The 57671-nt window shown below is 53.2% G+C and carries 51 protein-coding genes (2 of these 51 cut by a window edge); 13 read left to right on the forward strand and 38 right to left on the reverse strand.

Going from position 1 to position 57671, the window contains the following annotated elements:
• Window positions 1-571 carry the 3' portion of an AraC family transcriptional regulator gene (locus tag NNL21_RS10345; protein ID WP_204817019.1) on the forward strand. 206 nt of this gene lie to the left of the window's left edge, so the window shows 571 of its 777 coding nt (coding positions 207-777); the start codon falls outside the window, past its left edge; the stop codon is at window positions 569-571.
• Here the strand turns inward: NNL21_RS10345 and NNL21_RS10350 are convergent.
• From NNL21_RS10350 to NNL21_RS10360, 3 genes are all read right to left on the reverse strand, one after another.
• Entirely contained in the window at window positions 552-3659 is a 3108-nt protein-coding gene (locus NNL21_RS10350) for a discoidin domain-containing protein (RefSeq protein WP_204817016.1), read from the reverse strand. The genes NNL21_RS10345 and NNL21_RS10350 overlap by 20 nt on opposite strands.
• A 355-nt stretch (window positions 3660-4014) precedes the next feature.
• Window positions 4015-4911: a formyltetrahydrofolate deformylase gene (gene purU, locus NNL21_RS10355; RefSeq protein WP_204817014.1), complete on the reverse strand. Its 897-nt coding sequence runs from the start codon at window positions 4909-4911 to the stop codon at window positions 4015-4017.
• Between the two features lie 120 nt (window positions 4912-5031).
• Window positions 5032-6159: a deoxyribonuclease IV gene (locus tag NNL21_RS10360; RefSeq protein WP_204817012.1), complete on the reverse strand. Its 1128-nt coding sequence runs from the start codon at window positions 6157-6159 to the stop codon at window positions 5032-5034.
• A 323-nt stretch (window positions 6160-6482) separates the two neighbouring features.
• Here NNL21_RS10360 and NNL21_RS10365 point away from each other — a divergent pair, with 323 nt between their 5' ends.
• The 3 genes from NNL21_RS10365 (at window position 6483) to NNL21_RS10375 (ending at window position 8573) form a co-directional block, all read left to right on the forward strand.
• The gene (locus NNL21_RS10365; RefSeq protein WP_204817009.1) at window positions 6483-6920 is read left to right on the forward strand and encodes a DUF2621 family protein; all 438 of its coding nucleotides are present in this window, start codon (window positions 6483-6485) and stop codon (window positions 6918-6920) included.
• 110 nt (window positions 6921-7030) lie between these two features.
• A complete protein-coding gene (locus NNL21_RS10370; protein WP_204817006.1) occupies window positions 7031-7624 on the forward strand; it encodes a LytA/YqiH family protein in 594 nt (197 codons plus the stop codon).
• Window positions 7625-7643: 19 nt separating this feature from the next.
• Window positions 7644-8573: a TIGR01777 family oxidoreductase gene (locus NNL21_RS10375; RefSeq protein WP_204817004.1), complete on the forward strand. Its 930-nt coding sequence runs from the start codon at window positions 7644-7646 to the stop codon at window positions 8571-8573.
• A gap of 183 nt (window positions 8574-8756) precedes the next feature.
• On the opposite strand, the gene NNL21_RS10380 is transcribed toward NNL21_RS10375, so the two are convergent.
• The 21 genes from NNL21_RS10380 to NNL21_RS10480 all read right to left on the reverse strand — a co-directional run bounded on the left by NNL21_RS10380 (window position 8757) and on the right by NNL21_RS10480 (window position 33935).
• The gene (locus tag NNL21_RS10380; RefSeq protein WP_204817001.1) at window positions 8757-10409 is read right to left on the reverse strand and encodes a DUF6382 and FHA domain-containing protein; all 1653 of its coding nucleotides are present in this window, start codon (window positions 10407-10409) and stop codon (window positions 8757-8759) included.
• Between the two features lie 43 nt (window positions 10410-10452).
• A complete protein-coding gene (locus NNL21_RS10385; protein WP_256555169.1) occupies window positions 10453-10968 on the reverse strand; it encodes an A24 family peptidase in 516 nt (171 codons plus the stop codon).
• 63 nt (window positions 10969-11031) lie between these two features.
• On the reverse strand, window positions 11032-12009 hold the full coding sequence (locus tag NNL21_RS10390) for a TadE/TadG family type IV pilus assembly protein (protein ID WP_204816997.1): 978 nt from the start codon (window positions 12007-12009) through the stop codon (window positions 11032-11034).
• Window positions 11972-14200 carry a hypothetical protein gene (locus tag NNL21_RS10395; RefSeq protein WP_204816994.1) on the reverse strand — a complete coding sequence of 743 codons (2229 nt, stop codon included), beginning with the start codon at window positions 14198-14200 and terminating at the stop codon, window positions 11972-11974. Before NNL21_RS10395 ends, NNL21_RS10390 begins: the two co-directional genes overlap by 38 nt.
• A 46-nt stretch (window positions 14201-14246) precedes the next feature.
• Window positions 14247-15005 carry a pilus assembly protein gene (locus NNL21_RS10400; RefSeq protein ID WP_204816991.1) on the reverse strand — a complete coding sequence of 253 codons (759 nt, stop codon included), beginning with the start codon at window positions 15003-15005 and terminating at the stop codon, window positions 14247-14249.
• Window positions 14977-15165 carry a Flp1 family type IVb pilin gene (locus NNL21_RS10405; RefSeq protein ID WP_204816989.1) on the reverse strand — a complete coding sequence of 63 codons (189 nt, stop codon included), beginning with the start codon at window positions 15163-15165 and terminating at the stop codon, window positions 14977-14979. The genes NNL21_RS10400 and NNL21_RS10405 overlap by 29 nt, the downstream gene beginning before the upstream one ends.
• A gap of 54 nt (window positions 15166-15219) precedes the next feature.
• Window positions 15220-16095, reverse strand: a complete 876-nt coding sequence (locus NNL21_RS10410; protein ID WP_204816987.1) for a type II secretion system F family protein — start codon at window positions 16093-16095, stop codon at window positions 15220-15222.
• Window positions 16096-16123: 28 nt separating this feature from the next.
• On the reverse strand, window positions 16124-16951 hold the full coding sequence (locus tag NNL21_RS10415) for a type II secretion system F family protein (RefSeq protein ID WP_204816985.1): 828 nt from the start codon (window positions 16949-16951) through the stop codon (window positions 16124-16126).
• The gene (locus NNL21_RS10420; RefSeq protein WP_204816983.1) at window positions 16948-18186 is read right to left on the reverse strand and encodes a TadA family conjugal transfer-associated ATPase; all 1239 of its coding nucleotides are present in this window, start codon (window positions 18184-18186) and stop codon (window positions 16948-16950) included. Before NNL21_RS10420 ends, NNL21_RS10415 begins: the two co-directional genes overlap by 4 nt.
• A complete protein-coding gene (locus NNL21_RS10425) occupies window positions 18152-19300 on the reverse strand; it encodes an AAA family ATPase (RefSeq protein WP_204816981.1) in 1149 nt (382 codons plus the stop codon). Before NNL21_RS10425 ends, NNL21_RS10420 begins: the two co-directional genes overlap by 35 nt.
• 194 nt (window positions 19301-19494) lie before the next feature.
• The gene (locus NNL21_RS10430) at window positions 19495-20430 is read right to left on the reverse strand and encodes an AraC family transcriptional regulator (RefSeq protein ID WP_204816979.1); all 936 of its coding nucleotides are present in this window, start codon (window positions 20428-20430) and stop codon (window positions 19495-19497) included.
• A gap of 103 nt (window positions 20431-20533) precedes the next feature.
• Window positions 20534-22210, reverse strand: a complete 1677-nt coding sequence (locus tag NNL21_RS10435) for a hypothetical protein (RefSeq protein ID WP_204816977.1) — start codon at window positions 22208-22210, stop codon at window positions 20534-20536.
• A 247-nt stretch (window positions 22211-22457) separates the two neighbouring features.
• Window positions 22458-23414, reverse strand: coding sequence for a Gfo/Idh/MocA family protein (locus NNL21_RS10440; protein WP_204816975.1), 957 nt, complete (start codon window positions 23412-23414; stop codon window positions 22458-22460).
• Window positions 23411-24646 carry a Gfo/Idh/MocA family protein gene (locus NNL21_RS10445; protein ID WP_204816973.1) on the reverse strand — a complete coding sequence of 412 codons (1236 nt, stop codon included), beginning with the start codon at window positions 24644-24646 and terminating at the stop codon, window positions 23411-23413. Before NNL21_RS10445 ends, NNL21_RS10440 begins: the two co-directional genes overlap by 4 nt.
• 76 nt (window positions 24647-24722) lie before the next feature.
• Window positions 24723-25760: a dienelactone hydrolase family protein gene (locus NNL21_RS10450; RefSeq protein WP_204816971.1), complete on the reverse strand. Its 1038-nt coding sequence runs from the start codon at window positions 25758-25760 to the stop codon at window positions 24723-24725.
• Window positions 25761-26162: 402 nt separating this feature from the next.
• Window positions 26163-27152, reverse strand: coding sequence for a LacI family DNA-binding transcriptional regulator (locus NNL21_RS10455; RefSeq protein ID WP_204816970.1), 990 nt, complete (start codon window positions 27150-27152; stop codon window positions 26163-26165).
• A 225-nt stretch (window positions 27153-27377) separates the two neighbouring features.
• Window positions 27378-28643 carry a glycosyl hydrolase family 28-related protein gene (locus NNL21_RS10460; protein ID WP_204816968.1) on the reverse strand — a complete coding sequence of 422 codons (1266 nt, stop codon included), beginning with the start codon at window positions 28641-28643 and terminating at the stop codon, window positions 27378-27380.
• A gap of 278 nt (window positions 28644-28921) precedes the next feature.
• On the reverse strand, window positions 28922-30190 hold the full coding sequence (locus tag NNL21_RS10465; RefSeq protein ID WP_204816966.1) for a right-handed parallel beta-helix repeat-containing protein: 1269 nt from the start codon (window positions 30188-30190) through the stop codon (window positions 28922-28924).
• A gap of 229 nt (window positions 30191-30419) precedes the next feature.
• Window positions 30420-31220 (reverse strand): undecaprenyl-diphosphate phosphatase, encoded by an 801-nt coding sequence (locus tag NNL21_RS10470; protein ID WP_204816964.1) that lies wholly within the window; start codon window positions 31218-31220, stop codon window positions 30420-30422.
• A gap of 300 nt (window positions 31221-31520) precedes the next feature.
• Window positions 31521-31985 (reverse strand): nucleoside-diphosphate kinase, encoded by a 465-nt coding sequence (gene ndk / locus NNL21_RS10475; RefSeq protein WP_204816962.1) that lies wholly within the window; start codon window positions 31983-31985, stop codon window positions 31521-31523.
• Between the two features lie 153 nt (window positions 31986-32138).
• A complete protein-coding gene (locus tag NNL21_RS10480; RefSeq protein WP_204816959.1) occupies window positions 32139-33935 on the reverse strand; it encodes a M3 family oligoendopeptidase in 1797 nt (598 codons plus the stop codon).
• A gap of 288 nt (window positions 33936-34223) precedes the next feature.
• On the opposite strand from NNL21_RS10480, the gene NNL21_RS10485 reads away from it, so the two are divergent.
• The 4 genes from NNL21_RS10485 to NNL21_RS10500 all read left to right on the forward strand — a co-directional run bounded on the left by NNL21_RS10485 (window position 34224) and on the right by NNL21_RS10500 (window position 35854).
• A complete protein-coding gene (locus tag NNL21_RS10485; protein WP_204816957.1) occupies window positions 34224-34373 on the forward strand; it encodes a YycC family protein in 150 nt (49 codons plus the stop codon).
• Window positions 34370-34606 carry a hypothetical protein gene (locus NNL21_RS10490; RefSeq protein WP_204816955.1) on the forward strand — a complete coding sequence of 79 codons (237 nt, stop codon included), beginning with the start codon at window positions 34370-34372 and terminating at the stop codon, window positions 34604-34606. The genes NNL21_RS10485 and NNL21_RS10490 overlap by 4 nt, the downstream gene beginning before the upstream one ends.
• Before the next feature lie 88 nt (window positions 34607-34694).
• The gene (locus tag NNL21_RS10495) at window positions 34695-35168 is read left to right on the forward strand and encodes a hypothetical protein (RefSeq protein WP_204816953.1); all 474 of its coding nucleotides are present in this window, start codon (window positions 34695-34697) and stop codon (window positions 35166-35168) included.
• Window positions 35165-35854, forward strand: coding sequence for an AIM24 family protein (locus tag NNL21_RS10500; RefSeq protein WP_204816952.1), 690 nt, complete (start codon window positions 35165-35167; stop codon window positions 35852-35854). Before NNL21_RS10495 ends, NNL21_RS10500 begins: the two co-directional genes overlap by 4 nt.
• Window positions 35855-35927: 73 nt before the next feature.
• Here NNL21_RS10500 and NNL21_RS10505 read toward each other — a convergent pair whose 3' ends face one another.
• The gene (locus NNL21_RS10505) at window positions 35928-36632 is read right to left on the reverse strand and encodes a DUF2225 domain-containing protein (protein ID WP_204816950.1); all 705 of its coding nucleotides are present in this window, start codon (window positions 36630-36632) and stop codon (window positions 35928-35930) included.
• A gap of 4 nt (window positions 36633-36636) precedes the next feature.
• On the reverse strand, window positions 36637-37029 hold the full coding sequence (locus tag NNL21_RS10510) for a globin domain-containing protein (RefSeq protein WP_204816949.1): 393 nt from the start codon (window positions 37027-37029) through the stop codon (window positions 36637-36639).
• Between the two features lie 459 nt (window positions 37030-37488).
• Here NNL21_RS10510 and spoVV point away from each other — a divergent pair, with 459 nt between their 5' ends.
• The 3 genes from spoVV to NNL21_RS10525 all read left to right on the forward strand — a co-directional run bounded on the left by spoVV (window position 37489) and on the right by NNL21_RS10525 (window position 41181).
• A complete protein-coding gene (gene spoVV, locus NNL21_RS10515; RefSeq protein ID WP_204816948.1) occupies window positions 37489-38574 on the forward strand; it encodes a dipicolinic acid transporter SpoVV in 1086 nt (361 codons plus the stop codon).
• A gap of 67 nt (window positions 38575-38641) precedes the next feature.
• Window positions 38642-39439, forward strand: a complete 798-nt coding sequence (locus NNL21_RS10520; RefSeq protein ID WP_204816947.1) for an NAD kinase — start codon at window positions 38642-38644, stop codon at window positions 39437-39439.
• Between the two features lie 2 nt (window positions 39440-39441).
• Window positions 39442-41181, forward strand: a complete 1740-nt coding sequence (locus NNL21_RS10525) for an ABC transporter ATP-binding protein (RefSeq protein ID WP_204816946.1) — start codon at window positions 39442-39444, stop codon at window positions 41179-41181.
• Window positions 41182-41275: 94 nt separating this feature from the next.
• Here NNL21_RS10525 and NNL21_RS10530 read toward each other — a convergent pair whose 3' ends face one another.
• The gene (locus NNL21_RS10530) at window positions 41276-42037 is read right to left on the reverse strand and encodes a YutD-like domain-containing protein (RefSeq protein WP_204816945.1); all 762 of its coding nucleotides are present in this window, start codon (window positions 42035-42037) and stop codon (window positions 41276-41278) included.
• 19 nt (window positions 42038-42056) lie between these two features.
• Complete coding sequence (gene lipA / locus NNL21_RS10535; protein ID WP_204816944.1) at window positions 42057-42950, reverse strand: lipoyl synthase; 894 nt, start codon at window positions 42948-42950, stop codon at window positions 42057-42059.
• A 112-nt stretch (window positions 42951-43062) separates the two neighbouring features.
• Here lipA and NNL21_RS10540 point away from each other — a divergent pair, with 112 nt between their 5' ends.
• Complete coding sequence (locus tag NNL21_RS10540) at window positions 43063-44139, forward strand: M23 family metallopeptidase (protein ID WP_256555152.1); 1077 nt, start codon at window positions 43063-43065, stop codon at window positions 44137-44139.
• 88 nt (window positions 44140-44227) lie between these two features.
• On the opposite strand, the gene yunB is transcribed toward NNL21_RS10540, so the two are convergent.
• Window positions 44228-45082 carry a sporulation protein YunB gene (yunB, locus tag NNL21_RS10545; RefSeq protein WP_204816943.1) on the reverse strand — a complete coding sequence of 285 codons (855 nt, stop codon included), beginning with the start codon at window positions 45080-45082 and terminating at the stop codon, window positions 44228-44230.
• Between the two features lie 203 nt (window positions 45083-45285).
• Here yunB and NNL21_RS36745 point away from each other — a divergent pair, with 203 nt between their 5' ends.
• Window positions 45286-45663, forward strand: coding sequence for an MBL fold metallo-hydrolase (locus tag NNL21_RS36745; protein WP_373567543.1), 378 nt, complete (start codon window positions 45286-45288; stop codon window positions 45661-45663).
• Between the two features lie 104 nt (window positions 45664-45767).
• Here NNL21_RS36745 and NNL21_RS10555 read toward each other — a convergent pair whose 3' ends face one another.
• From NNL21_RS10555 to NNL21_RS10595, 9 genes are all read right to left on the reverse strand, one after another.
• Window positions 45768-46958: a glycoside hydrolase family protein gene (locus tag NNL21_RS10555; protein WP_204816941.1), complete on the reverse strand. Its 1191-nt coding sequence runs from the start codon at window positions 46956-46958 to the stop codon at window positions 45768-45770.
• 185 nt (window positions 46959-47143) lie between these two features.
• Complete coding sequence (locus tag NNL21_RS10560) at window positions 47144-48190, reverse strand: response regulator transcription factor (protein ID WP_204816939.1); 1047 nt, start codon at window positions 48188-48190, stop codon at window positions 47144-47146.
• Window positions 48168-50069 carry a histidine kinase gene (locus NNL21_RS10565; RefSeq protein WP_204816937.1) on the reverse strand — a complete coding sequence of 634 codons (1902 nt, stop codon included), beginning with the start codon at window positions 50067-50069 and terminating at the stop codon, window positions 48168-48170. Before NNL21_RS10565 ends, NNL21_RS10560 begins: the two co-directional genes overlap by 23 nt.
• A 233-nt stretch (window positions 50070-50302) precedes the next feature.
• Window positions 50303-52030, reverse strand: coding sequence for a DUF3502 domain-containing protein (locus NNL21_RS10570; RefSeq protein WP_204816935.1), 1728 nt, complete (start codon window positions 52028-52030; stop codon window positions 50303-50305).
• A 51-nt stretch (window positions 52031-52081) separates the two neighbouring features.
• Entirely contained in the window at window positions 52082-52963 is an 882-nt protein-coding gene (locus NNL21_RS10575) for a carbohydrate ABC transporter permease (protein WP_204816932.1), read from the reverse strand.
• A gap of 74 nt (window positions 52964-53037) precedes the next feature.
• Entirely contained in the window at window positions 53038-53970 is a 933-nt protein-coding gene (locus tag NNL21_RS10580) for an ABC transporter permease (RefSeq protein WP_204816931.1), read from the reverse strand.
• 285 nt (window positions 53971-54255) lie between these two features.
• Complete coding sequence (locus tag NNL21_RS10585) at window positions 54256-54882, reverse strand: SGNH/GDSL hydrolase family protein (protein ID WP_204816929.1); 627 nt, start codon at window positions 54880-54882, stop codon at window positions 54256-54258.
• Window positions 54883-54952: 70 nt separating this feature from the next.
• Window positions 54953-57232, reverse strand: coding sequence for a hypothetical protein (locus tag NNL21_RS10590; protein ID WP_204816927.1), 2280 nt, complete (start codon window positions 57230-57232; stop codon window positions 54953-54955).
• Between the two features lie 44 nt (window positions 57233-57276).
• Window positions 57277-57671 carry the 3' portion of an aldose epimerase family protein gene (locus NNL21_RS10595; RefSeq protein ID WP_204816925.1) on the reverse strand. It continues 535 nt past the right edge of the window, so 395 of the gene's 930 nt are visible here — the last part of the coding sequence; its start codon lies off the right edge, out of view; it ends in the stop codon at window positions 57277-57279.

Here is a 57671-nt window from a genome sequence, read left to right on the forward strand (position 1 = left end):
CGCGGTAATGATGTGCATCGGCTATCAATCCGACCATCCTGAACTGAAGAATCTAAGCGGCATCTATGAGGATGCTGAGGATGGAAGGACCGGGGAGTTCATCAGCCGCATGGTAGAGGAGTTTTCACAGCAGCAGGACGGTTTTTCCGAAATGCTCGATCTCATGGTGGCGGAATTGAACATTCATCTTCAACGTCTGCTCGGGAAGAAAGGAATATCTCCGCAGAAGGAAGATCTGCTGCAATACGTCATCAACTACATGGACGAGCATTTTCGGCAGAAAATCCCGATCGATTCCTTGGCCGTCATGTCCGGTTACAGCTACGACCGGTTTCGGCATTTATTCAAGGAAAGGATCGGGGTATCTCCACTGCGCTATTTACTGCTCAAGAGGCTCGACTATGCTAAAAACCTTCTGCTGACACGAATGCTGGTATCGGAGATCGCTTCGGAAGCCGGGTTCGTGAACGACGTTCAGTTTTGCAGCCTGTTCAAGCGCGAAATCGGGCTGACGCCGAAGCTGTTCCGGAAAACATGTACTCCCGTGAGCCCTACTCCGCCACCTCGGTGAACACATAATTGAACCGGCCGTTCGGGGCTGCGTCGCCGTTTGTCGTAAACTCGTAGACGTCGCCCTGCGTCTGCATGTTGTCATGCCACTTGAACTCGAAGCGGATCGGCTTTGTCGTATCGCTCAAGCCAAGACTCGCGCGCGGAATCGCGATTTCCATCTCGCGGCCGTTCGCTCTGTATGCAACCGAGCCCGGTACGGCCGTCCAATTCCAACCGCCTCCGGCAGCCGCTTGCTCGAGCGTCGCTGAAGCTGCTCCTGCGCCCGTGCGGTTCACGACATAGTTGTAGCCCTGCCAGCTCGGCGCAATCTCGCTCGTTTTGATGAACAGCCGCATCCAGCTGCTATCCGTATAGCTTGTGATGTCGTTTCTCGTCTTCACGTAGAAATAGATGTTGTTTGCGTCCCGCGCCACCTTCATCGTTTGAAAGTCATTGCGCCCCGTCGTATTCGTATACGTGCCTGCCGTACCCCTGCCGGCTTCGTTCCGGGAAGCGGGATCGCCGAGATCATCGCGGAATTCCTGCTCGATGCCCTTCCAGTCGGCGAAATTCCCGTCGATCGCGATCGTTTTCTCACTATCCGCGTTTTGCGGCTTGCGCACCCCTTTGTAACGGCGGATATAATCGACCAGCTGGTAATAATAGCTGTCGCCGTAGCCGCCCTTCATCGGTTCGATATCGCGGCTGAATTCCTCACTGAACGAATCGATGAACACATTCGGCGCGCTATACCCGCCGAACGTATCGAGGCGCTGCGCGACCCATTCGTTCCAGCCCGTGACGAAAACGAACTTGGGATCGACGTCAAGCGCTCTCCCCCACTGCTCCATGAAGTTGTAGCCGATTTCCGTCTGCGGCGTGCCCGGCTCGGCCCCATCATGATAGCTGCGTCCACGCGCACCCGGCTGACTCATCGAGCCGACCTCGAACCCGCCGCTCCCATCCGGAACCGCATTCTGCGCAATGCTTACGGTTACTTCCTCTTTCGCTTCGCTGTCGCTGTAGAACACGTGCTGCGGATACCCTTCCAGCCATCCCCATTCGTTCGGGCCGCCAGGCTCGTCGAAGAAGAATTGATGCGGCTTGCGGAAGGTGAAAAAGTCGCGAAGCGTCGCATTGCCGCTGAAATAGGCCGGATTGGCGATAATGAGTGGTTTGCCGCCATCCCATCGGAACCACAAATCGGAATAAAGACCGGCGCCATACAAGTTGTCGTACAACGACTGCACGACCGCGGTAGGATCGCCCCATGGACCCATGAACACCACTTGCGGCGTCTTGCCGCCCTTGCTGCGAATTGCGTCGTATTCCTGCAGCAGCTCCATGTACTGATCCGTGTACGTAAAGCCGTTGGTCAAATCGATGATTATCGTATCGACGCCGGCATCGGCCAGCATTTGCGCATGCTTGCGAATGACATAATTGTCCTGCGACAAATAGTACCCCAGCAGCGATTCCCCCCAATGGTGGAACGCCGTGTACGGCCCCCAAGGCGGACTGCCCGTGCTGCTCGCCCCCGGATTCGCGCTTACGATCTTGTTAATATCATATGGTCCCCCCGTACCATGCTGGCCGAGCCAGAGGAAATAGAACATGCCGACGAACTTGTCGGAACGCGGTTCGTTAAAATTCGAGTATGACGGCAGCGTACGGCCAAGGTTATCGGTTGCGGCCCACGTATCGCTATACGTGTCCCACTTGTACGGCGTCGCTTCCGCCAATTGGAAATACGGCTTGTTGAAATCATCGAGTCCGAGCTTCGTCGCCTCGACCCGAAGGGCTTTCGCCTCCAGCGGGTCGAATTCGAACGTCTGCGGTGCCGAGCCGGGATTCGTGTAGCCGGTATACGTCTGGCCCGGGATCGCCGTAAACGTTGTTCCGTCCTGGCTGTACTGGATCGAGAAATTGACCGGGAACGCCAGTCCTCCAGCCCGGGGCGTCAGCACCAGCTTGTGAATCGGCGTCTTTCGGCTGAAGTTCAACGTGAAGCTCTGGGTACTGTCGGCGCTTGGCTGCAATACACTCGACCAAACCGCAACGACGTCGCGGTCGAACAGCCTCTGCGGCCCCCAACCGTTAATGGAGCTTGTTGCGGAAGCCGACGACACGGGAGCTGTCGTATCCGTTTCACTCTCCACCTTCATCTCTACAATCTGCAAGCCATACGTCGATCCATTATCCAACCCGAGCTTCGTGGCGTACACCCGCACATACCGCGCATTGACGGGCGAAGTGAACGGAATGACGACCTGAGCCCCGCTGGAAGCGCTGTAATTCGTAAATCCCGCGCCCGGCGCATCGCTCCACGGTCCGCTAGGACTGTTGCTGTATTGAATTTTGAAGTCAGCGGGAAAACCGTAGCCTTGCTGTCGCGGATACAACCGCACCAGATTAATGCCGCTGGTTGTCCGCCCCAGATCGAGCTGCAGCCATTCGGTCCCGGCTGCGCTCGTATGCAGGACGCTGGAATAGAAGGCTGTATCCCCTGCGTTCACATCCGTGCTGCCGTCCACTGCATTGCCGGGCTCGAACGTGCCGAAGTACGAGGACGCCGTCGCCGCAGCCTTCTGATCCACGCTAATTTCATCGATTTGCAAATAATAAGCGTTGAAGTCGTCATGCCCGAGTTTCGTCGCATACCACCGGATATAGCGGGCATTGACCGGCTTCGCGAACGGGAGAACGACTTCCTTCGGTCCCGGATTAGAATAATTCGTGAATGAAGCACCCGGAATATCGTTCCATGTCACGGCATCGTCGCTGTACTGCAGTTTGAAATCGACGGGAAAACCGTAGCCTTTCACTCTAGGACTGAGCCGCACGGCATTCAGGGCATGGCGCTTGACGCCTAGATCAAGCTGCAGCCACTCCGTATGATTCGCATCGGGATGGCCGGCACTGGAAAACATCGTCGTCCTCGTTCCATCGATCGCCTTACTGGCTGTAAGCGCCCCCGTTACCGAAGAGGCCGATGCGCTGACGACCGGCGTCGCCGAGGCACCCATCGGAATCGTTGTCGCGAGCAGCACGGCAATCAAGCCTGCAATCAACCCATTTTTCGCGTATGGCACCCACTTCTTTTTCATGGTCATCCTCCTTTATGACTCCGTAATTTACTTCCTCTTAGATTGGCTAATAACTTGTTGTCGCACCAAGCAGGCCCCGCATACTTCCTCCTTTTGGCGGCGGTATTTATTGATAAGATGATAACAATATTGCGGCAGACAATATTATCCGTTTACGGCTTTTTTCTTACAGGATTCGGCTAATATCAGCTGAAGAACCACGGCGTGCACCCTGTATCAATCACGCTCTGCTGGACTCTATCGCCGCGCTGGAATAGACGCAAGAAAGGGCTGTTCCACCATAAATCAAAAAAAGACGTGCCGATCAGGTTACCCTGATCAACACGTCACCGCTGCTTGATACACGACACGCAGTCTAAAATACGACCGTCTTGTTGTTATGAACCAGAATCCGGTCTTCCGCATGCCACTTGACTGCGCGAGCCAACACGACTCGCTCGATCGTCCGGCCAATCCGCTTCAAATCATCGACGTTATCGCGATGGCTGACACGCTGAACGTCCTGCTCGATGATTGGACCGCCGTCCAGCTCTTCCGTTACGTAGTGCGCCGTTGCGCCAATGATTTTCACGCCGCGCTGGTAAGCTTGCGCATAGGGCTTGCCCCCGACGAATGCAGGAAGGAACGAATGATGAATGTTAATAATCCGGTTCGGAAATTGTTCGATAAATTTCGGCGAAATAATTTGCATATAACGAGCGAGCACAATGAGATCCGCTTTGTCCGAGACGAGTTCCAGCTGCTTCCTCTCTGCTTCTGCCTTCGTTTCGGCTGTAACCGGGACATGATGGTACGGGATCCCGAATGATTCGACAAGATCGCGCATGTCGGGATGATTGCTGATGACCATGGCGATATCCGCGTCGAGGTCGCCGGCCTGCCACTGCCAGAGCAGCTCGAGCAAACAATGGTCTTCCTTGGAGACGAAGACGGCCAGCCTCTTCTTCCGGCTGGCCCGGAACGTGCTCCACTTCATGGAGAAGCGGTCCGCCACGCGGCCGAAATCCTCTTGAAGCACGGGAAGCTCCTTCTCGAGGTCGTTCAAATCAAACTCAAACCGGATGAAGAACATGCCGCCGCCCGGATCCATGGAATATTGGTCGGACTGAATAATATTGGCGCCATGCTCATATAAAAAATGCGATACAGCGGCCACGATACCCGAACGGTCCGGGCAGGAGATAAGCATTCTCGCGCGGTTTCGTTTGTCCGGTCGCTGGGATGGCTGCTGATGTAGAGGCGTGCTTTGCATAAATAGTGTCTTCCTTCCATACGAGGGTAATAGTATGCCCCTGCAGCATGTAGCGCTGCAGGGGCAGCAATGTCGATGTTATCAATCGAATAAAATGATGTAAAAATTCCAGCTGCCGGTCTACGCGTTAACCAGCATCGTTTTTCCTGCAAACCATCCGGTGATGCGCTGATTGACAGCTTCTTCCGAAAGCTCAGGGAAAACGCGGTTTTCCATGACTAGATCATACAGCCTGTCCATTGGCTCGCGCGGATCGGCTTTCTTTGCTTTCGCGTCGGTTTTGAGGACATCCCATGTGGACAGCACATAAGCCCGATGGTCGATATCTTGTTTGCCGAAGAAGTGGTGAAGCCGCTCGACATCCTCCAAGAACGAAGAACCAAAGCGGGTCATGGCATCGTCGCGAAGCAGGGCGATTTCCGCTTCGTACATCGGACGCTGCGTTTTGTCGTTCTGGCCGATCCATGGCGTTTCCAGAATAAACGGACGGCCTTGAAGCGCTTCGTGGTGAACGATTCCGCGGATAGCATCGTAGCCGAGCCAGCCTGCCCCTACGGGGGCATGCCGGTCTTTGCCCGCTCCGCGCGAATTTTTGCTGTCATTGACATGAACGACGGCAACCCGGTCCAATCCCACGATACGATCGAACTCCGTCAGCACCCCGTCAATGTCGCCAATCAAATCATAACCGGCATCATGCATATGGCAGGTGTCCATGCATACCGTAAGCCGGTCATTATCACGGACCTTCTCGATGATTGCGGCAAGCTCTTCGAAGCTGCGGCCGATTTCCGTTCCTTTGCCGGCCATCGTCTCCAGCGCGATGTTAACGTTCGTTTCCTTCGTCCCTTCCAGAACCTCATTCAGCCCTTCGGCGATCCGAGCAATACCGAACTCGGCATCCTTATCCGTATAAGCGCCTGGATGAAGAACGATGTTGCGTACCCCGATTTGATTCGTACGTCTGATCTCCTCTTGCAGGAAGCGTACGGCAAGCTCGTAGGTATCCTCTTTATAGGAGCCCAAATTTATGATATAAGGCGCATGCACGACGATCTCGTCAATGCCCGCTGCCTGCATGGCCGCCTTGCCTTCTTCGATGAATAGATCTTCGATCGGCTTGCGGCGCGTATTTTGCGGAGCACCCGTGTAGATCATGAACGAGCTTGAACCATAGGATTCAGCTTCCTTTGTTGCAGTTAACAAGCCTTTATCAGAGAATGATACGTGGGATCCAATCTTTAGCAATGTAATTCGCCCCTTCCATAACTAGGTCTTTCACAAATGTAATCTATCAATCCAAAATGTCCTATATATGCTTGTACTCCTATTTTACAGGGAATACCGAAATAAATCTAGGTATTCGGCCGCTGAAGCGAGTTTTCACTATATTCCATATACAGCAGTAAACAGCCCGCCAGGTCTGAAATTCGTTATCTTGGTTGCAGGCAAGAAACCGAGTAGCTTATAATGATACAAAGATGCTCGTGATCGTAACGAAAAGGAAGGCCCAAGGGTCTTACAGCAGGCTATGGCGTTAAGATATACTGTGTATGAGGTGAAAGACTACAATGAATAATGCGCCGGATTGGTTTATGTATTTCATATTGTTCTGGGCGTTTGTCATGATCATATTCATGTCGATAGGCGGATTTTTTATGTTCCGCAAATTTCTGAAGGTACTCCCGAAGAAAGACGGCAAGTCAAAGCTTGACTGGCAGAACTATTGGGTGGAACGAAGCCGCGGCATGTGGCCGGAGGAATCCAAGGAATTTCTGGATACACTCGTAGCTCCAGTCCCCAGCGCTTTCCGCGATATCGCGAGACACTCCATCGCCGCCAAGATTGCACAGGTCGCCATGGAAAGCGGAGCAACGGAAGTCAACAAAGATCATTGCATTGAAGGCTATATCCGCGCAACGCCTAAGCGGGATTATCGCAGTTTGGTTACTTTTATGAATAAGCAGGGCATCGACTATGCCCCCTACAAACACTTGTTGAACAAATGAGCAGCCGCCACTTTGGCGGCTTTTTTGTTGTTTTCAGGAGGTTCTTCCCCAGGATTAATATAATTTGCCATAGGGTAAACATATAGTAAAGACAGAAGGTGGTGTTTCTCATGAATCAAAAGCATAAAGGGCATTCGTCAAAATTGGTCAGCATCCTGATCCTACTCGTCATCACACTCGTGCTTTCAGGCTGCGGCAGCAAAGGAACATGGGTAAGCAACACTGATCCAAACGTAACTACCGAGGTGTACAATAACGGGAGCGGCAATGAACAAACGATAACCAAGCTGGACACCGAAGAGCCGGTCGTGAACGCTGAAAGCGTTGATCCAACTAAGGTGGAGCCTATAAATCCCCCAATAAAAAATATACAGCCGGTCTCTGACGACCGAATTAATGCTAAAGAGGACAGCATACAAGCAAAGAGCACGCTGGCAATTCCGGCAGCGAAGAATGAACCTAAGGTCGTGCAAGGAAAGGGACTCTACGTTGGTCAAATCGATACGCATTCCGTAGAAATTACGACAAACGAAGGTCCAACGGTCTTTCAAGTAAGCCAATACATGTCCAGCCAGCTCGTGAAAATACCGGACAGCGCAAACGGCACACCGGTCGTTTTCGAATATACGCAGAAGGAGATCATCTTAAGCGGAGAGAAGTATATAGAGCGGTGGTTAACGAGCATTCAACCATCGGAGGGATAACGTCCAGGAGGATCATGGAATGAAAATTGCGGTAACTGGCGGAACCGGATTTGTAGGAAGCGCCCTAGTAAACGCACTGCTCCAGCGTGGGGATGACGTATGGATCATATCCCGCCGCTCATCTTTATCTAGTGGAAAGCAAGTCCCCGCTGCCGGATTAAAGCAGCTTTCGTGGGAGGAATTGGAGCGTTCCCCGAGCCTTCTAGAGGGCGTTGAGGCGATCGTGAATTTAGCGGGCGAATCGATTAATCAGCGCTGGAGTGATGCAGCGAAGAAGCGGATCGTGCAATCGCGGATTGATGCGGCGGGCCGTATTGCCAAGCTGGCCGATGCCATGGACAGCAAACCTGCCGTCGTCGTGAATGCATCCGGCATATCTATCTATGGAGCATCGGAGACGGATACATTCGACGAGGGCAGCGATGCCCGATTAACCGACTTTCTGGCTGGCGTCGTTGAGAAATGGGAGGCGGCGGCTGATCGTATACCGGCAGCAAGACTAGTGAAGCTGCGTGTCAGTGTTGTACTCGGCAGCGACGGCGGCGCTTTCCCGCTCATGGCGATGCCTTACCGTTTGTTTGCAGGAGGCAAGGTGGGAAGCGGGCGACAGTGGCTGTCTTGGATTCACATCGAGGATATGACGCGGCTTCTATTGTTTTGCATCGATAACCCGAATGTTAGCGGTGCCGTAAACGCCAGTTCTCCGAATCCAGTCACGAATGACACGTTCGGGCGAGCCGTTGCCTCTGCCATGGGCAGACCCCATTGGTTCCCCGTTCCGGCCTTCATGATGAAAGCGCTATTTGGCGAAATGTCCGCACTTCTTCTTGAAGGTCAGCGCGTTCTCCCCGCCAAAGCATTAGCACACGGCTTTGAGTTTCGTTACCCTACGATCGCAGCTGCCGCGGAGGAGCTTGTAGGCCGAAATGACAAACACGGCAGTGCTTAATTACGTCTGGCTTATATTAGGCTAACATAAGCCGCAGAGCGGTACTGCTATGCACAGAGGCTGTGAGTTTTGAGTCTACACGGGACCAACAGCAAACAGCAAGTCAGAGCGCTTGCGAAATACGCAGGGAACCAGCTATACAATCCGATACGCTTACAGCGTATTGGATTTTTAGTAGTTGGATTAACCTTTCCCGCCCCGGAACGCATACTTCGGCCCCTTCTCACCTGCCAGCTGCAGCACATCGCCACTCGCTACACGGTAGCTCTTGTAAGGAACCATCGTTTGTCCATTCAAGGTGGTCCCATTTCGTGACCCCATATCCTTAGCGGTCCATAATTCATCTTCAGCCGTCAGCTCCAGATGGGCTCGTGAAATACCTGAGGACGTATCGACATGCTGGGCTCCTTCCGGAGATCGGCCGATGATAAAACGTCCCGATTCTAACGCTACCCGTTCCAAATGCCCGTTCATCTCTCTCTCCAGCCATGGCTCATCAGGCAAAGAACCGTTATCAGCGATACCCGGCTGACCGAGCAGCACAGTTGCCTGATTCTGTTCGATCGGTTTAAACGTTGACAACGAAGATGAATTCACGTTAGGGACGGAGCCTCCGGAGCTATTCGGCAGCTGGCCTGGAGGTGCAAACGGAGCAAACCTGCTGTTATCGAACGACTCGCCTGCTTCTTGATCGGGTCTTGCCTCGAAAAACCTTCTCGACACCTCCTCGCGTGCGGCCATCGACTTGGAATTCAGCACATCGGAGTTAGGAACAAACCCATCCTCCTCAAATAATGAAGACTGCATGTCACTACCGGAATCACGCTTGTCTTGGGATTCACTTCTCAGCTTCCTTCCCCAATAAGCGATTGCTCCCGCAGCGGCCAGTAACGTTAACCCTCCACTGATCAGCAAGCTCGTTCGTGAAGGCTCGGCCAAATACAGGTAGCGCCAGATCAGTGCGACGACAATCACGAATACAGCTGCCGTTATTAATTGCTGCCGTGCTGCTGGCTTCTCCTCGTCCACCGTATCCAGCTCAATAAGCGGGAGAGCGTCCTTCTCTCGAGCCAAGTTATGATTATCTTCATTCGGCAAGAAAAGGGACGACTGATGGGATTGCGATTCGTTCCGTGCTTTATTGCCATATTCATTCCTGTCCTGGCTTGTCTGCTGGCGTTCCAGTTCTTCGGAACGAGCTTTATGCCAAGATGCTGGCGCAGCCTCCTGAACCGGAGCCCGTTCTATGCCAGCGTTCATTGGCTCACTCAGCAAACGAAGCAGCGTCTGGCGCAAGCTGCTCCAGGATATGCGCTCCTCCCGCAAATGGCGGAATACAACTTGCATTCCGTTTCCATCTGGCTGTCCGACGTAACCAATCCATCGAATCGCTAATGCTAATACCGCATCTGCAGGCGAATCGGAATGACTTGTATCCCGGAGAGGAACGTAGCATAAAGCGATATCATCCAATCGTTCGCTAACGAAGACGGTTTGGTCCTGCAGCAGTAAACCGTCCTCGCGCAGCATGTAATGCTTGCAATCATCAAGCGCTTCAACGACGGCCAACAGCAGTGCGTAATATTCGGTCATCGTAACGGATTGCATCTGCAGCCGGTGTGACAGCATTCGTCTTCCGGACAAGGGATAATGGAACTGAATGTTCCCATCAATATCAATCCACTCCACCTGCAGCAGCTTCGGTATCGGATGTCCCTGAAGCATGTGAAGCTCCACTTCATCCAATTCCGCCCGGGTTATACCGGTTTCCCGGTCTACGATCAGCTCGTGTCCGCGATTCAACGCAAAATCGACGCGCAGCGGTACCAGTGACATGACAAAGCCCCTTCCATTCCCATGTTATTACCAATAATTACGATTAGCCTCCAACCATTAACCATGCGGTAACTGCGCCGGGCACAGCAGCAATCATAAAAGGAAATCGCAGCACTTGACCGGCTTCAATCCATGACAGCGCTGGACGGCCAGGCTGCCGCGATAGAAGCAGCATGGCAGCCCCCGCTATGAATCGCTGACCAAACGCCCCTCTAATAAGGATAAGTGCAAGTCCGACCGCACCCGCGTATAGGATGGCGTACATCATGGTTTGCAGAACGAAATATGTGCCGGCCCATGCTCCTAATGCCCCGAAGAGCTTCACATCCCCTGCTCCGATTCCCTTTAACAAGTGCAGCGCAAGTAACGGGACAAGCCCCGCAAGTACACCTGTCAGCGCATAGATGCCCCCATCTAGACCATCCGCCGCACAGTGATAGAGCAATGCCGCAGCGAATGCTGGAATAGTCAGCGCATTCGGAATTCGCATGGTCCGCACGTCGCTAACCAGTGCGATTAACAATAATAAACCCGCTCCGGCATCCGTAACCGACAACACCAATGGGAATCGCCTCCGCCATTTAATTTGCTTAATAAAGTTCAAGGTCCTGTGCTGCTTCTATTAGCCATCATCATCGTTCTCGGAGGCCGCATTGCGCTTCTTTACGTCAAAATGCCGCGCGGCGCGCGCCCCGCCTTCCCCCCTTACAATGGCCTCCCAAACTCCCGGAGTTGTATTGCCCGAGACCAGCCACGTCCATTCCGCATATCCGTTCTCATCGGCAGTTGCTTCCCCCAGATGCTTGGCTTTACTCGTGCCGCTCTTATACTCAATCGACAGTGAAACCTGACGACCGGGATCCGTCCTTGCGATCAAACGGGCAGTACGGCCGGGATGAAGCGGATCAGGCTCTATGGCGACAATTTGAAGCATCACCTGTTCTTGCTCTCCATCCGTCCCGTTCCTAGGAGCGGCTGCATGATCCGCGACCCATACCCGCTCTTCTGCCTGCTCGCGAAGCAATAGCGTTTTTCTCATAAAAGGCAGACCCAGCGGAAACGAATACTCCACTTGAACGCGGATATAAGCGCTGCTGCCACTGGGCAGATCCGGTAAGGAAAGATGCTGCAGACGCAGACGCTCCGGCGACAACAGACCCCCTTCCGCAGCTTGGCGCAGGAGCGGCTCTAGTGCAGCGCGGCCCGCCTCGGCGGCGACAGCATTGCCCACCCCCTGCCAGTCGCCTTTGACGGCTGCGGCAAGCAGAGGACCCGCGGGCTGTGGCAGCCAAGCTTCAAGTGCACCCGCGACGGTCTCAACACCTGGGAGAGGCTGCGCGGCATTCGTCTGGGACGGCGCCGACTTGGCGAATTGTTCCGCGGCCAATGCAACGGGGTACATATGCGCCGCAGCTTGCCGGGTCACCTGGGATGCGGCACCATGCAATGCCATCTGAACGGCAGATAACCGAATAAGACAAATGAAGAAGACAATTACCATAAGTACGATCGGCATTATAAGCGAAGCTTCAAGAACAATACCTCCTGCTTCGCCATCACGTTTACCCGTATGACCATCCGATCGTTGTAGTCGTTTCATAACGGCTGCCCTTCACCTTTCCGCCCAAAATTCCGAATCTCGTAAAGCCCTTCATGAGACCCGACAAAAACCATAAATTCACCGATGCCTCAAGCTCGCCGGATAATCCCGCAGACGTTGTCGACAGCGTCATGCCCGTGTTGAATTCGATAACCGCCATGATTCGCGACAACCTTTCCTCACCGCCCCCATGAAGCAGCAGGAACAGACGCAGATAATCCTGATACGTCACATCTACGGCCATATATTTGGATAACGGGGTTGCTCCTGTACGGGCAAACGTCAGCATATCCTCCATCGCTTTCTCGAGGCCATATACGATCGCTGCTGCCAGCACAAGCAGCGGATGCCCCATAGCACGGCATTCGATCAATCCCTCCATCGTCCGGATTGCGAGCCGGGCTGCGAATACTTCACCGTATGCGGCGGCAACGTTGGCGGCAGGATCATGAAACCCGTACAAAATATATTCGATTTCCTGATTGTTTACGTTCAGCGCATTGGCAAACTCGCCGCCGTCTTTATTAACTAGGATAGCCTCGAATTTCTGAGGGTCGAAAGCCGTAAACCGGTGAACGATATACTCGTTCACATAGAGTGGATCCCGTATGTCTTCCAGCATGTCTGCGATTCCTGTGAACATCGAGCCCACCGATCCCATCGCTTCTTCGACGGCATCGCCCGGCTCATCGGCTGATTCACCGCTCTTACGCACATCCGCCGCCATCTGGTTGAAGGTTAAATTCGATTCATAGCGCTTCTGGACCTGATTGAACATCTCCTGATGCTCGCGAAGCTGAGGAACAGACGTCATTCCATGCAGCAGCTGCCGGACTTCATTCCATTTGGATTTTGCTTTAGCTTCCTGTTTCTTGCGTTCAGCATCGCTCGATTGGCGTGCTTCCTGCTCGCTTGCACGCGCGGCGATGACCGAGCCGGATAATCCATACAGCTGATCGTACTGCTCATATGCGACCTGCAGCTGGACTGCGCCTTCCGCCAGCAGCACCGCTGACCCCCTGCGGGATAGAGCAGCCATCACGTTCGATTGAAAACCGGCCGTCTCGGAATCAAATGAAGCATAAACGACCGTTTGTTTAGATATTTCATCGCGGTACGCAGAGAATGACTCCGTCGGCAGCAGAAGCTGCTCGGTCGAGGAAGTGGCCTGTCCAATCTGCGACAGTTCCTTATCCTGCAAGGCTCCCGGCTTCGCGCCCGGTATCTTCTGCTTATTGACGCGGTCATAACCGGTATCCGCCTGCTCCTGCCGCGACTTCTCAATGACGATTCGCATCTCGTCATTGCACCTTTCGGCCTCAAGCACCTCGGCCAGAGCCTTACGTTCAAGCTCCTGATGGCGACGAAGCGCTGCATTGCTCTGACCGCGAAGATCACTTGACACGGTCCTCGCCATCTTTTCGTAAGCGGATATGGCCTCGCTGTACACTGGCTGATCATCATCCCCAAGACTAGCATCATGCTCGATCCACGCTGCATAAACTGGATAACCGCTAACGATGCTCATAACCGTATCTTTGGAGATGGCATCCTGGACTTGTATCGGAATCAGCGCCGCAACAGCCTTGGCCGCTTGTGCCGCTTCCCGCTGCAGGACAAGCGCAGTCTGCAGATGCTTCTCTCTCTTGTCATACAGCTTGCGCACCTGCTCCAGCATCTCCACTGCAGCCGATGCTTCCTTCATCGCTGAAGCCATGGGCGCGAACTTGGAAGCCACTTCAAGAGTAAAATCGATAGGCGCCTTATACTTCATCTCTTCGAGCACTTGGCGCTTGAATACGCCATGCTGTCCAAGTGTCTCATAGGCATTCACATGAGATGCTTCGAAGCGGATATTCAAGACCGAGAAGACATCGTCTTCCTTCTCCCGCCAATTGTTCTTGGCCGCATGCGCAAACAGCTCGTTACGATCCGATCCACCTGCCCCGAACAGGCCATACCGGTCATACAAAGCGCCATCGTATGCGGAAAGCGAGGAGCGGATGCCGGACTGGGCTGCAAGCTCGACTTGTTTTTGAAAGGCGGCTACTCTCGCATAATCAATAAGCATGCTCGTAAACATGAATATGGCAGCTGTCGAAACGATCAAATAAATGGACACCGCGCCTTCTTGCCCGGTGAGAACGCGAACGATCCAGCAAGGGCGCTTCCTGTTTCCCTCTTGCAGCAACTGTCCCAATACCTCCCTTTGAGTCCGCGGCAATAGCGGCTTGCATTTATGGCTTAGAGGAGGCTGCTTGCTCCTTCGCCTTCCTCCCCTTCAAGATTTCTGCCGCGTGTGCTTGATTGGCACCGCCTCCGCTGCTTCCTTGCTTAAACTTTGCCGTATAGTAGCGGACCAAATCGACATTCCGGATGAATTCAACCGGATCTACGATAAGGGCATGACTACCGGACTTCGGTTCCGTCCGGCCGAAGGCTTTAAGCAGCTTCATGTCGAGCGGCTGCTTCAGCTTCACTTCGACCGTCTTCTCGAGGAGTCCAAACGAATATGTCATTTGGCCTTCGTACGGAAGCGGAACGCGCGACGCGATCCGGTTCATCTTCAGAACGGGCAAGGATTGCACCTCACCGCTCTCATCCCCGGCCTGATCCCCGCCTTCCATTCCGCCGGGCGTTCCTATATTGACCGAAATCCCTCCGCCCTCTGCGTCGTCAAGCTGAAACAAGGATTGCAGCGCGCCGTCGCTCCCCATGCGCCAGTAAAGGCCATCATATAGATTATTGGGAGCCATTCCGCTAACCGCATCACGATGGCTGTTATCCCACCGGAACGCAGCGCGCTCCGCGGCAACGGAAGTGACATAATACATTGCAACCTTTTGGTACACATACATACTGAACAGGAGCATCGCGAGCAGAGCTACGAACAAGGTCGGGAATACCAGTGACGATTCCAGGGTGAAGCTCCCTTCTTCCCCGCGATTCCGGTATCGCGCAAGTGTTTTAACTAAATATTTTATCCGCTTGATCATCGGCTTTGCCCATCAGACGCTGGACCAGGTCTATAATCCAGTCCTTGAACAACAGCGCCAGAATAATAACCACGGCAATAATAAGAATGATTTCCAGTGTACCCAAGCCCTCTTCTTCACGCCAAAAGTCACGAGCCTTCTTCTTCATCCATTGCTTCATTGTTCTCTCTCCTCTAAATTCGGATTTACGAGCAGGCCAACCCCGCTCCCTGTTCTACCACGCCATCATGAGCATCGCCGGTGAGGCAACTAGAATCATGAGGACTACAAAAATACCCACTAGCGGAAATACGAGCTTCGATGACGCCTCTTCTCCGCGCGAACGCGCAACGGCCTTCCGCTTCTCCCATAACGTATAGGTCAGCTCTCTTAACGAGAGGACAAGCTTATCGCCGCCGCGCCGGTAATTGAGCAGCATCGTTGTCGTAAACAACGATACCTCCTGAACCGCGCACCGCCTGCTGAACCCCTCCATCGCAGCCGCGAACGACTCCCCGTTGCGGACCGCTTCATTAGCCCTCCTAAGCTCGTCTAGAAGCGGGTGTGCCGCTTTCGAACCCTTTCTTTCGGTGCAGCGGTTCAATGCGCGCTGCACCGTTTCTCCAGCTCCCAGCAGGAGCATCAGCTTGCTCAATACATCAGGCAGCAAGAGCAGAATATCCTGCTTTCTCCGCTCCACCTTGCGGGTTACATCCCGCAGCCGGGCCATCGGGATCGCAGCTCCAAGCAGCGCCCCGACGTAGATCAAGGCGGGCTCGCTGCTCAGCGCGCTCAGCCAGCAAGCGCCTACCGCAGCCGCATAGCCGAGTCCGACAGCGGAAGAGGCGTACCGCCGGGTGGCTTCGATTGACCAGGCTGTTCCATTAAGCACAAGCAGCTTTCCATGCGTGCTCGTAAGGAATGATTGCATACGATCGAACATCCCGCTCCTATCAAGCAAAAATCGAAACGGCATCGTAATGAATTGAATTTCCCGAGCATCCTTCGGGAACGCCATGCCTTTACTTCCAGAACGCGCTTCATTGCGCCCGCTTAGAACTGCCGCCGCTCCCCATACCGCCGTTAATAACAACCCCGCGATAATTGCCATACCATCCCTCATTCATCGTCGAATCAGTCTACATCCGTATATCCATCACCTTGCTCATCACCCAGTAGCATACGCCCAGCATGACCAGAGCTCCTGTCAGCAAGACATACCCAATACCGCCGTAAAGAGGAGCCATATAATCCGGAGCGGCAAATCCGAGAAAAGCCAGAAAGACGAATGGAACGCCCATCATAATCCGGGATTCGTAACGCTTCTGTGCAAGTAAGACGGCAATTTCCTGCTGCACGTCCAGCTTCTCTCCGATCGTCTGTGAGGTGCGCCGAATGACTTCCACAAGGTCGCCGCCTGTACGCTTACAGGTGACAAAGACGTCAACGAACTGGGTAATTTCATCGATTGCAGCCCGCCTGCCGAAATCGGCAAGCGACTGCTCCAGCGGTTCTCCATACGATAATCGCGTTCGGATAATTTCGAATTCAATCAGCACCTCGGCATTCGGATCGGGATAGAGCAGCCGCAAGTCCTCCAATGCCGTGGAGAATGCATTCTCCACGGAGCGTCCCGCTGCCAGTGACGAGGTCAAGGAATACAGAGCTTCCTTGAACTGCAGCGCCAGACGCGTACGCCGTCTCTCAAGCAGTGATGCCCGATAGAACCGGGGCATCACGACCCCCGCTGTCGAGAACAGCGCCGCGGCAATAACGGAGCGGTAGAACAAATAGGCCGCCGCAAACGTACAAGCGCATCCGACGATCGTGGCCAAAGCGAATTGCCGGCCTGAAAGCGTATAAACCGCATAGTCCTGCAGCGCGGCGGCCCGGTTCGCCAGCTTGGACTGTGCAGCGGGCCATTCCAGCCAAGCGAGCAGCCGGTTCCGCTTCCCCCTCAACCTCATCCTAGCTTCGCCCCCTCCTCCTTGAGCAGTCCAGCCATACGCAGCTTCCATGACCGTTCAAGTCTATGACCGGTTGGTTTCAAGCCGCCAAGAATACGCCCCTCGCGCTCCCCCTCTTCCTCAAACCGGTATAGCGGATGCAGTGTTACTTCACCGTTCAAAACGCCAGTAACCTCGACGATTTCCGTTACGCGCCGAGAATGGTCGCGCAGCCGGGAGAGATGAACAACAATATCGATGGCCGAGCCAATCTGCTGCCGGATGACCGGAATCGGCAGCTCGGCGCCGCTTAGCACCATCGTTTCCAGCCTGGCCATCATGTCGCGGGCGCTGTTACTATGGCCGGTGCTGAGAGATCCATCATGCCCCGTATTCATCGCCTGCAGCATATCGATCGCCTCTCCTCCCCTCACCTCACCGACGACAATGCGGCTCGGCCGCATCCGCAGCGAGGCGCGGATCAGCTCCCGCATCGTAATTTCCCCTCTGCCCTCTGTATTGGAGTTTCGCGTCTCGAGCGATACAAGGTTGGGTACGGAACGAATCTGCAGCTCCGCCGAGTCTTCGATCGTGACAATCCGTTCATCCGGCGGGATGTACTGGGATAACGCGTTAAGAAAAGTAGTTTTACCTGATCCCGTCCCTCCGCTAATAAAGATGTTGTACTTCGCGACAACAAGCTTCCGCAGCAGTTCCGCGGCTTCGCTAGATAGCGCTCCCAGCCGGATAAGATCCTGCATCTGCAGCGGCTGGTCCGGGAATTTGCGAATAGTCATCGTCGGCCCCTTGAGCGCGATTGGCGGCAGCACGACATGTACGCGCGATCCATCGCGAAGCCTCGCATCTACGATAGGAGTCGATTCATTCACTACCCGGTTAACGCCCGCGACAACGGCTTGTATTAAATCTTCGAGCCGTTCGCGGCTCTCGAAGGATAATGAAAGCCGGCTCATGCGCCCCGCACGCTCAACGAAAATTTCGTCGTAATTGTTGATCATGATCTCCGTGACCGCTTTGTCATCAATAAGCGGCTGGAGAATATCAAGTCCGCGAAACGCGTGATACAGCCTTCTAACGAGCTGAAGCTTATCGCTGGCCGTCAGCGGGTGGTCGCGGCACCAATGAAATACCGCTTGTTCAATGCGCATCATAAAATCCTCATCCGACATGGCGCGGTCCAAATCGAGCTGCTCGCGAATACTAGCTTTGAGCTGCTGTACCGTTTCTTCTTGCATCTTCTCCACCCCTTTCCAGTAAAGCAAAGCGGTTCATCAGTGATTCAACCGCACTTCGGTATGCCGCATATCCGCTCGCATCCAGCAGCTGCCGCCCTTCCGACCATTCGGCTACATAAGGAATCCCTCCCTCAATCCGGACTTGAAGCGTCTCGTTGAAGGACATTTCCCCAGAGCCATGCACGAAGGAATCAACAAACCGAAACTTCCTTCTCTGTTGCTGAAAGGCATCTCCCCACTTCTGCTCCCCGTAACGAAGAGCCATGCTTGTTTTGCGTATAACGACAGGCTCTTTGGACAACAGCCAGATGATAACGTCTGCTTCCTCGAACGCGGCCTGATGAATGGGATCCATGCGGCTGTCTAAATCCACGACAACGACATCATATTGACCGGAATCGGCGACCGCGGCGATAATTTGCTTCGCTTGCTCGGCCTTCATCGTTAGCCGCTCCTCGGCGTTGCCGCTGGGTGCCATATAATCCAGCTTCAAGACCGGATGCCTCCTCCTCAGCTCTGCGAGCACCGCTTGCGACTTATTCGGGTGTGCCTGTACCGTGTAGAGCATTCGGGAAAAATCGTCTTGTCCTTCATCGCCAAACCAGATCGAGGTCGCATTCCACTGCTCGAGGTTCAAATAAAAGACGCGCTCTTCCCTCCCTCCCAGCTGTTGGGCGAGTTGGATCGCAAGCGTCGTCTTGCCGATTCCCCCTACGGCTGCATATACAGCCGCTACCTTGGCACGCCCGCGATTGCGATCAGCTTGCGCGAGCGTACCGGTATGGGCCGCATGGACGGCTGCCAGAGCATTCAGCAGCTGAGGTAATGGCTGGAACTGCAGCACTTCCGCTCGCCCTTGAAACTGCCCGATCCTCGCTACCAATAGCGCCGTCGGTATGGCTGGAACTGCATCCCCAATCTCCTCCAGCAAGGAGGGATGGACAGCCAGCAGGTCGATGGGATAACCGGCCCGGATGAACTGTCGGAGCGCATTCGGATTCGTGAATGCCGTTAGCTGCCATTGCTCGCCGAACGGGGCTTGCCGGATATAGTCAGCCAGTCGCTCGATATACCCCGCTTCCTTAACGGCCACGATTAATTGTTGTCTGTTCAAGCCGACAGCCCCTTCCGACCAGAAATCACGTCATGTGTCCAGAACAAAAAAAAGCACCGTAAACCGCGCAATATCATGCGCAATTTACGGTGCTTCCGTAAGTTCATTTGATTTGACCACAATTTACCATACACGTCCGCTATCCGTCAACCAACAATTTCAGCGGGAAGCGAGGAACACCAGACATTCATTTGCTAGATGTGGAGCATCTTATATTCCTTCGGCGACACGCCGACGATCTTCTTGAATACGCGGCTAAAGTAAGAGATGTTCTCAAAACCAATCAAAGTCGCTATCTCCGTAAATGTAAAATCCTCCATTCGAATCAGCTTCTTTGCTTGATTAATTCGGACGTTCGTGATGTATTCGATCGGGGTTTGACCCGTCGCCGCTTTAAATCGGGATATAAAATAATTAAAGTTCAAATTGGTCATTCGCGCCAGCTGCTCCACCGTTATCTTCGTCGAGAAGAAGCGATGGATATACTCCACAGCCTTCTTCACGTTGATATCGCCGAATTCCGAATCGGAATTAAGGTCGGCAATAATCCGGTTCCGGTATACCTCAATGAGCACCGCTTGAAAATACGCCCGCGACGCGAGCTCCCATCCTTCTTTCTCCATCAGCAGCTCTTCAATTGTGGCGTTGATCAGACGGTGAATCAGCTGATGATTGGCAGGCTTCATCACCGTTGGCAGGTCCAATTTGCGCTCTTCGAGTGTCTGAGCGGAAGATTTCAGCTCTAAGTAATCCTGGTTGTTCGAGGCACCAAGGTCAAGGCTGGGCATAAGCAATCGATAATGAACCCATGTGTAACCCATCGGCAATCGATCCGATTCAATACGGTGCAGCTTGTCTGCAGGGATATGAATGATCGTATTCTTATCGGCAATGTTCATATGCCCATCAATATCGAATTTGACCGAGCCCGCCGTCACATAGACCAGATAGTCATAGGGTAAGGAACGGTACAGCTTGCGATTTGCCCCATATTCCGTATGCGTAATATTCCCCAGCTTGTATTTCTCAGGGGGAAAGTACCACGCCTCGCTCCTATACTCCTTGCCCGAATGGTAAATAAAAGGCGCAATGAAGCTTGGATGAATCCGCCCAGCACTTAATTGTACCATGATTGATCTCTCCCACGTTACTTAGACGTCTGCTATGGCAACCCTCCCCCTTATTGTATGCGACAAGCGACCATCTGAACAAGCTTCGCGACGACGCTTCCCCCTATTTAGACGTTAAGCTATGCGGTCCACGCGGCCATAAATCTTGCTCGGCCGGCTGGAAATAGTCGGCTAGAAATTGCACCGGATCCGCCCGGAAATGCGCGATGGCTTGATCGATCTCTTCATGACTGCCCTGATTCTCGCGATCCAGCTCCAGGAGCCGATCCATCTCTTGAAGGAACTGGCCCGGGATCGGTCTGCTCTCACTTGTATATTTCCTCATAATCGCGGCTACATTCGTTTCACGCAAATGATAGACATACGATAACACGCGCGCGCGCATCGCCTCTAAATCAATCAAGTTTTGTGCAAAATCCGGCTTAAGCTGCTCCGGAATGCTAGGCTCGATTTCCTTGCCCAGCCGGATCGCTTCCAGCAGCTTCACAGCGGATAAGTCGCATCGCAGCTGAATATCCTCCAGCAGCCACGCATCCGGCTGTTGATCGTCCGTCTTCATGAAAATCGCTCTCCGGGTCGAATCCCAGCTTGGCGTATGGCACTGCTGCCCGCGGATAAACGCAGCATTCATCGTATGCTTCGGGTCGCACTGACCAAGCTTCCGCACATACCAGGAAATATCCCATGGGAAGAGCTCCATCGCCTCGGAGCTGACCGACCAGAATCGAATGATAGAATCACTGCAATCTGCATAGAGCTCGGCTATAGATGTAATGATTTGATCTTCGGTTTGTTCGGGATCCGTGAAGAATTGTGCGGTTGCCCGCAAACTCGGATCTTCTTTGGACGGCACTAAACCAAAGTACTCCTTGATCCCGCTAATGCCGGGCAGGCTGTAGATCGACTGCAGCTGACGGACGGTCACCTGCGGGAAGGTCAGGTGGTTCATCGGCTCGAGCTCTTCTGTCGGCCCGCCGAGAAAGCCTTCAACGATAACCGGCAGTCCTCTGCTCTCCGCGAGTCTGCAGGCATTCTTCAAGAAGCGGTCTACCGGCAGCGTTGCCGTAACCTCCGCGATATTCGAGTGCAGCATGACACCTGTCGTTTGTGGATTCAACCGATTGATCGATTGCAGCACCTGGCCGGCAGAGAGCTCCCATGGCTCCCACCACAACCGTCCGTTTGGATTGCAGGCCTGCCAGGCCTCAGCCAGCTTATGAATAAAGGGAACTACCCTCTCATGAAGCGGAATTCCACGGCAGCTTTCACACACGCCGAATTCATTGCACAGCCAGGCATCCTGGTCGTACGTGTAGATAAGAACGTCATCAACACCCGGAAACTGCTCGTGGAACATCGACAACAATCTTACGTAGCGTTCCGGGGTCTTCCCGTCGAGCAGACAGTTCTGAAGCTGCAGATCCCGATAGCCGTCGCCGCCGTTATAAGGAGCGCCAAAATGGAATAAGGTCCGCAACCCGGCATTCCTCGTCCACTCAATCCGATTCCGAAGATCATTCCTTCTGCGGTTAAACGCCTCCGGTGTCTGATCCGAAGCAAGGGCGACGCTCTGCCGCAGCAGCGGGTCCTGATCAGCAGAAATATCGACGACATCCTCCAGGTTCAGCGGTTCATCCCCGGGACGGCAGCCCCAAGCAATGTTCAATTGAAGCATATTGAATCCATGGGATTGGATACGCGAAACTTGCTCTTCATTCCAAGGCTCCAGCAGTGAAGGACACCCCAGCAAACCTACCTTGTATTGTAATTTCGGATTCATGAGAACGGCTTCCCCTTTCACAATCAATTAAATTTTCCAATTTGGAGTGAATGAACCTATGGCTCACTACAATAAATTGTATTATGAAAGCCTGCTCATAGATTTGCACTAATCTCACCTCTTATTGTCCGAATATCAGCAGCTGCAATAGCACCGAGTATAGAAAAAGACGTCCCGCGATTGTTCGCGAAACGCCTTCGTAGCGTTTATCATTAAAGCCCCGGATTGTCCTCCATGTAGAATTTTCTTATATATGACTTTTTGCTCGAATGACCATTCGGGTCGGGTGCAGCTCCTCTTCTAGATCGAGTGGCATAACAGCTAGGTCGACCAGTTCATTCATATACATGTCGAAATAATCCCGGGACGGATCTGACCGGTCGATTTCACCCAAGTCCCTATCGCCCACCACCAGCCTCGTTCTAACTCCGCCATCCGTCGCCTCCATAAAGCCCATAGTGCCGAATACGCGTAAATGTTCGTTTCCCCACCTCTTGAATCCTACCGGATTCAAATAATTGACTACCGCACTCGCTACTCCGCCATTCACGAGCCGCATCATGAACGATGCCGCCATATGAAGTCCGCCGCTCGGATCGGGATTACCTAACCGGGTTTCGACAGCCGCAATGTCACTCACCTTTTGATTAGCGACATGCTCGATGAAACGTACGGCATGGACGCCGGCTTGACGTGCAAGCCCGCCATCGATGCGCTCGTCCTGCGGTCGCTCTTCGAAATAGGGATAGGACTTTTGCGCGAATACTTGAACAATTTCTCCAATCGCACCCGCTTGTACCAGGTTTCGCATCGACAAATAAGGCTGCTCGAAAGCGGTCCCCGCCATTTCGCGAAAGCGGCATCCCGTACTCCGCGTCGCAGCGATAATCGCATCCAGCTCTTTCTCGCTTAGTGCGCATGGTTTCTCGGCATATACGTGCTTCCCTGCCCGCATGCATTGTATAGCATCTTCGGCCTGATCGCTTCGGAAAGGCGAGCAAAGCGATACGAGCTGGACGGTCGGATCAGCCAGCAGTTCGTTAAGCGTAGCATAATGGCGAACGTTCGGATCGTTTCGAAGTGAGGCGGGCAAACGGGCAAGATCCAAGCAAGCAGTCGCGACAAGCTCGGCTTGAGGGTGATTTTCCAACAATTGTTGAATCTGATGACCGTTTGAGCCATAAAGGGCCGTTCTGATTCTCAATCTGATTGCACCTCTTGGGTAAAATAAGTCGGAAACTTGTCGTATTCGCTTAAGTTCACAGGCTTGGTAGGGACCGCCCACGGCACGCCCGATTCGGCAAATAATTGCTTGTGTCCCGAGGCTGATCGGATTATTTCATCAATATTATTAATCACAGTGGCCGTAGTGCCATCCTTATACGAGCGACTCAAATGCTCAACAGGAATGTCGTAGATTGTCCCCGACGATTCATAGGCGCCGTTTGAAATTAGCACGAAATTTCTGGTCGAAGCGACCGGACAGATCAAAAGCCGATCTTCTCCGGTGATGACCCGTATCAGATTCGCATATACATTTTCCAAACAATTTTCCTCGCCGAATGCAAGGAATTCCGGTTTCCCTCCGATTTCGATCGTCAGATTATTGTCATAACTCCACACAGCGGATCCCTTTTCCCCCTCCACCCGGATCGTCGGCATCGTCTCTTCAGAATGGCAAAGCGTGGCGTAAAAGTACATCGTCACTCCGTTATTCATATTGACTCGGACACACGAGGTATCTTCGCCATCAATCCGGTTAGCATGGTACAATTCGCCCGTTACTTGATAAGGCACGGCCTCTTGGGCGTTATCGCCGGTCTGTATGCCGGATAGTACGATCATATTGTTAAGAAGATGGGACAGCGGGTTGTTAATCGTTCCGTCCAAAATGAACGTTTGGCCTATATTCGTTTTTCCGGCCCAGAAGGTTCGATGATAGTAGTCGTCCATTCTCTGGAACAAGCCTATGCCCGTGATGGTATGGATGCGCCCGAATGCCCCGCCGGCAATCGCTTCCTTTAACTTATTAAAGGCTTTTCCTGTAGTTAATTGGAAATTAACGGCACAGTGCTTGCCTGTTTGCCGGGACGCTTCAATCAATCGGTCGACGTCTTGAATGGTGACCGCAGGCGGCTTCTCAAGCAATACGTTGAACCCAGCCTCCATGATGTCGATCCCCATATCCGCATGTAAATGAATCGGTGTGGATAACACGATAAAGTCCAATTCCCGTTCGCAGGATAGCAGCTCCTTATAATCCGTGTAACACTTGATCGCTTCCCCTTCAAGCTTTCGATGCGCATCCGCCGATAGATGGACTTCACTCACCGCAACAAGCTCCAAAACGCCTTTCTCCCGAAGCTGAAACATTTGATCCAGGTGCTTTCCTCCAAAACCATTGATTCCTACCAGTGCCGCCCTGCATCGTCTCATTGGCGCTCTCCTTCACCTTCGTATCTCATATCGGCAATCACGCAGATCGCGCAGCCGTGCAACCCGGGTTCCCGCTCTACAGCCATCGCTTCATCCAACCAACTACTGCCTCATAATGAAATTCATGCCCGCCCTCAAACACATCGTGCTTTACTCTTTCCGGACATCCAGCAACACGGTATGCCTGTTCCACTGCAGGGAAAGCTTTTATTGCAGCTTCGATCGGAAAACCGTGGTCGAGCCTTCCGTTCGACAAGAGCAGCGGTCTCGGAGCAATCAAAGATGCCACATCCTCCATTTCCCCGTACTTTAACAGATTAGGGATCGTCATCGAGCCGCAAAAATTCCCCCAGTTGATGGCAAATGACTCAAACGTATTGAAATAGCCGCACACTGCGGATGCCTTAATGCGCTCCTCTAAAACAGTAGCAAACAGGCTCCACGCCCCGCCGAAGGAAAGCCCGGCACAGCCGATTCTTCCGGGATCGACTTCTTCTCTTGTCTCCAGATAGTCGATGCACCTCATGATGTCCCATATGTTCAATGTTAACGGATTTAATCCCATCATAATCGACTTGAGAAACACGAGGTCGCAGCCGTCCTTCTCTCCATGCCGATGAGGCTTGCCGTAGCCTAGACCCCTCTCGCCGAATCCTCTCGCATCCGGAGCGAGCACGACAAAACCATCTTCGGCAAGCTTCGGCGCGATATGATAGTTCAGCTCTTTGTAATCAACTTCTCGCTGTCGTTCACCATGCTGGACACCCACGACATCGTCTTTGCCCGCTCCGTGGCCATGCAAACACAGCACAGCGGGGTTACCGGTTCTTGCATTTCGGGGAATCAGCAGGTACAGCGGGATTTTCATATTAGGTTCGCTTTGAATAACGATTTTCTCGCAGGTATAAGCTTCGAACTCCGTCTTTTCCAGAATGACGGGCTGCATATCCACCTTTTCGCTTGGCCATTCTCCCATAAGATCAAGCAATTTAGAACTGAACTGCTCCTTCCATTGCGACCATTCGGCTTCCGTATTCGCCTGAAACTTGAACGTAGGCTGCTGATTGGCATGATAGCTTTTGAGGTACTCTCCCATTGAAAATTGTCGACTCATAATCGTTCATCATCCCCTCGATCCGGACATCGAAACGCCCTGAACCAATTATTTTTTGAAGTGCAAGAAATACGATAATGACGCGAAATGTTGCTCGGACCGTCCCTCCCATAAAAATTTCAACTGCAAGGCATACACTCTGTAGGTAACGACGTTAACATATGGAAGCGGTTACTTTTCTTTCGTTATTTCATGTCCAGCAGAGTAATTTAGAGCAATCTTTGAGCAAATATCGCTTGTTAATCCGCCATTTTCTTAATACTTACCGCCAATGGTATACCGGACATCTCTGGCATCCCTCGAACACAATTGCATAGTAACACGCGTTACCTAAACCTGTCAATCTTGATTTTTCGCACAAAAAAACACAGTTTTCCGAACTGTGTTCTAAAACAAGCTTTTCTATTCTCCATTGTTCTTGATAAATCCTACGGTATCCCCGTTATAGAAGCGAATACAATCCAGAACCATTTTCCGGGGAGGCGTATTCTTGTCGGCGATTAACTGCTTCAGTCTGCTTACGATCAACTCCGCAGCCTCCAACCTGTCGAAATAGATAGTCGTTAAATGCGGACTACTTAATTTGACGAGATCTGTAAACCCATATCCCAGCAGGCTGATATCACCTGGCACCTCCAGCCCCGAGTTCCGTAGTCCTTGTAAAACGCCGAATTGAATCACATTCTCCACACAAAAAGCTGCAGTATACTCAATTTCAAGCAGCTTCATTCGATTGGCCATCTCATAGCCGCTTTCCTGGTTAATGACTTGTACCAACAGTTTATTGAAGGGCAATCCGTTTTCTTCAAGCGCTTTTTTGTATCCCTCAAATAGTTGACGATGAATTAACAGATCCAATCTCCCGCTGAATAGCGCTATTTTTTCATGGCCTCTATCAATCAGGTACTGTACGGCTTCTTTTGCAATTCGTTCGGAATCGGGCGTTACGATATTCACTTTCTCATTCTCAATTACACCGTAAATGACAAAAGGGATGCCGGATTGCTCCAGCGCGTTAATGATCATTTCGTCCAAAAGCCCCGTTACCACAAGTCCGTCGGCTTCATTCCGTTCTAAAAAGTTCTCCAGTTTGCTGATAACGGAAGGGGTCTTAATACTCATAAACATTAAATTGTAGCCTATTTCGCTTATTAGACCCTCTAGATCTTCCATAAGCAAAGAGTATCGGGAGTCGTTAAGCTCCCTATTGCAAAGAATAAAACAAATATTTTTTTGAGCTTCATTGCTCTTGTAGCCTAGTTCCTTGGCAGCTTTTAGTACCCTCTCTTTAGTCTCTTCTGATATTTTATTGTTTTGCACATTGTTGAGAACAAAGGAAACAGCGGTTCTTGATATACCCAAATATTCGGCAATTTCTTTTTTGGTCACCATGCCATTTGATCCCTTTCCAAATCATTTAGTAACGAGCGTTAGCTTAACTATACAACATTCACCGATTACAATGCCAATCATTCCTTGAAAAGAAACTGTCCTTCATCCGAACGTTAAACGAGCCACTATCAGGCTCACTATAAATAAATTGTATTAGCAGCGAAGAGCCGAACGAGAAAAAGACGCTCCGCGCTTGTGCGCGAAACGTCTTCGTAGCATCTATCTTTAAAGCCCCGGATTATCCCCCATGTAAAATTTGCTTATAGTCGTCTTGGTGATCGTATTAGTCCCTGTCAGCTGATTATCCTTGATGATGAACGGACCGCCGGTTGTTCCATCCGCGATGGACAGCGAGGCTGCCGCCGCGTTGAACATATTGCCTTTAATCGTCGTGCTGCGGGATTTATCACTTCTGATTCCGGTATGGTAGATATCGTTTATCACATTGTTGCTGATATTCACATTGCTGGCATTGGCGTTCAATACGATGCCATAACCGCTGTAGGCAATCATATTGTTCGAGATAACCGTATTGGTAACCCCCTCATTCTTCAATGGCGCAAGAATAGCGGTGCCCCCCTGCTGGTTTTGGGCAGTTGAAATATAATTATCATCAATAAATACACCGTTTAACGCAAGCCCCTCGGGGTCGAGCTTAATCGAGGACCCTGAGCTCTGGTCCAACATATTGCTCGAGATATCCACGTGCAGAATCGTCTTCAATGTGATTTGCTCCGCTCCGGTCAAGATAAAATTATTCCGGCTAATCTTGAGTCCTTCCGGTCTCGTGCCTGTCGCAGCATCGACAAGGATGCCTTTGCCCGTGCCGCCAAAGCCATTGTCGAATATGTTGGTGTTTATATTCAACTGTGACGTCAGGGACTTAACATGAACCGCGTAAGCGGAAGGCTCGTTATTAACGAAACCCGAGTTTAATATTTGAGTGAAGGCTCCTATATAGTAGACCATATCAGAGGAATTTCCTGCCGTGTTCGTCATTCTCACATTCTCGATACTGTGGGACTCTCCTGACGTAAAGGAAATGATTCGGCCCGTCGATCCATAATTGTTGATGGCGATATCTTTGAATTTCACCAGGTAGGCAGACGTCACTTCGAAGACATTCCCGGTAGTGAGCGTGGCATTGATATTGGATTGCATCGTCGAGCCGCCAGCGCCTAGAATTGTAATGAAGCCAGAGCCGGCAACCGTGAGCTGCGAGGTAACTTTGTAGTCTCCGGATGGCAAAAAGACGGTACCCTTTATAGTTAGAGCATCATTAATCGCTTGTTGGATAGCGCTTGTATCATCGTTTACACCGTTGCCAACCGCTCCGTAGTCCTTCACGTTCAACACAGGAATAGATCCCTCCGTGATTGTATCGGCATAGGACCGATTGCTTGGTATGGATGGATTGCCGATCAGGTAGGCTACTAACACAGCTGCAAAGAGAGCAAAGCCAAAACGTTTACCGGTACTTAACCAACGCATAGCAAATTCCTCCTTATATTTTGAGTCGCCTTCCGTGCAGAATCATACAGATGATACAATAACCTCCTTCTCCGTCTTTTCCCATGAGCCGCCATTACGGACAGGAAAATAAATGACTATTTCGGGTAAATTATACAATTGAAACGGTGTTTCCGATTTACACTAATCTCAGGATTTATATTCAAAATAACAGTTTCTCCACTCTCAAGCAGCGGGCCCTGTCCGTACCAAAAAGACGCTTCGCGATTTGCCGCGAAACGCCTTTATCGTGGTTTAATTTACAGTCCTGGGTTATCCCCGATGAAAAAATTCTTCTTTTTCGTTTTGGTGATGGTATTGGTCCCTGTCAGCTGATTATCCTTAATGATGAACGGTCCGCCGTTTGGTCCATCCGCGATGGACAGCGAGGCCGCGGCCGCCGCGAACATATTGCCCGTAATCGTCGTGCTGCGGGACTGATCCATCTTGATTCCGGCATGATGGACATCAGAAATGACATTGTTACTGATATTCACATTGCTTGCATTGGCGTTCATTTTGATTCCGTACCCATTATAAGAGATCATATTGTTCGTAATGACCGTATTGACGACACCCTCGTCCTTCAATGGGGCATGAATGCCGATGCCTTCCTGCTGGTTTTGAGCGGCCGATATATAGTTATCGTCAATGAATACGCCATTAAGGGCAAGTCCTTCCGGATCAAGCAGGATAGCCGCTCCTGAGCTTTGATCCAGCATATTGTTCGAGATATCCACATGGAGAATGGTCTTCAACGTAATTTGCTCGGCTCCGGTCAGGATGAAATTGTTGCGGCTGATCTTGAGTCCTTCCGGTCTCGTGCCCGGAGCAGCATCAACTAGAATGCCTTTACCCGTGCTGCCGAAGCCGTTGTCGAATATATTGCTATTAATATTCAGCTGCGAAGGAAGGGAAGTGACGTGAAGTGCGTAAGCGGACGGCTCGCTGTTAATGAAACCCGAGCCTAAGATTTGGGTGAATGCTCCTATAAAATAGACCATGTCCGAAGGATTTCCCGCAACGTTCGTCATTCTCACATTCTCGATGATGTGGGACTCCCCCGATGTAAACGAAATGATCCGGCCCGTCGATCCGTGATTGTTAATGGCGATATCTTTGAATTTCACCAGGTAGGAAGATGTCACTTCGAAGATATTCCCGGTCGTTAGCGTGGCATTGATATTGGATTGCATCGTCGTTCCGCCTGCACCTTGGATCGTGATAAAGCCGGCTCCGCCAATGTTGATTTGAGACGTTACCTTGTAATCTCCTGACGGTAAATAGACGGTACCTTTCATGGTTAGAGCCTCGTTGACGGCTTGTTGAATGGCGCTTGTATCATCATGGACACCGTTGCCAAGCGCTCCATAATCCTTCACGTTCAACACAGGAACAGATCCCTCCTGGGGCGCATCGGCATAGGACCGGCTGCTTGGCATGGACTGACTTCCGATGAGACTGAAGAGCAGAACCGCCGCGATGAAACCGATACCCCAACGCTTATTATTTTTTAACCAACTCATCATACATTCCTCCTTGGTTATGTCCTCTCCCGGCCAATAAGCTTACGGTAATTCAATGACCTCCTTCTCCTCATTATCTTCAAGACAACCCGTTGATGATGGAAGCTTATGGGTGGACTTTATAACCAAATCATACAATGTAAGCGCTATTTTGGATTTACACAGATCTCAGCACTTCTATTCACAATATCAGGTTTCCCTCCATGGACGAGGAGCCATCGAAGACTCCCCCTCACAGTAAAAAGATATAAAAGAGCGCTGCAAGAACAAACCGATACACCGCAAACCATTCCAGCCGAAGGCGTTTGATCAAATTCAAGAATGTAGTTACGGCGATCATGGCCACGATAAAAGCGGTAATAAATCCGATCAGAAAAAGAAACAGAGCATCCGATGTCAAAAACTCGCGGCTATCATACATGTCCAATACCGTCGCGCCGAGCATAACCGGAACGGAGATCAGAAACGTAAAGTCCGCTGCCGCTTTCTGGCTCGTCCCAAGCAGCAGCCCGCCGGACATCGTCGCTCCTGATCGCGAGAACCCCGGCCACAGCGCCAAACATTGAAATAATCCAATCCCGAAGGCTTGTTTATAGGTAAGATCGTCGGTGTTCTCGGCAGTTACTTTTCGTTTGACTCTAGCGGCAATAATCATCAGAACACCGCCGATAATTAGACCGATCAGAACGGGAGCCGATCCGAACAGATAGCGTTTGATGACGTCCTTGAAGAGCAAATAAACCATTAATGCGGGAATCATAGCGAGGAACATATGAACTGCATTCAACTTGTTCTTCGCTTTGAAGTTGAAGGTCGCAAGATCCTTTAAGATACTCATGTATCTGTTCCAATACAGCACGAGGACAGCCAGTACAGCCCCCAATTGAATAACAATCTTGAATGTCGCCTTTGCCTCTCCCTCGAAGCCGAGCAGATCGCCGGCCAGGATCAGGTGACCCGTGGAAGAGACGGGGATAAATTCCGTTAACCCTTCGATTATGCCTAATATAATGGCGGTAATGATGTCGTACATTTGAATCAACCTTTCTCATTTTGTCTGGATCAGCTGGCATTTCCTTTATTCGGGGATGTGCCCTACGAAAGGGAGCCGCTTCATCTCATGCTAGCTTAGCTCGTAACAACACCGCGAATCTATCGATTCAGATTACAGTTTCATGTCTCAGCCTTACAAATTTGTCATTAACTCCATGTGAACAGGTCTGCCCCGCTATCCAAGTAAATGAGCATGCAAAAAAACCTCCGTATGTACGAGGTCCAGTGTACATACGAAGGTTGCAGCAGATGTCCGCCCAAGGGGGTGCAGGCTTATCGGCTAATGGGTTGCCTCGGCCGATTGTTCATTGTACGGGAAGCCCATGAATGTAGTTATCGGCAGCTCCTGAGTAAAGAACAGACCAATCTCGCGCGCCGCGCTTTCCGGTGAGTCTGAGCCATGTACAATATTCCCCGCCACATCCATGGCATAATCGCCGCGGATGGTTCCGGGTGCCGCTTCAACCGGATTGGTTTTGCCGATCAAGGATCTGGCATTCGCCACCGCATTCGGCCCTTCCCAAATCATCGCGCACACGCTGCCGGACGTTAAATACCCAACGAGCTCACCGAAGAACGGCTTCGTTCGTAGATCGCGGTAATGCTCTTCCGCCAATGCGAGGTCGATCTGCATCAGCTTGATGGCCATAAGCGCGAAGCCTTTCTGTTCGAACCGGTTGATGATCGACCCGATCACGCCGCGCTTCACGCCATCTGGTTTCACCATGACAAAAGTGCGTTCCATTCATGCATTTCTCCCTTCAATTGCGACCATGTGGATGCCTGTGGAGACTACCTATGGAGACGTTCAGGCATCTAATAGCCCTGACCCTATAGGCTTATCTTTCCAAATTTGTCCACCTTTCATTCATTCAGGAGAAATCCGAGTCTGCTCTCGCTATTCGTTCGTTAATTCCAGGAATGTCGCAACATCAGCCGATGTTAGCGATACGGCACCGCGCCAGAAAGCCGGCTCATCCAGGCGGATACCGAGATGCTTCTCAGCAAGCTCTTCCACGGTCATTCGCCCCGTATCGCGAAGAAGCTCGACGTAACGCTTCGCAAACGATGGCCCCTCCTTCTTCGCTACGGCATAGATGCCGCAGCTAAACAAGAAGCCGAAGGTGTACGGGAAATTATAGAATGGCACATCCGTTAAGTAAAAATGCAGCTTCGATGCCCAAAAATGAGGGTGCAGCTTACCGACAGTGCCGCGGAATGCCTCTTTCTGAGCCTCCTCCATCAGCTTGGACAGCTCCTCATGGCTGACCATGCCTTTGCTGCGCCGCTCGTAGAAGCTCGTCTCGAACAGGAAGCGCGCATGAATGTTCATGAAGAAGGCTGTCGAGCGCTGAAGCTTATCTTCAAGCAGGGCCAGCTTTTCCTCCGGATCAACGGCGGCCTCCATAGCGGAATCGGACACGATCATCTCCGCGAACGTCGAAGCCGTCTCCGCTACATTCATCGCATATTCCTGGGCAAGCGGCGGAAGATCGTTCATGACATGCTGATGATACGCATGTCCAAGCTCATGCGCCAGCGTTGAAATGTTGGAAGCCGTACCTGAATAGGTCATAAAAATACGGGTCTGGCCGCTTATAGGAAATGCTGTACAGAACCCCCCCGGCCGCTTACCGGCACGATCCTCGGCCTCAATCCAACCGTCGCGGAATGCCGCTTCAGAGAATTCAGACAAATCCGGGCTGAACGCGCGAAACTGCTCGACGATAAAATCGGCTGCTTCATCATAAGGTACTGTCCGTGCCGCCGATCCGATGGGTGCCTCAACATCATGCCAATCCAGCTTATCAATTCCAAGCAGCTTTGCCTTCCGTTCCAGGTACAAGGCCAGATCCGCCTTGCCTTCATTCACAGCTGCCCACATGGCGTCCAAAGTCGCTTGGCTCATCCTGTTCATGGCGAGCGGCTCCTTCAGAACCGACTCCCAGCCCCGTTTGTCGTATAGCTTGAGACGGAAACCGGCTATCCGGTTCAGCGCTTCCGCGCAGAGCTCGGCCTGGTCGCCCCACTCCCGCTCCCATTCGGTAAAGGCAGCCTCACGGACGCTGCGTTCCCCGTCCGACAACCGGTTGTGCATCTGGCCTGCTGAGAGGGTTTTCGACGAGCCATCCGGCTCTTGCGCTTGAAATCTTGCACGCGAGACGACCGTGTTATAGAAATCCCCCCAGCCGTGGTACCCGTCTACTGCAAGCTCGCCGGCAAGAGCTTCCAGGCTTGGCGGCAGCTTCTCCTTGGCGGCCTCGCGACGTTCGCGAAGCGAGAAAGCGACAGGGGCGATATCCTCCTGCTCGAGCCACTGGGCCCATACGTCCTCGGGAACTAATGTCAGCTGCTCGTCATAAGCGGTGAGCGCGCTGTTCAATTTCGCCGCCGTTGTCTTCACCCGTTCATTCAAGCCAATCGCCGCGGAATCCTTCACTTGCTGTGCTACGAGGCAAGAGACGAACGATTCCGATTGACGGAGACGAAGGATGACGGATTGTACCGCGGCCGTCCATGCCGATAGCTTCGCTGTTGCGACTGGCTCTGCTTTAGCTGCAGCCTCCTCCAGCTCTCGTACGAGGACATCGATGTCTCTTTCCATGCCGGATAGTTCAGCCGCAAAGGCCGGAGAGGACGAGCCTCCCTCATAAAATACATCTAAATCCCATTGCTCTGGATACGTCTGTCCCACAGTTTATTCCTCCTCAAGTTTTTGTGAAGCTTGCGCCTCACAGACTCACATCGTTACAAAACCGACTTCGGAAAGCACTACATCTCCTTCTGAGCGTGCAGATATTTGTCAACCTGCCGCCAGATGGGTATCTATATCTTAGTGCGTCGTCACCGCGGCACCATGCCGCTTCGCGTTGCGTAATCCCCCGCAGCGGTGTATAACTGAATTATATCGAAATGGCTGCCCTTATTTCCACGTTGATTCAGATGCGGCTTTCCAGCCGACGAATAAAAGGAGTTGTTCACCTTGTCCAAACCACTGCAAATATCGCCTGAAACCGCTATAAAGCTATCCAAAGAGCTTAACGTACCGATCGAGCATCTCATGCATATGCCTAAGCATATTTTACTGCAAAAGCTCGCCGAGCTGGCTGCGAAGCCGGAGCAGACACCGTGATTCCGTTCGATCGCGCTTGGCCTTACGATATTCAGATGAAAGACGTCTATGTACCGTCCTGCCCGTTCTGCGGCCAGGATAACGTACTTCTGTCACTTACCCCCTTGGAAATTCGGGAAGTCAGGGAAGGCAGTAAACGTTTGGTCATCTTTCCTTGCTGCCGGAATAAAGTGACCGTCATCGATGCGGACCAGGACTACCTGCTAACCAACACACGCTTGCGCAAAGGGTAGCCTGAGCTTTAATCGGTTTGTTCAAACCTCCAGAAACGGGGCAAAATGTAGGCATCCTTCTACACGTTTCGAGGCAGGTGACAGACTTATGTTCCAGCTCTGGCGGATTGGCGCTGCTGTCGTTCTTACAAGCGGTATTATCGCGCACTCGTTCCCGTCACCGTCCGTTGAAATAGCGGGCGTTATGGACCGGTTGAAAGATATTTACAGCATCCCCGACAAATTGGAGGAGCTGAAGGATCAATACGTTCAGATGCAAAGCGTGCTTATCGAGCAGCAGCGAAGGCTCGAGGAGGCTCAGCAGGCTGCGGAGCAATTTGCCAAACGCCAGCAGGAACTAATCGAGCAGAACGACGTCTATCGCGAGCAGAATGAGCTGCTCACCAAGCGTATCGATCAGCTGGCGCAGGACAAGTTCAGTCAGCAGCAGCTGTTTCGCAAAATCGCGGCATCTGTGCTCGTGTTAGCTGGCATGGGACTGCTTTATCTGATCTCGGTGCGGATATGGAGATACTGGTCATGGCGCAAGCACCGCAACCCAAGCGGAGGTGCCGGCACATGAATGTAACCGCGCCTGCTCCGATCGGCCATGCCAAAGTCATGCTTGAACATGGAGAAGCTATTCATGTACTACATCCCAACGCCATTATCGCTTATCAAGGCTCCCCCCAGCTGCGGGAGGACCGATTCATGGATCTGGCCGGCATGTACCGGAAGAAGAAGTGGATCCGCTCACGCATGCAGGGACCTTCCCAGTTTATTCTCGGGCTCCCGGCCGGCAGTACATTAAGAACCATGAATATCGCGCCGGGCAGCGATTTATTGTTCGATTTTCGCCACGTCCTGTTCTACTCGGACGGAATGATTATGAAAAGCCGCATTCAAAAAATAAAAACCGTTTGGATCACGCATGAATGGGTTCGCATGCGCTTCAGCGGCCCAGGCTCGCTCGGCATCCTCGCCGCTGGCGATCTGGGGATGCTCGAGCTCGATCCCGTTAGACCGCTCTACGTGGAGAAAGGGGCGCTGATCGCTTATCCGGAGCGGGCCAGCGTCAAGCTCTCGGTCTATGGGAACCCATTGGCCAGCCAGCACATGCAGATCCAATGGGAACTGACAGGCAGCGGTCCGATTCTCATCCAGACCGGATCGCGGGATTCGCAGCTGGAGGACCAGCTTCACGGGGGCAGCTTGATCAAACGGATTTTTCGCGAGCTGCTTCCGTTTGGCGGGATCTATATCAAGTGACCCTGTACTTCAAGCACATCATAAAGAAGCCGTCCAGGTTCAAGAACCGGACGGCTTCTTTATTGCTAATCGGTCATGCGTATAGCTCACCATGTTCGGAGGAGTTCAAGTAAGCTTCTGGAGACTGCTCCGCTCGCAGCAGCTGCCATTGTTCCCGGCTGGCACGGATCATGGAAGCATCCGTAATCCGCTTATCGTTCACGACACGAGAGAACCAGCGTACAGCCTCGCCCTTCTCCCCTACCCGCCGGTACAGCTCGCCGATCAGGAACATCAGCTTCGCATTATTAAGGGAAACCCCTTCTTTTTCGTAGACCCTTACATATGCCTCTAAAGCAAAACGCAGAAATCGCTGCTCCTGCTCCTTATTGTCCGTGTAACGATACAGCCAGGCGATGTGATGCAATATACCCGCAACCACGCGTTCCTTCTCTCCGACCACTTGTCCGCACAGAAGAGCCAGCTTGTAGCATGCCATAGCCTGCTCTGGCGTCCGACTTCCGCCATAGTCGCGCGTTTTCCAATGGGATCCGATCTGTTCGTAATACTGCTTCCGCTTCGCGTCAGCCAATTGTTCGATGCCGTTCTCCGTCGTTGCAAATCCGCATTTCGGACAAACCCTTACAACATAATAGTCCGGATTGACATCCTCCCGGTAATACCCGCAAAAATCGCTGTCCCGCGATAAGGCTTTCTTAAAGCTCGATCTCACACGCGAGGTTTGGAAGGACTGTTCACAGCAGATGCAAGTAATCGTTGACTGGTAGAGCGGCTCCATGGGATCACGTCTCCTGTTCGTTAGTGGTGTTCACAAAGTGGTACGCAGGGCCTGACAGCCGATCCAGCACGAACCGCTGCAGCTCATCCGGCAAATCCGTCTCCGCGAGCGCACGCCTCATACAGTCGAGCCACGCATCGGCATGCGCTGGCGTTATCGGGAAAGGCAGATGACGAGCGCGCATCTTCGGGTTTCCGTATTCATCGGTGTAGTAGGAAGGCCCTCCGAAAAATTGAGATAAAAATTTGGTCTGTTTCTCCATAACCGGCATAATATCCTCCGGAAATAGTGGCGCAAGCAGCGGATGCTGTTGAACCTTAGGATAAAAGGCCTCCGTAATTCGCCTTACCCCTTCAAGGCCTCCGACGTCATCAAAGGTAGTTCTATAGTTATTCATCGACATGTCACACTCCATTTTATAGGTCTTTGGTATTATATAATAAATTAATTTTATCCCAAATGATTGCGTCAGCCGAACAACAAAAAAATGCCCTTCAAGGAGGGCATTCTGCGACTGTTGGAACAACTCAAGCAAATTTACTAGCTTTCATAATCCTCTTCCCCGGGAGCCAATAAGGACTCGCGGATCACGTAAACAAAAGCGCAAACGAGGATGCCGGCAATAATACTCATAAGTGATCACCCCAGCGTCTGGATATAGATCTATTGTATCACAGCTGTGTCGAAAACACATCAATCTTTTGCAAGCGTTTTCTAAAAATATTTTTATAAGGATTGCATCCTATTTATGCATCATTTTTCTCACCTGGTACTTGTTTGTCCACCTCCATTCATATAGTTATAGTAGATCGTCCACAAGCATGACAACAACACTGACTGCAATGGAGGGGAATTTGTGCAACTCGTCCGTTATTTGTTCCGGCCTGCGGTTATTCCCGCTTGGGTCGCTGTGCTGCTCGCCCTGCTGCTTGCCATATTTCCAGCTGCAGCCTTGCATGCATCGATACGCGGGCTGTCCATATGGTGGGAGGTTTTATTTCCTGCACTTTTCCCATTCTTCGTGATATCGGAGCTGCTGCTTGGATTCGGCATCGTTCACTTCTTCGGCACGCTGCTCGATCCGCTTATGCGCCCGCTGTTTAGGCTTCCCGGAATCGGCGGGTTTGTCGTTACGATGGGTTATGCCTCCGGTTATCCCGTCGGAGCGAGGCTAACGGCTCAGTTATGGGAACAGCGGCTCATTACGCGGGTCGAAGGCGAGCGGCTCGTCGCCATCACGACCACCTCGGATCCGATCTTCCTGATTGGAGCGGTGTCCATCGGTTTCTTCCACAACGCCGCGCTCGCTCCCCTGCTCGCCGCCGCTCATTATGGAGGAGGCCTGATCATTGGGCTGCTCATGCGCTATCACGACAGGAAGGCGCCTGAGTCGCCACAAGTCCCTGCAGCTTCCTCCACAGAGACAGGCAGGCGCTCCTCACGGCTCGCGCAAGCGATAACCGCCATGCATCGGGCCAGATTGCTGGACGGCCGCTCAACCGGCACGCTGCTCCAAGAAGCCGTACAAGCCGCGCTCCGGCTTATGATTGTGGTCGGAGGACTTGTCGTCTTCTTCTCGGTCGTCATGGAGCTGCTCACCATGGTCGGCATGATCGGGACGATCGCCGAGCTATTCCGTATCGTCATGAGTACACTGGGGATGCCGGCATCGTTATCTGAAGCGGTTGTCAACGGATTGTTCGAGGTCACGCTAGGAGCCAGAACGGCGGGGGAATCGACAAGCAGCGGCCTCATTCACCAGGTAGCCATTGCCGCTTTTATCCTCTCCTGGGGCGGAATGTCCGTTCACGCCCAGGTCGTCAGTTTGCTGAGCCGCACCGATTTGCGCTACCGGCCGTTTCTCATAGCCCGATTGGTGCACGGCGTTATTGCCGTTCTGCTCGTGTATATCCTCTGGAATAGTATGGCACCGACCGGATAACGTTGTCTTTAGGGGCGATTTCCGATATGATCGACTTATTATATCGGTGCGGAAGGAGCTTATTTCATTGAACTACGTCGTAGTGGACAGGGGTGACCAGCTGTCCAAGCAACTGGCTGGGCAATTTCATGAGCTTGCAGCCGCAAGAGGCCTCACCTTAAATGAAGAATCGCCGGAGATGGTCGTTTCGATCGGCGGCGACGGTACGCTGCTGCAAGCATTCCACTCCTATAGCGATCGCATTTCCGACGTTGCCTTTGTCGGTGTGCATACGGGACACCTCGGTTTTTTTGCGGATTGGAAAGCCGACGAGCTCGAGGAGCTCATTCGCATGATGACGGAGAGCGAGCCGCGTATCGTCCGCTATCCGCTCGCGCAGATCGAGCTGGAAACCGCCTCGGGCATTTCGAATCATATCGCGCTGAATGAATTTACCATTAAAGGCGTGGATAATACGATCGTGGCGCAGATCGATATCAATGATGAATTATTCGAGATGTTCCGCGGCGACGGCATCGTCGTCTCCACCCCGCTCGGCAGCACAGCCTATAATAAGAGCTTGGGCGGAGCCGTTATTCATCCATCGATCGAATCCCTGCAAATTGCAGAGATCGCTTCGATTAACAACCGGGTGTACCGGACACTTGGATCTGCTGTCGTGCTGCCTCAGCATCATCATTGCGACATCATCTCACGCAAGGAGCAGCGGCTGCTGTTGTCGTTTGACCATCTGAACATGACCCGAAGCGATATTCGTTCCATTCGGTGCAGCGTAGCAAGCCGCAAGGTAAGCTTTGCCCGATACCGGCCGTTTCCATTCTGGAATCGGGTGCGCGAAGCGTTCCTCGGCTATGATGTCAAATAACGATGAAAGCTTTTCGCGCTTACTTAAAAGTTGTTAAGCCTTACCGGTGGATGATCGCTCTTACGCTCCTGATTGGGGCGGTCAAATTCACCATTCCGCTTACACTGCCGCTCTTTCTCAAATATATCGTGGATGGGGTGCTCCTTGCCCCGATAACAGCGGAAGTTAAAATCGAGAAGCTGCTCAAGGCGCTCGGCTGGGGCTTCCTGCTGTTCGTCGTCGTCCGTTATCCGGTGGAATATTACCGGCAATATTTTGCACAAATGACGACTAGCCGCATCCTGTTCGATTTGCGGGGCAAGCTGTACGGCCATCTTCAGAAATTATCGATCCGTTATTTTCAAAACCGGAAGTCCGGAGAAATTATTTCACGCATGATGAATGATGCGGAACAGACGAAGTCGCTTGTCGAGACCGGATTGATGAACATTTGGCTCGATATGTTCACACTCACCGTTGCCCTCATCATCATGTTCCAGATGAACGCGGTGCTTACACTGGTGGCGATCATCATCCTGCCCTTCTACGCCATCGCCGTCAAGAAGCTGTATAAACGGCTGCGGGACTACTCACGTTCAAGGTCGCAATCACTTGCCGAGATGCAAGGTTACTTGAATGAGCATGTGAACGGCATTCCAGTCGTGAAGAGCTTCACACTGGAGACTCACGAGGAGAACCAATTCAGAAATCGCAATGCAACGTTTCTTCAGAAGGCGCTTGCGCTCACGCGGTGGAATGCGCTGACACAATCGATCATCAACACCTTGACTGAAATCGCACCCTTGCTCGTGCTGGCGTATGGGGGCTATTTGGTTGCACTCGGGGATCTCACAATCGGCGCCTTCGTGGCCTTCTACAGCTACTTGGACCGTCTCTATTCCCCGCTTCGCAGGCTCGTCAACGCTTCAACCGAGCTCACTCAAGCTTCGGCATCACTCGAACGGGTCATGGAGCTTATGCATGAGACGCCGGAGATTCAAGATCAATCCGGTGCGAAGGAGCTTCGGGATGTGCGCGGCGAAATTGAGTTCCGCGGCGTGTCCTTCCGCTATCTGGAGGATGGGGAATGGGTGCTGCGGGGGATCGACCTAAATATCCCTCACGGCCAGACCGTTGCGCTTGTCGGGATGAGCGGCGGCGGCAAATCATCGCTCGTTAGCCTGCTCGCCCGCTTTTACGATATCCAAGAAGGATCCATTACGATTGACGGGCGGGATATACGGTCGGTTACCCAGCATAGTTTGCGCGCTCAGATCGGCATGGTACTACAGGACAGTATTCTGTTCAGCGGAAGTGTGCGGGATAATATTTTGCTCGGAAGCCCCGGGGCTTCGGAAGAATCCATGATGGATGCCGCAAGACAGGCTAATGCGCATGATTTCATTATGTCGCTTCCGGGCGGCTATGACACCGAGATTGGCGAGCGGGGTGTTAAGCTCTCGGGCGGGCAGAAGCAGCGTATCTCTATCGCGCGGGTCTTCCTCAAGAATCCCGCTATTCTCGTGCTTGATGAAGCCACCTCGGCTCTTGATCTGGAGTCCGAGCATGCGATTCAAGAATCGCTTGGAGCGCTCTCGCGGGATCGCACGACGCTCATCGTGGCTCATCGTCTTTCTACAATTACCCATGCGGATACCATTGTTGTGGTTGAGCACGGGTCGATCGTCGAGCAAGGTACGCATGAGGAGCTTATGGCCATAGACGGCGCATATGCAAGACTGTATAACGTACAGCATCTCTAGCTGGCTGCCATGATCAGCGTTTATCCGTAATAGTGCAATGCAAAAAAAGTGGCGGTGCAGAACTAATCTGCACCGCCACTTTCCATTCCAACGCTTAGCTCTTTGAACCTCCGGGTTCTTTGCCCCGAGGAGCCGGTGTTTCTGATGCTGCCGCCACAGGAGCCTTAGCAGACGCAAACGGGGGCTTCTTCGGACGCTGTCCTTGGTGCGGACGCTCGCCTGCATGTGACGCTCCGTGGTGCTGGCGGGAAGGCCGCGCTCCCTCCTTGTCATGCTCTTTATCCCGGTCCTTAGGGAGCGGCTTACGGCCGCTGCCGGACGTCTCTTTATCGGAATCACGGTTGTGGTCCTTGCGATTCGGCTGCGAACGCGTGTAATCCTTCCGCTGATCACGCGGATTACGTGGAACAGCCCGGATATGCTCGCGCTTCACGACGACTTCGCCTTCTGCTGCTGCAGCTACAGGAGCTGCAGTTCCATCATAGGCGACCTCACCATCCTCATTCTCGCCATCGGACCGTTCAGGATCCGGAAACTCGAACACATCCAAATCGATGTCGTCCTCGCCGCCTTCCTGCCTTCCGCCAGGCTGCTTCAGAAGTACGAAATAGGCGCAGCCGAAGTTGCAGTATTCGTTAATGTAATCGACCAAACCCGAAATGGTGCTGCCCGGTGTTGCTTTCGGGTGATTATCGCGAAAGAACCCTTTTAGCCGCAGTTGATTGTAGCCCCAGTCGCCGATGACGTAATCATAACGTTCCAGCACGTCGCTGTAACGGTCGCGGAACGCCTCGGGATTCCATCCGTTTTTGTGATCTTGAACAAGTTCATAGGATCTCCCGCCGATATGGATCAAAGCTGTTTGTCACTCCTTCTCACATAGAGGCCGTTTTTGCCTGGGTTGCTGACTGTACTTGCTGATGTGCATGATATGAGCTGCGAACGAGCGGCCCGGATTCAACGTGGCTGAAGCCGCGCCGCAATCCTTCTTCTTTTAATTTGGCAAATTCATCCGGATGGACATAACGATCGATAGGCAGATGATTCGGTGTCGGCTGCAAATATTGACCCAATGTCAGAATATCGCAGTCCACAGCGCGCAAATCGTCCATCGCTTCCAAAATTTCCTCGTAGGTTTCGCCCACGCCAAGCATGATGCTTGATTTGGTCGGGATATTAGGCTTCATCGCTTTGGCTTGTTGAAGCAGCTCGAGTGAACGGGCATACTTGGCTTTCGCGCGGACGCGGTTAGAAAGCCGCTTCACAGTCTCTATATTATGATTCAGAATATCCGGCTTGGCATCCATAACCGTTTGAAGTGCTTCCCAGTTGCCCATGAAATCAGGAATGAGCACTTCTACGCTGCAGAGCGGCAGTTCTTTACGAATCGCCTTGATCGTTGCCGCGAAGATCGAAGCCCCGCCGTCCGCCAAATCGTCGCGTGCCACGGACGTTACAACGCAATGCTGAAGTCCCATCTGCTGCGCCGCTTCCGCGACACGTTCCGGCTCCTGCAGGTCAAGCTCGGTCGGCATTCCCGTCTTCACCGCGCAGAAGCGGCAAGCACGGGTACAAATGTCACCCAATATCATAAAGGTTGCCGTACGGTTGGCCCAGCATTCATAAATGTTCGGACAGCGAGCTTCCTCACATACCGTATGCAACTTCTTGGAACTCATCATATCTTTAATCTCGGCGTAGTTGCCGCTGGTCGTTAATTTAATTTTAAGCCAGTCCGGTTTGCGCTCCGGCTGCTGCACGGTCTTCATGAGGCATACCTACTTTCTGTACTTTCCTGCGTCTTATTATAGCACGTTTCGGATAAAAACCAATGATTTTGAAGATGATACGGGTGAACGTTTCTTCCTAGAGGTGACCTTAATGAAATGCACCCGAATTCGCTGCACCATGCTTCTTGCTTGCACGATTGGCTTGCTGCCATCGCTAGGCTTAGGCATCGGAGCCGCTCATGCAAAGGCCTTGCAGGCTCCCTCCAAGGACCCTGTCTACCGCGCCGCGGGCAGTACAAATACGACGAATAAAGGCCAAGCGTTCGACAAACGCAGGGAGCTCTTCGACCAGATGAGCGCCATAACCGGCGTCCCCTGGTATAGGCTTGCAGCTATCGATCAATATGAGCGCACGATGACGAAGGCCCGCTCGAAAACCCGGCAGCAGCTTGGGGAATGGCTTGGCATCTACATGACACCTGCCCAATGGGCGGGCCAATTGAACCCTGATGATGAAGATCAATTTCCTTTATCCATCCGCTGGTTCAGCGGCTCCGGCAAAGATGGTGACGGCGACGGTCTAGCCGTTCGCACCAGCGACGCCGACCTGCTCTATGCTGTCGCAAGCCATCTCATGAATTTCGGCCCGGCCGAAGATGATTTTTCAATCGGCGTATGGCAGTATTATCACAACACGCGAGCCGTTCAACGAATTCGCCAGTTTTCTCGTATCTATGCCGCTTACGGCCAGCTCGACCTGTTCGAGCATGCCTTTCCTGTCCCGGTAGGTAATAATTACTCGTACAAAGGAACCTGGGGCACGAAACGCAGCTGGGGCGGATACCGGATCCACGAGGGAACTGACATTTTCGCAAATCATGGCGTACCTGTGCGCAGCACCTGCTACGGAATCGTTGAGGTAAAAGGCTGGAATCCTTACGGGGGCTGGCGTCTGGGAATCCGGGACTTGAACAATGTGTATCACTATTACGGCCATCTTTCAGGCTATGATAAGACTGTCGCGGTGGGTACGATTGTTAAGCCCGGACAGACGGTTGGCTGGGTCGGAAGCTCCGGCTACGGAAAGCCCGGCACGCAGGGGAAATTCCCTCCGCATCTTCACTATGGCGTCTACCGCGACCGTGGCTTGATCGAATGGTCGTTCGACCCGTATCCTATGCTGCGTCAATGGGAGAGCGAAGAACGCAAACGGCTCAAACGGAATTAAAGCAAGCAAGCCGTAAACCAGACCGCTTAAGACCCCAACACGGAAGGAACGGCAGCAGAGCACAACCTTGAGCTCTGCAGCCGTTCCTTTATTCGTTCTCAGGCGTATTCGAATGTGGAGCTTCCCCAGCGTTTGAATTCCCATTCCCGCCTTGCTCCGTGGACAACGAATCCTCCTCCGCCGGGCTAGTCGTCACTCCGCTCTTGCCGGGCTCGATCGGCAGTGAAATATTCGGTGCTCCCGGGGCCGTTTCACCTACTGGCTGGCCTTTATTATCGTAATAATACATCGGTACATCGCCTACAACCAGCAAATAGGAAATCGGAATCTCCGTCTCGACCAGCTCGGGCCTCGTATCAAACGGTATGATTATGGAGACCTCCGCTGTAATCCTCATATACACTTCAACCAGGATCATATTGATGCCGGCGTCCTTCTGCCTGGTGTTCAAATCCACCTTCACGGCTCCAAGCGGCTCGAATTTGACCGGTACCCGAGGACCGTAGGAGGCGATAATCGCGCTTCCCAGCGCCTGGCCAATCGGAATATGCTCCGGAATATCGCCCAGCTTCGCCAATGTCCCTTGAACGGTTTCGATCGTCTGGGAAGTGATCCGCATATGCTCACCATAATTCAGCATAAAGCCGGAAATCTTCCCGCTTGCGTTCGTCTTCCAGTCAATCAGCTTCTCAGCCGCATCCGTTTGGTGCGCAACCTGCTCCGTTATGGATTTATTAATCGCTTGGGTAGCGACCTGTTTAACCCTGATCATTGCAACATTCATCAGCGGATCGCGCAGGTTCCGCTCGATAAAGATAAAGAATTGGAACATCAGAAATAAGAGTACGAGCGTCACGATAAGAAACATTTTACGGCGGCTGAGCTTCCCCGTCCGCCGGCGACGACGGCTGCTGCGCCATCCTCTTCTCCCCCATCTTGACATGCAGCGCCCCCCTTCCACACTTCGTCCGCATCCCCTTTCCAAGCTTATGCAGTGTCCGTCCAAAAAAGAAGAAGCACCATTCAGTGAGGGTGGTCAGTTCCGCGGCGAGCGATGAAGAGAAGCCTAACCTTTCGTCTTCTTCCGGTTAATGATTCCCGGCTTCAATCCGGCTGACACTGTTCCTAACCAGCCCTAATACATCATTGAACTTGCCTGGCAGTCCATCGTCCGTCTCGGTCATTTGCAGCAGGTTAACTAGGTCGCGCTGCTGTCCTAACATCATCGTTCAGGCGGAAGGCCTGACGATCCTGTATGCGGGGAATACGGCGCTGTTCTCGGATATGAAAATGATTGGCGACCGCCATCTGATCGATATCGTTTTCCTGTCGATCGGGGACCACTTCACGATGGGACCGGGCGACGCGCTGCCAGCTGCCGATTGGTACGGCGCGAAGCTCGTCGTCCTGGTCTACAATTCGTTCCCCCGCGATCCGCCAGGATGCCAAAGCATTTCGAACGCCGCCTGGAGGCGCGTGCTCTCCTCGGGGGTGACGCTCGAGGTTACGAAGGAGCGATTGTAACCCCCGGCAAAATACAAAAGGAATCCGCGGCGACGACTCGCCGCGGATTCCTCTCTTCAACGCCAATGCCGAGCTTGCCCGCCTAGAGCCGATCAAGCCGTTCCCTACCCATACTTTTGCTTGGCGTCAGCCAGGGCGAGGCAAGTATATACTTCGCTGCCACCGTAATAAGCCATCCACTGGCCTTCATGCCGAGTCATGCCCGTGAAGAAAATCGTGTCCCGGAAGTAGGAGATGATCTCGTCCGGATTCGCGGCACTGCGGGCATCCTCCCAAGGATACCTCTCTTCCGCGATCAGGACCGGGCGAGGCAACCATGCAAGGGCCTGTTCCGGATTGCTTTTGGTTAAGAACACCTCGCCGACGGCGTAGAAATGCCCCGTATGATGCCCGCCCGTGAAGAGCAGAATTCCGTCCGGATGCGCGTCGCTGTAATCCGCCAGAGCGAAGCAGCCTTCGCCGCCAGGCCAGAATTCGCTCATTTCGCGAGATTCCCAATGAATGAGATCGTCGGAGTACGCGATCAGGCCGTCGTTGACGTACATGACGAACTTGCCATTCGCGCGAACCGCCTCGTTGTCCGGATTCTGCAGCACGCACGGATTGCGGTGAATCCTCGTCGCCTCGGGGAAAGCCAATCCGACCTTCACCCAATGAAGCAGATCCTTGGACGTCGCGATAAAGACGCCGTTTCCCTTGGGATTGGAGAAATCTCTCCAGTCCCACTTGTTGCAGTACAGGTAGTAGGTGTCCTCATGCTTAACGACGCACACGTCCTCGAAGCTAAAATCCTCGTCTTCGCCTCGACGGAACAACTGGCCGCATCCCGCTGCGCGTTCGAAATGAATGCCGTCCGAACTTACCGCGACGCCGATATCGCAAATATAATCCATGGCGCCCATATCCGTTAAGCCTTCTTCCGCCCCGCCCCAATAATCCTCGCGCAGCGGTTCTTCGCCGCGGTAAATATAATAAAACTTCCCGTCTTTGCGCACGACGGACCCGTTATGCACGCCTCCGCCGAAACGGCCCCGGTCCCAGCCTTCTTCCGCCGGAGCGAAAATCGGATTGCTCTCGTACTTGCGGAAAGGGCCGATCGCCCAATCCGGAAGCCGGTAGGATGCTTCGTCTACCGATTCTTCGGAGAATCCGCCCCAATATTTCTCTACATTATATTGCGTCGCTTCGTACATCTCCTTCTGGTACGTCTTTCCCCCGCCCTGCCAAGCAAAAAATCCATCCCCGAAAAAAGCTTTGCGGTCTTCGTCCTTTGGCTTCTCCGCTTCGTCGCTCATTGCAATTGCCTCCCCGATTCGTGTTGCCTTCATTATAAGATGGAAAACAACCCGATCGTTACGCGGGCATTTGCTGTATGCGGACGGTTTTTTTCGGCCAAACGCCGCGCTCGGACAAAAAAACCACCCTCTTGAGCAAACGGATTCCTCTTTCCGTTTCGCGCGTCCCTTCTCGCGGCCCGCGGTCAGCATCCCCCTCGAAACAGCATGCGGTATTCGCTTGGCGTATGCCCGGTTTTCATCCGGAACACTTTGCCGAAATACTTCTCGTCATGGAAGCCCGATTGCTCCGAAACCATATAGACGGGATAATTGGTCGTTTCCAACAGCGCTCTGGCGCGTCTGATGTTGAGTTCTTGCACGTAGGTGACGAACGGAAGGCCTACGATTTCTTTGAAGCTCTTGCTGAAATAGCTGATGCTCATGTTGATGGCCTTGCAGATTTCCGCTTGCGTCAGTTTGTCGCCGGCGTGCTCGCCCAGCATGTCGATGGATTCGATAATCGAAGCCGCGACCTCTTCCGAGTACATCGTGTTGCGCAGCAGCGTTCTCCCCCGGTCGCGAACGGCTTCCACCCAGATTTTGAGTTCCGCCATCGTGCCGTTCTCCGGCAACTCCTCCGCAAGAGACCGCAAGGACGAGAGAGAAGGACAACTGACGGGCCATTGCGCAGCGCCGGCCAGCAAGGCGTTCTTCCATCCGGTCGGCTGGAAGCTCTGCAAGGATTCTCCGAGCAGGCGTTCATACAAGACTTGATCCACGATCCATTTCAATCCCCGCCAACCACGGGCGAGATGCTCTTGGGCGGCAGCCGTCTCGGCCAGCCCGCCGCCCAGTCCAGTCTGCCCGGCGGACGCGGAGAATTGCGCGGCAATCCGCTGCAGCAGCTCCAACACGGAATCGTCGTCCAATTGCGTCTTCACGATATAGTCTACGGCGCCCAGCCGCAGGGCCTGCTGCAGGAAATCGAACTCCTGATGGCAGGTCAGCACCACCGAACGGACGTGCGGGTGGCGCTCCCTCAAGACGCGCAGCAGTTCAAGTCCTCCCATGCCGGGCATGGAGATATCCGTGAAGACGAGATCGATGCCGCTCTGTTCGATCACGCGAAGCGCCGCCTCGGCGGTCTCCGCCTCTCCCGCCAGTTCCATGCCGAAATGCGATAGCGGCAGCATGCTCAGAATCCCCCTCCGAACGAGCGGCTCATCCTCAACGATCATAGCTCTTATCATCGGTTTCCCTCCCCGTCATATGATCCGGCATCGTAATGGCGATGGTCGTTCCGACATCGACGACACTTTCGATCGTCATATCCGCGGCGACTCCGTAATATACCTCGAGCATTTTCTTCACGTAGTTCAAGCCGATGCCGAGCCCCGACTTGCGACCGCCCTCGCCGTTCAGCAGCTCCCGGATTCTCTCCGGCGTCATGCCTTTGCCGTTGTCCGCTACTCTGATATAGATCCGTCCGGCTTCCGCCATGCCGAGCGTGACCCGGATATCTCCCTGTTCACTCAGCAGTCCGTGATAGAGTGCGTTCTCTACGAGCGGCTGCAGCACGAAACGCGGAATCGGGACGCCGCCCACCTCCGGTTCGAGATCCACGGCAATATTGAACCGGTGATCGTAGCGGACGTTCTGAAGCTCGATATAATCGTTCAGAGCGTCAATCTCCTCTTGGACGGTAACGATCATGCTGCTCTTGGCCATATTGTAATGCAGGACGCGGGTGAACACCTTCACCAGGTTCACGATTTCCGTCTGTCCGCCCGCCCTCGCAAGCCACTGGATCGTGTTGAGCGAGTTATGCAGGAAGTGGGGATTGATCTGCGACATGAGCTTCTCCACCTCCAGCTCTCCCCTCCGCTTCTCCTTCTGCTCGACTTCGAATATCAGCTCCACGATTTTATCCCTCATCGTTTGGAAGCTGGCGAACAACATATCGAATTCCTGCAAATTCGTCCGCATCACGGAGCGCTCTTCCTGATTGTAGCTGAAGCGTTTGATCTCGCGATTGATGCCGCGCAGCGGCCTGTACACCATCCACCATATATAGATTGCGGCCAGCACCGTTACCAGCAGTGACAGCACCGCCACCCAGGCGAACTGAATTTGCCAGGCGTTCAATTCCTTCTCGTAGTCCGCCAGAAGCACGAGGAAATACATCGTCCATCCTTGGGCGCTTCTCGCCGCGAACTGCTTATAAGCTTGCAGCCGGGCATCCTTCTTCTCCGGAGTCACGAAACTCCCGACCGGAATCCGCTCGGTGATGTCGCTGAACATGACTTGGCCCGCGGCGTTGGTCAGCAGTTGCTTGCCATGCAGGCCGATCGGCGTGTTCGCGAACGTATGCAACTGATCCCCGAACCTCGCCTCCAGATAAATGTAGTAGCTTTCTCCGGCTCGATAATCGATTTTTCGGATCAACGAGACGACGATTTCATCATGCTCCTTAAGCACCGATGGATGGGGACTGTTGAAGTCCAGCTGATTCGCGCGATAAAGCAGCGGAAACGGTTCGTTGTCGATGCTCCCGAAGCTAAACGCGGGCAGGAGCGGCGACGTCTCGAATTGCACCGCATTCTCGTAAGCCGGCAGATAAAGGAAGAGTCCGTTCACGCTGGGATTGGAATAAATGATATTGGTCAGCGATTTATCGATGCGCACGAACAGATCCGTCTTGCGGACGGGATCGGTATTGTTCAAGTATTCCAGCACGTCGTCGCCGAGCCCGCCGTTAACCACCAGCAACTGCGAGACGCTTCCCAGATTGGCATAAATATCCTCCAGCGATTTCATTTCGTTGTCGACGATAGACTGATAATTGACACTGATTTTCTCCTGCTGGACTTTATCCAGCCAATAATACGACGTAAAACCGACCAGCACGATCGGGGTCACGCTGACGATAATCAGCAAAATAATCAAACGTCCCTTAAGTGTATCCGGCCACAAAGCGGTTCGCCAACGACCGTTGCTCCTCTGTGTAATGTCGATGCTGCCTCCTCGCTGCAATGGCGCCTTGCGGGTAAGCGAATTACGGGAGACGCTAATGCCCGCAGTCATCCCGTCGACTCTCCCCACAGGACGAAACCGCTTTCCTATTCCCATTATAGCCTTCTCCGGATCTATCGCCAATAAGGAACGATTCGGCGAACTTCGGCTGTTCTCTTGGCAAGACGGTCGGACGGATCAATCCTCTCCCCCGACTACAGCAAGAAATTCCTCCGTTCCGATAGCTTCTTGTTTGCCGTAAGGCGAACTCGAGATCGGATAGCCGCGGTCGCGGTAGACCGATATCAAAAACGGCGACGCAGTGATTCCCTATCGTCGCCGTTCTTGTCCTATTGCGCTGCCGGTTGTTGATCGAGGAAAGCTTGCAGCTGCTTCTTCAATTCGTCCTTGATGGCTTGGATGTCCGCCTGCAGGCGGCCGTTTCCTTCCCACTTACTCTGCAGTAGCGCCAGGCCCGCCGCGGGATTCCCTACCATGCCTAACTTGTAAGCCAGCTCTTCGTTGAACATTTTCGCGAAGTCCGGATTGGCCATTTGGCTCTTTACCGGATCTTGGTTAAACGCGAATCCGGCGATGGCGGACTTGATATATGTGTTCTCGTCCGCCATGTATTTGTAGTAGTCGACCATTTGGTCCGGTATGCTGTCGGAGAGGCGGATGTATTTCGGGCTCCAGGTCAACAAGTAACCGTTGAAGCTGTAATTCTGGGCCAGATCGACGCCCACCGGATATTTGAACTTGTCGTCACCGACCGGCTCCCAATGCTTGCCCTTGATGCCCAGCTCGAACAGGTCGTGATTGTCCTGGTTCTCGAAGAGCCAGTTGATGAAGCTCATGGCCCGATCCGCATTGCCCGAAGTCTTCGGAATGCAGAGGAAGTTCCAGATCCGGAAGTCGCTGATGTAGTAAGGGTTCGGCTGTACCTTATCGCGCGTCTTGTTCTGGTACAGATAGATGCCCAGCTCGGCGGAAGGCACGCCTGCTTTCAATTGCGCGTTGATGGAATCGAAGTTCGCCATCGTCTCGATCATCGCGGCCGCTTTGCCCGCCGCGAACGTGCCTGTCGCGTCCTTGCGGACGATCGGCTCCTTCTCGATGTAGCCTTTATCGTGCCATTCGCGAATCGCTTCGAAGGTGGAGTAGTCCTTGCCGTTGAACGGCGCGGGGAAGCCCGCTACATTCGCCGCTTTGTCGCCGTTCACAGTCACGTCGACGACTTGCTTGTCTTTCACGATCGCGGAAGCGATGATGTTCGGGGCTAGGCTAATGTCCCAGATGCCGGCGTCCGGCTTGCTCGGCAGATCCTTATTACCGTCGATCAGAGCGGACGCGCCGTAGTTGCCGTCGTTCCTGACGACGAGCGGAATGACGTTCTTGTCGTTCTGAAGCACATTGTCGAAATACTTGATCATGTCATCGTTGCTGGCGATCTCGCCCATACCGTACTTCGTCGCCAAATCTTTGCGGTAGAACATAACGGCAAGCTCTCCCAGATAATGGCCCAAGGGAACGCCGTACGTATGCAGCTTGCCATCCTTTCCGGTAAATTGGTTATTCTCCAGATAGCCTTGCCCGAAAGCGGATTTCAGACCCGGCCATTTATCGTTATTGAAGTAGTCATCCAAGTTCGTGTAGTTATCCTGCGCGATGAACGTGTTCATGTTCATCCACGGCGCGTCGAAGGCGATATCCACTTGTTCGCCGGCGGCAAGCTTCAGCTTCAGCTTGTTGACGTAATCCGCCTGCGGCGTGAAAGTGAACTTCAGCTTCAGATTAAGCGTGTCCTTGGTCTCTTTCTCGAACTCCGCCACGACGTCGTCGAATTGGTTCGGCTTATCGCCCCATAGCATAATGTTCAACGTCGTTTGTTTGGGCGGTTCGGGTTTATCCGCGTTCGCGTCCCCGTTCGTTTCCTTGCCGGCGTTTGTCTCCGAGCCGACCGAGTTGTCTGCCGGTTTGTTCTGCGCGTCGTTGCCGTTGCTGCACGCCGCCAGCAGGGAGATCCACATGACAACGGCAAGCAGGACCGAAGCCGTCTTTACACTTTTGTTCTTCATTTGCTTAAGCCTCCCGATGATTATATATGCCAATCGGTCCGTAAACCGAGTTTAGCCTTTAATCGCGCCTACTTTCAATCCGCCTACAAAATATCGTTGCAGGAACGGGTAGAGGAAAATAATCGGCCCTACCGTCACCATCGCGGTCGCGAGCCGCACCGTGTAGGCCGGGGCGACCGCCGCCGTCGATTGGGAACCCTCAACCGCGATGTTCTGGGCCATGTCGACGTTGCGAATGATCTGCATGATGATATATTGCAAAGAGTACAGATCTGGATTATCGATATAGAGCATCGCCGGGGCCCAAGAGGACCAATACCCCAGTGCATAGAACAAGCCGATCGTCGCAAGCGCCGGCAGCGAAAGCGGCAGCACGATGGAGCGAAGCACTCGGGTCTCGCCCGCTCCTTCGAGCTTGGCGGATTCGAACAGCTCTTTCGGAATGTCGTTGAAGAAATTGCGCATAAGGAACAGGTTCCACGGCGAGAGGAGCGCCGGCAGAATATATACCCAGATCGAATTCTGAAGGTGAAGGTATTTGGTCGTCAGGATGTAGCTGGAAACCATCCCGCCACTGAAGAGCATCGTAAAGTAGAAGAACATGGCGATATGCGGTCCGTAATACAACCTGCCCCCGGAGAGCGAGTAGGCCGCCATGCTCGTCACGATCAAGCTTAGAGCCGTGCCGACGACCGTAATGAAGATCGTGACAAGGTATGCCTTCGGAATCGTGGCGGTGGTGAGAATGGCCTTGTACGCCGCTCCGGAGAAGGCATTCGGGAACAAGCGGTAGCCGTCCCGCAGCAATGCCGATTCGTCCGTGACGGAACTGGCGATGACAAGCAGGAACGGGTACAGGCAGGCAAGCGCGAAGATCGCCGTGAACAGATAGAACAGGACGGTCATGGCGCGGTCGTAGCTCGAGTTTTTCATGTTGTCCCTCCTTGGCTAATAGGATGTGCTTTCGGGTTGACGCGCGTCCGGCGAACCGGTCACCCGCGAATGTATTAGAACAACGCGGAGTCCTTATCGATCTTGCCCGCCAGCTTGTTCGCCGAGATTACGAGCAGGAAACCGACGAGGGATTGGAACAAGGCGATCGCCTGCGTCATGCCGAACGAGCCGGTCGTTCGCAACGAGCGGAACACGTAGGTGTCGATCGTGTCCGTGCGGTTCGTCAGGAAGGAGTTGTCCCCGACAAGCGAGTAGATCATGTCGAGATTGCCGCCGAAGATATTGCCTAGGCTGAGCAGGAACAGCATCGTGATCGTGCTTCGCAGCATGGGCAGCGTAATCCGGAATATGCTCTGGAACCGGGATGCGCCGTCGATGCGGGCCGCTTCGTACATTTCTTTGTCAATGCCGACGATCGCCGCCATGTAGACGATGGCGCCGAAGCCCGCCGTCTTCCACAGGTTGAACAACACGAGAATGAGAGGCCACCATTTGGCCTCCGTGTAGAACTGAATCTCGTCCCACCCCATGTTCGCCAGCAACTGATTGATAATCCCGGTATCGGCGGTGAAGAATGCGACCGAGAACAAGCCGACGATCGGCCAGGAAATGAAGTTCGGAAGAATCATGACTGATTGTATGACGCGTACGCCCATGTTCTTGCCGAGCTCGGTCAACATGATCGCGAGCGTCAGGGCAAGCGTAGTCCCGGTGATAATGAACAGAACGTTGAAGAGCACCGTGTTCGTCGTGATGATGATCCAATCTTGTCCCTGGAAGAAAAACTTGAAGTTCTGCAGGCCGATCCATTCGCTGCGCCAAATCCCCATGATCGGGTTGAAATCCTGGAAAGCGATAACGATGCCGATCATGGGCAAATAAGCGAATACGATGCTGAATAATATGGCGGGTACCGCCAACATGTACAGGTAGCGGTTGGTAATGAGGTCCCGTAACCCTCTATGCTTAATGGTTGCCGTTCTCATGCGGGCATCCTCCGTTTCGCTAGGCTTGCTTTTCGTATCTTGATTGTAAAGGAACCTCGCCTTCGACCGTTACAACGCGGTTTATCCGGAAGCGGCGACTTTCTTGCGGATCGCGGAAGTTGATCTCAAAAAAACCGCCCGCTTCCGCGAAATTTTCGCTTTCCGAGCAAAAAAATCCCCATTTCGCCGATGGCCTTATCCGCTCGCAAAAGAGAGGCGACTTCTCGGAGAAATGAGGATACTGCGCGGCGGACGCTGCCCTTCTATCCTGCCGAGCGGGGCAGGCTAGACGCCCACCGCCTGCAACCATGCCTTGGCGATCAACGCGCTTCCGGCGGGAGACGGGTGAACGCCATCCGGCGCCCAATACTCTGGCCCCGTTCGCGTCGCCGCCGCGGCGAACAAACCGTCGAGCGGCACATACAGCGTCTTGAATGCGTTGGCCAGCTCTCTGACCGCCTGAATCTTGGGATCGAGGTCTTCGCGCCAGGCCTTCTGCGCCTCGTTGACCGGCAGCACGAAAGGTTCCACCAGAATAAGGTTGGCGGACGTGCGCTCCCGTACTTGCGTCAATATCCGACGGTAGGCGCTCGCGTATTCATCCACGCTCATCGGACTGTTGTTGTCGTAACGCCGCCAGGTGTCGTTGATACCGATATAGACGGACACCCAAGTCGGTGCGAGCGCCAGGCAGTCGGCTTCCCAACGACGTTCCAAGTCGACGACGCGGTCGCCGCCGATACCGCGGTTCAAGAACTTCACTTCTTTCTCTGGGTACCGGTTGGTGAAGAGCGCAGCGATAATATTGGCGTAGCCCCAGCCGAAATCCGCCCCCGTCTCGCGGTTGCGCCCGGCGTCCGTGATGCTGTCGCCCTGAAACAGAACGACGGCGTTATTTTCGATTAGTGTCATCGAATGATTGCCTCCTTGTTCATCGTCATTATTCTTTCGTTGTCGGCGCTATGGCCGGGATAAGCCATGACTATCGGGTTATGGTCAGGTAGAGAGGCTGGTCGGCATCGAGCGACAACGCGATCGCGCCATTGACGATCTCGATCTCGCGGTTACGCGCTCCGCGGGTATCGCCGATCCAGGCCCTGCCGCCCCGGATTAACGGGGCAAACGTGATGTCGAACGTACGACGCTCGGTTTCGGGATTATACACGATAAAATGCAGATCCCGCTCATGGATGCCGCCAAGGTCCGTGATTTTATAGTTGTCGAGATTCAGCGTCAGAATATCGCGGTCGCTGCTTTTTCCGAACGCTTCCCACATGAGATAGGCCTGGTAAACTTGCCCGCAGCCGTAAATCTCTTGACCGATCCACCCCGTCTTCTCGTCCTCCAAAACGCCGAGATTCTCGAACGGCACGTACATGAGGTTAGAGCTATGACGATTAGCGGGAAGACATTGCGGGAATAGGAACAGGTTGTTCTTTCGCGCGTGATTGAACACGCGGAGAAGGCCTTTGCTCGCATCGTGCGTATCCAGCGTCGAAGCGATCCGCGCCAGGCATTCGATATTCTCGAAGAAAGCCGGGTAAATGATCGGCGAGCAAGCCTGGAACATGGCGAACGTGTTATAGCTGCGATACTCCTCCTTCGTCTCGTCGTTGAACCAGTACATCATTCGCAGATTTTGCGCGACGAGGTAGTCGTAGATTTCGTTGTACTCTTCATCGCCCGTCAGCTTATAGAGCTCCGAGGCCGCTTGGATGCCGAGCCCGAACATGAACACCTCTTGGGAGAGCGAGTTGACCGGCATATGAAGCAGCGGTTTTAAGGCTCTTGCGGCTTCTTCCAGATAGAGCGGCTTGCTCTCGGCCTTGTACAGATTCACCATGAAGTACGCATAGATGCCCGCCACCATGTAGGCATCGCCGTTACCGTGCTTGCGCAGTGTCTTCATGTCGAAACTGAGCGGGTACAAATAGCTCACGCCGCGGCTCATCGGAATAAGCACCTCGTCGATCTCGGACTGCACGTAATCCAGCAGTAACTTGTCGCCTTTCATGTGCCCGATCTGCCAGATCTGCTCCAAAATGTAGACGTATTGCCAGGTGCCCGTGATGCTCTGCCCGTACACTTCGTTGCCGGAAGACTTGCGCGCTTGATCGTCTTCCAGCTTGTGCTGGATATACGTGCGGGTAAACTTCAGAATCCGTTCCAACAGCCGGGAATACGGACGATTCGGCATCAAGGCGTCGACCACTGAGAGCGGGTAGCCAATGAAGACAGCGGAGTCGATGCATGGGCTCTTCGTAAAATCGATCGTCAGGTTCTTACTCTCGAACGCCTCCTGCCAGGCGGGCGAGTAACCGTTGACGTAATTCAGAATGAAATCGTCGTACGACTCGTTGAAATTCCAACATTGCGGGTCCATGAGATCCGTCGTGCACCGCTCCGCGAAATCCGTCCAATCGGTCGCTTTGTCCGGCCACCGCGCTTCCGCAGGCACGAGCTGCAGGCAGTTGTCCATGAGTTCGGTCAACGCGCGGCTCTCTGTCGGCGAAGACGCCCGAAGCTTCGCCTTAATGTAATACGTGAACGTCTGCTTGCCTTTGGGAAACACGTAGCCCGAGAACCCGTCCGCGTAAAGCCCGAGCTCGTAAGCCGGCGCCGGCTTGTAGCGCCTGCGGAATCCGCAGCGGTAATTTAGGAAGCGCGCCACGTTGTCCCGCGACATCCAGCTCATATCCGTCATGTCGAAGTACATCATGAGATCGAAATGAGAATAGGCGTCGTAGTAGTACATCGCCGGACAATCGTTGCCGTGCGCCTCGTCGTTCCATTTGGTCGGATTATTGATGCTCGTCTTGAACCAAACATGGTCTCCGCGATCGTAGGGAGGCAGGAGCCCCATATCCACCGTAAGTTCCGGTTCCACACCGTCGACCATCTGGAGCGCGATATCCTGCTCGCTGTCGACCTCGACTTTCACTTTCAGCCAGCCGTTGGTTTCGTCGAACGCGACGATCGCCGCCCAGGGATACGCGAATACTTCGTTCTTCTCATTGCGCGCGCTGCCCGTTCCGCTTAGTTTCCACGCTTCGTTCGGCCGCAGCTCGACGATCTCCGAAGGGAACAGGTTAAAGCTGCGACCTCTCACGAGCGGATTGCCCTCCGCCGAGACATTACGCCAAAAGCCGTCTGTGCCTTTGACTTGCAGCGTGTAGCCGAATCCGCCTTCCTCGTTCAGCCAGTCGAATAGCAATTGAAACTGCGCACCCGCGATGGTGATCTGTTCTTTCGTGTTGTACATTCCGTTTCTTCCTCCTTAGGTCGATGAAGTATGATTGCGTTCTTTCATTTCTTGCCGCGTCCGGCTTCCCTTCCGTCTTCCGTCAGGACCGCGAACGTCAAATGCGACTCCGTCTCCCCGTACGGTGCCCATCGCATGGCCGTCCCCCGATCAATCGATTCTTGCAGGCTGGCTGCCGGGGGAGAGGTGAACATTTCCAGTCCGACATTGTAATGGCAACCGTAATACGGAGGGGATGTATCCCCTCCGAAATCCCTCCAGAACCAGAGATGCGGCCACTTCGCGGCATCCCAGCCGACTTCAGCACCCAAACCGTCCGGCCGTACAAGCCGATAGACGCCGCTGCCGGCAGGGAGAGTGTCGAACCCGCCGGGTTGTCCTCGTTCCGGTACGATGAACGGCGAGTCGGTCCCGTCCGGCAGGAAGATGCGTGTACCCG

This window comes from Paenibacillus mendelii, assembly GCF_024498075.1.
Classification (GTDB): domain Bacteria; phylum Bacillota; class Bacilli; order Paenibacillales; family Paenibacillaceae; genus Paenibacillus_Z; species Paenibacillus_Z mendelii.

Excerpts from the sequence above, each read along its gene's own strand:
- NNL21_RS10350 (WP_204817016.1), bottom strand. The coding sequence starts at position 3,659 with ATGAAAAAGAAGTGGGTGCCATACGCGAAAAATGGGTTGATTGCAGGC.
- purU (WP_204817014.1), bottom strand. The coding sequence starts at position 4,911 with ATGCAAAGCACGCCTCTACATCAGCAGCCATCCCAGCGACCGGACAAA.
- NNL21_RS10365 (WP_204817009.1), top strand. The coding sequence starts at position 6,483 with ATGAATAATGCGCCGGATTGGTTTATGTATTTCATATTGTTCTGGGCG.
- NNL21_RS10370 (WP_204817006.1), top strand. The coding sequence starts at position 7,031 with ATGAATCAAAAGCATAAAGGGCATTCGTCAAAATTGGTCAGCATCCTG.
- NNL21_RS10375 (WP_204817004.1), top strand. The coding sequence starts at position 7,644 with ATGAAAATTGCGGTAACTGGCGGAACCGGATTTGTAGGAAGCGCCCTA.
- NNL21_RS10380 (WP_204817001.1), bottom strand. The coding sequence starts at position 10,409 with ATGTCACTGGTACCGCTGCGCGTCGATTTTGCGTTGAATCGCGGACAC.
- NNL21_RS10390 (WP_204816997.1), bottom strand. The coding sequence starts at position 12,009 with ATGAAACGACTACAACGATCGGATGGTCATACGGGTAAACGTGATGGC.
- NNL21_RS10400 (WP_204816991.1), bottom strand. The coding sequence starts at position 15,005 with ATGATCAAGCGGATAAAATATTTAGTTAAAACACTTGCGCGATACCGG.
- NNL21_RS10405 (WP_204816989.1), bottom strand. The coding sequence starts at position 15,165 with ATGAAGCAATGGATGAAGAAGAAGGCTCGTGACTTTTGGCGTGAAGAA.
- NNL21_RS10410 (WP_204816987.1), bottom strand. The coding sequence starts at position 16,095 with ATGGCAATTATCGCGGGGTTGTTATTAACGGCGGTATGGGGAGCGGCG.
- NNL21_RS10415 (WP_204816985.1), bottom strand. The coding sequence starts at position 16,951 with ATGAGGTTGAGGGGGAAGCGGAACCGGCTGCTCGCTTGGCTGGAATGG.
- NNL21_RS10420 (WP_204816983.1), bottom strand. The coding sequence starts at position 18,186 with ATGCAAGAAGAAACGGTACAGCAGCTCAAAGCTAGTATTCGCGAGCAG.
- NNL21_RS10430 (WP_204816979.1), bottom strand. The coding sequence starts at position 20,430 with ATGGTACAATTAAGTGCTGGGCGGATTCATCCAAGCTTCATTGCGCCT.
- NNL21_RS10435 (WP_204816977.1), bottom strand. The coding sequence starts at position 22,210 with ATGAATCCGAAATTACAATACAAGGTAGGTTTGCTGGGGTGTCCTTCA.
- NNL21_RS10445 (WP_204816973.1), bottom strand. The coding sequence starts at position 24,646 with ATGAGACGATGCAGGGCGGCACTGGTAGGAATCAATGGTTTTGGAGGA.
- NNL21_RS10450 (WP_204816971.1), bottom strand. The coding sequence starts at position 25,760 with ATGAGTCGACAATTTTCAATGGGAGAGTACCTCAAAAGCTATCATGCC.
- NNL21_RS10455 (WP_204816970.1), bottom strand. The coding sequence starts at position 27,152 with ATGGTGACCAAAAAAGAAATTGCCGAATATTTGGGTATATCAAGAACC.
- NNL21_RS10460 (WP_204816968.1), bottom strand. The coding sequence starts at position 28,643 with ATGCGTTGGTTAAGTACCGGTAAACGTTTTGGCTTTGCTCTCTTTGCA.
- NNL21_RS10465 (WP_204816966.1), bottom strand. The coding sequence starts at position 30,190 with ATGATGAGTTGGTTAAAAAATAATAAGCGTTGGGGTATCGGTTTCATC.
- NNL21_RS10470 (WP_204816964.1), bottom strand. The coding sequence starts at position 31,220 with ATGTACGACATCATTACCGCCATTATATTAGGCATAATCGAAGGGTTA.
- ndk (WP_204816962.1), bottom strand. The coding sequence starts at position 31,985 with ATGGAACGCACTTTTGTCATGGTGAAACCAGATGGCGTGAAGCGCGGC.
- NNL21_RS10495 (WP_204816953.1), top strand. The coding sequence starts at position 34,695 with ATGTTCCAGCTCTGGCGGATTGGCGCTGCTGTCGTTCTTACAAGCGGT.
- NNL21_RS10500 (WP_204816952.1), top strand. The coding sequence starts at position 35,165 with ATGAATGTAACCGCGCCTGCTCCGATCGGCCATGCCAAAGTCATGCTT.
- NNL21_RS10505 (WP_204816950.1), bottom strand. The coding sequence starts at position 36,632 with ATGGAGCCGCTCTACCAGTCAACGATTACTTGCATCTGCTGTGAACAG.
- NNL21_RS10510 (WP_204816949.1), bottom strand. The coding sequence starts at position 37,029 with ATGAATAACTATAGAACTACCTTTGATGACGTCGGAGGCCTTGAAGGG.
- NNL21_RS10525 (WP_204816946.1), top strand. The coding sequence starts at position 39,442 with ATGAAAGCTTTTCGCGCTTACTTAAAAGTTGTTAAGCCTTACCGGTGG.
- lipA (WP_204816944.1), bottom strand. The coding sequence starts at position 42,950 with ATGAAGACCGTGCAGCAGCCGGAGCGCAAACCGGACTGGCTTAAAATT.
- NNL21_RS10540 (WP_256555152.1), top strand. The coding sequence starts at position 43,063 with ATGAAATGCACCCGAATTCGCTGCACCATGCTTCTTGCTTGCACGATT.
- yunB (WP_204816943.1), bottom strand. The coding sequence starts at position 45,082 with ATGTCAAGATGGGGGAGAAGAGGATGGCGCAGCAGCCGTCGTCGCCGG.
- NNL21_RS10555 (WP_204816941.1), bottom strand. The coding sequence starts at position 46,958 with ATGAGCGACGAAGCGGAGAAGCCAAAGGACGAAGACCGCAAAGCTTTT.
- NNL21_RS10560 (WP_204816939.1), bottom strand. The coding sequence starts at position 48,190 with ATGATAAGAGCTATGATCGTTGAGGATGAGCCGCTCGTTCGGAGGGGG.
- NNL21_RS10565 (WP_204816937.1), bottom strand. The coding sequence starts at position 50,069 with ATGGGAATAGGAAAGCGGTTTCGTCCTGTGGGGAGAGTCGACGGGATG.
- NNL21_RS10570 (WP_204816935.1), bottom strand. The coding sequence starts at position 52,030 with ATGAAGAACAAAAGTGTAAAGACGGCTTCGGTCCTGCTTGCCGTTGTC.
- NNL21_RS10575 (WP_204816932.1), bottom strand. The coding sequence starts at position 52,963 with ATGAAAAACTCGAGCTACGACCGCGCCATGACCGTCCTGTTCTATCTG.
- NNL21_RS10580 (WP_204816931.1), bottom strand. The coding sequence starts at position 53,970 with ATGAGAACGGCAACCATTAAGCATAGAGGGTTACGGGACCTCATTACC.
- NNL21_RS10585 (WP_204816929.1), bottom strand. The coding sequence starts at position 54,882 with ATGACACTAATCGAAAATAACGCCGTCGTTCTGTTTCAGGGCGACAGC.
- NNL21_RS10590 (WP_204816927.1), bottom strand. The coding sequence starts at position 57,232 with ATGTACAACACGAAAGAACAGATCACCATCGCGGGTGCGCAGTTTCAA.